This window comes from Polaribacter sp. BAL334 (assembly GCF_015767435.1).
Lineage (GTDB): Bacteria > Bacteroidota > Bacteroidia > Flavobacteriales > Flavobacteriaceae > Polaribacter.
Map to the genome: position 1 here is coordinate 1 of NZ_JADWOV010000245.1, position 57,671 is coordinate 57,671.

Here is a 57,671-nt window from a genome sequence, read left to right on the forward strand (position 1 = left end):
ACCCAACCTTCTTGAAGTTCTGTTAATTGAAATTCTGGACTTGCATACGACATGACTCCAGAAATAATTCCAGCATCAAAACCAAATAAAAATCCTCCTAAAGAGACTACAAATGCAATTAATGCTAGTTTTTTTGACATGAGTAAAAGTTAGTTGAGTACAATTGATTGGATTGAATGTGGCAATATTTGTAATTTTGTTGTTTTTAAATCAACAGTAATTGAATAATTTAAAGACTCGTTTGAGCTATTCATTGCTATAATTACAATACTCTTATTTTTGTTTTTAAAGGCTGTAGAAATAATTTTATTTGAACTAGTTACACTACTAATTCTTTTTGCTCCTGGTATTATAAATTTAGAAAAATGTCCTATGTAATAAAAAGAATTCGTAAACGTAAGTTCACCCGTTTGTGTATTACCATGCACTGGAGAAAAGCATAAATTTCCCACATGGTTTGGGCCACCAGTCTCATCCAAAAGAATATTCCAATCTGTCCAAGCAACAGTACCATTGTTAAAATCTTTTATCATCGATTTTCCGTAACGCTCTGCTAATTTTGGATCTTCATTTTCTATTCTAGAAATATCATACCCTTCATTACAGCCTTCCGTAAAGATTAGCTTTTTATCAGGATATGCCTCATTGACTCTTGCAACATTTTCATACATTGGATTGTCATCTTTCCAATCCTCATACCAATGAAAACCTGTTCCCCATACATATTTTGCTGCCTCAGGATCGTTTAAAATAGTACTTGCTCTTTGATATAATAAATCTCTATTATGATCCCAAACTATTATTTTTTTATCCCCTAAGCCTTCATTTTCGAGAGTAGGACCTAAATAATTTTTTAAAAAATCTCTTTCTTCTTCTGCTGTATAAATGCAGGATTCCCAGCGTTGAATTGCCATTGGTTCATTTTGAATAGATAATCCCCAAATAGGAATTCCCTCTTTTTCATATGCTTTGATGAATTTGGCATAATAATTAGCCCAAGGTTGATAAAATTCTTCTTTTAATTTACCTCCTTTTAACATATTGTTATTTGTTTTCATAAATGCAGGAGGACTCCAAGGACTTGCATACATAGTTAGTTTACCCCCAGCAGCTTCGATTGCTTTTTTTGTAAATGGAATTCTATATTTTTTATCATGCTTTATGGAAAAAGATTTTAAATCTTTATCTCCTTCTTCAACATACGTATAACTTGCACTTGAAAAATCGCAACTATGAATAATAGTTCTTGCTAACGAATACCCAATTCCTTTTTGTGTATCATAATAGGCTTGTAAAAATAACTCTTGATTTTCTTTTGATAATTTATAAAATGTTTCTGCAGATGCATCTGTTAAAGCAGCACCAATACCAATAAATTCTTGAAACTCATTTCTAGGATCAACCACAATATCAATCTCCGTTTCTAATGGTTGATTAAACTCTGAAAACGAAATAGTATCCGTTAATGTGAGTTTTAAATTTGAATTGTGAGCTGTCGTGTATACTTTTGCTTTTACACTGTTCGTATCAAAAGTAATTTGTTCCTCTTGATAACCGCTTTTACTATTATTTTTAAAATTTTTACATTGATAAAACCCAAAAGAAAGAAAAAGAATACAAAATGATACGGATTGTTTTTTTAAAAATTTTTTCATCTATTTGATTTTTATTGATACACTATTAGAATGACTTATTTATGGTTACTTTTTATCACTTTCTCTTTTTTATAATTTAGACCATACCCAAAATCAAATAGTGGTTTTTTTGATGTGTCCCAAAAATTCACTCCATATTTACCTTTAAAATCAGCTTCGGATGCTGGCCAAGAATGCGGTAATTTACCTTTAAAATCGTAATCGCCAAAAAGTACTTCTGCGATTCCATCTCCCTCTGAACCAGGTAACCAAGTTGCAACAAATGCATCAGAATCATTGATTTGGTTTGTAGTTACTAACGCTCTTCCAGAAATTAAAACAACCACTGTTTTAATACCTTTTTCTGAATACTTTTTTATATATTTTTGATGTGATTCACTTAAGGTTAATTTATTTTCTATATTTTCATCATTAATATCCCCAAACATTTCTGCATATGGTGTTTCTCCCACAACAATAATGGCTACGTCTGCATCAACATGATTTCCTGTAGCGTCCTTATCATAAACAATTTCTGCTTTTGAAATTTTTTTAATCCCATCTAAAATAGTTGTTGCTCCTTTATAATTTTCTCTTGTACCCTGCCATGCCATTGTCCAGCCACCAGACTGTAGTCCTGCATTATTAGCATGCTCACCTACTACTACTATTTTTTTAAAGTTTTTATTTAATGGTAAAATATGATTCTTATTTTTTAATAAAACTAACGATTCACGGACAGCTTGCCTCGCCTTATCTCGATGGTTTTGGTTTCCAATTTTTGATATAAATGATGCATTTGGAAATGGATTTTTAAATAATCCTAACCTGAATTTTTGTCTTAAAATTCTTTTAACAGCGTCATTAATTCTATGAATAGAAACCGAATCAGTAGCTATTGCATTTTTTAATCCATTTTGAAAAACATCTAAATCACCATCAACAGCCATTACCATATCTACCCCAGCATTAATTACTTCATTTTTACCAAACCTAGAATAGCCTTTCCAATCCGTAAGAACAATACCGTCAAAACCCATACTTTTTTTTAAAGTATCATTAATTAATTCTTTATGACTATGCATTGATATTCCTGATAATGAATTAAATGATACCATTATTGCCCCTACTTTAGCTTTCACAGCGGTTTTATAAGGTGGTAATAATTTTTCAGAAACTTCTTTCATGGTTAAGGAAGTGTTTCCTCCTTCTATTCCAAAATCTGTAGCACCATCACCAATAAAATGTTTCGCAGTTGCCATTACAGTATGGCCATCTTTTAAATTTCCTTGTAGGCCTTCTATTGAAGCTTTCGCCATTTTACTTGTTAATTCTGTATTTTCTGAAAAAGCTTCGTAGACTCTTCCCCATTTTTCATTATATGGAATTGCAACACAAGGAGAAAATGTCCAGTTAAAACCTGTAGCTTGTACTTCTAGGGCTGTAATTTGGGCAATTTCTTTTACTAAAGAGGTATTTTGTGTTGCTCCCAAACCAACGTTGTGAGGAAAAATAGTTGCCCCTTGAAAAGTATTTTGTCCATGAACCGCATCTACAGCAAATAATAAAGGAATTCCTAAACGTGTTGACAATGCTTTTTCTTGTAATGCTTTAAATCTATTTTGCCAGCCTAAAGCATTTTCTCCTGGATTTGGTCCTTGGGTATGAATTACGGATCCAATAAATTTTGTAGCAATTTCATTATCTGAACCTAAATCTGCAAAATGCCTAACTTGAGTCATTTGACCAATTTTTTCATCTAAAGTCATTAAAGCTAATAATGAATCAACTTTGCTTTCAATTATTTTATTTTCATCGGTATAAATATCTGTTTTATATGCATGTAAAAATAGCATCAAGACAAAAATTGATAACAAGTAAAATTTAGGGCTCCTACTTTTTGAAGTCATATAGTAAATACAGTTGATTTTTTTTAAAAGAAGTCACTACTAATCCGTTTAAAAGTATATTATTTTTTATATTCGTGTTTAACCCAGTCAACCTCCATAACCCACTCTGAACCTTTCATAGGAGAATCAGTAATTTTTGCGAAATTTAATATTGCAAACATGGGTTCAGGGTATTTATCTCCTTCACCTACATTTCTATAAATTTCCTTACCATCAACTCTATATACCAAATCACTATTTTGCCATTCAACAGAATATTCGTGATATTCATTTAACGTAACATCAAATCCTTTTCGTAAACTCCACCAATCTCCTTTATCACATTCGCCCAAACTTTTAATAGCACCTGCTGTAAAATGGTCTTTTTGATGATCACCATGATGTTCAAAAATATCGATTTCACCAGAACCTGTTAGTGGCCAACATATATTTTCATTTTCTTCTTGTACTGGTGATTCATTATTTTGCGCCCCCAAAATCCACCAAGCAGGAAACATGCTTGGTTCTCCATTACTACTTAGTTTTAATTTTGCAGTCCATTTACCTTTGATAAATTCTTTTCTGTTTTTTGAAGCAATACGTCCTGCTACATATTCAGTTTCAGGATGTTTTTTACCATGTTTATCTAGATTATCACAATCGTATTTTTTATCAATTTTAACTACTTTTAATTTTAAGGTACCATTACTTACCTCTCTTGTTCCAAATTCATTATCTGGAACGTAACAATGTGTTTCGTTATTTACCCAAATGCGTTGGTCTTGCCAATTGTCAGTATTAAAGGTGTCGAAATTGTCAAGAAAATCTATTTCCCATTCTATAATTTCTGGTGTTTTATCAGATTGTTTTTTATCTTTTGTTTTAAAAGCTATTAATAATAAAGCCGCTAATAAGGTTATTAAAACATATATTTTTTTCATTATTTTGGGTTTTTAAATTAGGTGATATTCTATTTATTCTGTTTCTGAAGTTTTAGAGGCCTCTATTTCTTTATATAATAGATGGTCGTCAATGAGTCTTAACAATAATATTTTATGTAATGAATCAATATTTGATAAATCATCATTTTGATCTTTTAATATTTTTAAATTATCATCAACTTCCTCATCACCATAATAAGGTCTTTGAGCTTCAAGATATTCACCAACTTGTTGTTTAAGTGTTTTCAAAATATAATAAACCAAAATTCGTTTTATAATTCTAACATTTCAAATAGATATAATGAATCATTAAACAGTTAAATTTTTATAATTTAGTTTTTAATCAACTTTTTTTGTGCGAATCCTTGATCTGTCTCAATTAATACTAAATATATCCCTGATTTTAAATTTGATAAATTATATACACTATTTGAGGTTATATTTGGTTGAATATTTTTAACCAAACGACCATTCAAATCCACAATTTTTAGGCTTTTAATTTTTTGTTGTGGTGATAATTTTATACTAAAGGTGTCAGAAAAAGGATTTGGGAATATTTTTACTTCATCATTTAAGTTATCTTCAACGCTTAAACTACTTGTAAATTTAAATTCAAACCAATTCATATTAAAGCCACTTTGTAAAACTTTCATTTTTAAGGTATAAATACCCGCTTTTAAAATTGCCTGAGTTGAAGAAGTTGTCCAAGTTTGCCATCCCCCAGTTATTGGTAAATTTAATGTAGCAATAGACTGAGTTTCTTGATTATTAATCAATTCAAATTCTATTTTACCTACGCTAGATTGAGAAGCTGTTCTTACATTTAAATTGTAATATCCATCATCTGAAATGTAGATTAAATATTCGGCATAATCTCCAGCATCTGTATAAGCTATATTCTTCCCAGCGCCTAAATCACTGGTATCTTCTAGTTGTAGTCCGAATTGATTACTATAATTTTCAGCTTGAATTTTTCCAGGAATTAATAGTCTAGTAATCAAATAATTATTTACCAATTTATTTTGAAAAGTTGGTAACTTAGCATTTAAAGAAGATGTAATTATATCTCCATTATAACTGACTTTTATTTCATCTTGATAAAATAAATATTTATCAAGTATAATATTGATTACTCTATTATTTGATGGATCTATTTTTACTGATGCAATACTTCTTAAAATATTATTTACTCTTACCTCAAACAAATTAGTACTAAGTTCTTGAACATTTATTGGTTGATTTACAACAATATTTATTGATTGTTCATCATCACTAGTACTAGCGCTTAAAACTTGAAACGCAGGGGTTGGATCTGTTGATTTTAAAAATTCAATACTACTCATATTAAATGAAGCATTGCCATCAATTAAAATTTTTAAAACATGCTTACCTTCCTCTAAATATTTATTTTTAACTGTTTGGAATACAAAATTATTCCAATTACCTGTGTTACCAAGTGTGACGTCGCCTGCAAAATCAATATCATCAATGAAAAATTTTGGTTTGCCTCCTGATTGTTCAGTAGCATATCTAAACTTGAAATCATAAAATGCTGTTTCTTCAACATTGATGGTATATTTTACCCATTCATTTTTTTCTGTATAACCTATGTGATAGCCATTACTATTAATTTGATCTTGATTGGTTTGAATATCTACTCCATCATTTCTATATTCCCAACCAGAGTTCCACGCGGTAAAGTTTCCTGTTGATAGGTTATAATCAGCTACTACAGTATCATAATATGCAAAATTATTTTTTCCTAAGTCATAATCCGAGAGGTAAATAATACCAGGAATTGGAGCAGGTTTACCATGATAAGGTAAGATTTCATCGGTTTGTACTTGTCGTATAATGGCGTCAGGAACATCTTTTCTATATTTACTGTTTTCAACTAATAGATTATCCGCCAATTGCATCATAGCATCAAAAGTTTCTTGTACTGTTGGTTTTGATCCTTCACCTTTCCAAAAATTAATTACTTTTTGATAACCCGGATTGATGTTCACAGCATAAGGACTATCTATATCACCTATTTTACGAATTGCCCACCAAGCCCAACCAATATTATTGTTTTCAAAAAGGGTAATGGCATCTGTAAACCAAGTATTTGAATTCTCTCCTGATTCTCCCATCCATAAGGGTACATTATACTGTTCTCTTAATGGCAGTATCCAATCTAAATCATTTGGGCTATTGTAAGTCCAATATTTATGAAAGCTATAAACTAAATTATTATCCCAAGGAGGCAAAAGACCTCTATGGTCGTTAGCATATGAGTTTCCTTCAATATAAAGAATGTGATTATCTCCAACACCTCTTATACCTGCAGTAATATCCTCATAAATTTCTCTCAGCAAAGTATTTTGATTTCCTAAGTCCCAATGTGTTTCATTAATGAGGTCATATCCTCCTATCCACTCATTATCTTTATATCTTTCCGCTATTCTAGTCCATAATGCCACAAGCTTATCTCTATTTGCTTGACTTTCCCATAATGAAGGTTTATCAGGATCATAATCATTAATTTCAGAACCTCTTCCTTGCCCACCTGGAGTTGCGTGCATATCAAGGATAATATACATATTGTGAGGTGCTGCCCATGAAAGCACATTATCAATTAATTCAAAACCTGTTTCTATCCATGTATTTTGACCAGCTATAGGCTCTTCTTCAATAGGAAGGGTGAATAAATTATAATGCATGGGTATTCGGATACTATTAAAGCCCCATGCTGCTAAAGAATCTACATCACGCTTTGTAAAATGATTTTCTCGCCATTTTTGAAAAAAGGTTTCTGTATTTGCTTCTCCCATTAAATCGAATAATTTTTCCTTAATTTCATGTTGAGATCCAGCAATTCCAGAAGTCTGCATCATATATCCTTCCATAATTTGCCAACCTCCGGGGCCATATCCTCTTAAAAAAACTTCTTCTCCTTTAGAATTGATAATTTTTTTCCCAGAAGCTTTCAATCCTTGAGCATTAAAGTTTATTGCACATATTAAAAATATGCACGTTAAAAAATTTTTCATATATATTATTGTTATATTTAAAGATTATCCAAACCGTATAAAGTAATTTCTGAACCTACTGTTATTGAGGTACTGCCGTAATTTGATGTAATAGAAAACTTTAAATATCTAAATTGATCGGAAGTGTTGGGTAAGCTAAACTCATGACCTTCGATAGCCTCTTGGAATGCTTTTGTAGGGATATTACCAGCAGCATCTCTTGGGTCTCCAATATCAAATTGCCCTAATAAATTCCAAGTTTGAGCATCATTACTTGCGTATAAGTTGAATGATTTTAAATTTTCTTCTTGATAATGATACGTTATTCCTCCACCATTATACCAGTAAGCTCTTTGCCAAACCTTGAATCTTTGGATTCTAACATTTTTATTTAAATCAATCACTATATCTAAAGGAAAGTTTAAACTACCCCCATTGTTATCTCTTGTTATTATAAAATAACTATTGTCTGCATCTGTTTCAACAGTATCTACAACATCATCCCAAAAATTAACAGTTCTACCTTCATAAGCATTTCCGTTCACTGATTGAGCTGAAACTAGAGTCCAAGTAGATTTATCAATTTTTTCCTCAAATAAGGGAATGTGTTTGCCTTTATCTTCGAGCTCTGTTATGTTCCCATCAAAATCTTCAACTTTTGTAGAAAAAGATAATTCTTTAGATGGTAAACCACGGATAAAAATACTTTCTTGTAAGTTGTTTGAAGAAAGTATTCTGATTGTTTCGTCAGTACCATCTATAATATGCACATACACAAAGACTGTTTTTGATGCAATATTTTCCCAAGTAATTTTAACCCCTCCTAAATCTGGAGAAATATTGATACTTTCCTGAACAAGAAATATAAATGATTTTAACGGAATAAAATCAATTTGAGAAGCTTGTGAAATGTTTTCACTTTCGTCAACAACATATAATTTTACATTTACAGGAGTTGATTGATTTAATCCATTTACTTCAATAGAAGTATTGTATTTACTGGATACTCTAAAAACTTCTTCACCTAAAGAGTTTGTATATACAGCTTTCACATACAAAATATCATCATCAGAGGGAAGTGTATAGTTTATAATACCTCCACCATTAGTGGGCGTGACAGTTATATTAGTAACTATTCCTGGAGCAGTTGAGTCAATATTTTCATTGTCAGAACAAGAAATAATTGTTGTAAAAACTAGAATTGAAATAAGAATTACTATTTTAATTTGTCTTTTCATAATATTGTATTTTACCAACCTGGGTTCTGGATTAAATTAGGATTTCTAGACAGCTCCGTAAAGCTTATTGGCTGAAAATAATCTCTTGGTGTACTAAAAGACCTTTGACCAACACTCATTATTCGATAATAATTTGCTTCAGAATCTTCATCTACAGACCAACCTTGAATTGGAGCAGTAAAGTATTTATCAGCAAGTTTCCATCTTCTTATATCGTAATAACGATGACCTTCAAAAGCTAATTCAATCATTCTTTCTTGTTGAATAATTTCCCTTAAGCCTTCTTTACTTGTGTGTTTGTTTGGTGTTGCCGCCAATGCTGCATTACTCCAAGCATCTTGTACTGTAGGGATTCCTGCTCTTTCTCTAATGACATTTAAGGCGTTATATACTTCTGTGGATGGACCACTAAGTTCATTTAAAGCCTCAGCATACATTAAATACAAATCACTTAATCGTATCATTGGCCAAGGATAAGTTACAGCTTTGTTGTATGCATCCCCTTCAGAATCTTGGTGAACCAATTTTTTAAGTGCATATCCTGTTACTAAATAATCACCTGTGTTTGCAATTCTACCATGGATTTCTGATTTTCTCATTTTCAAATTCCAAATGCTCCCCCAAGTTCTATTGATTCCTCTGTCAAAACCTATTGAAGCATAAAAACGAGCCTCTCTATTAAGATTTAATTTTGCAGTTCTGTTACCGAATTGAGCATAAAAACGCTGATTAAAAGCAATGTTAGTAACCCCATATCTATCAGAATAATCAAAAGATAAATCTTGATCAATAGGTAGTCCATTTTTAGTATAGTAGGTTTCTGCAATTCTTAATGTTGGCGCTAACCATTGCCAAGAAGCCTCAACAGATGAAGACGTTGGATTTTTCATCATTGCGGGAGATTGAATTTGCCAAAATTGCCCATTCGTTACCGGATTTGAATTTCCCCAAATAAGCTCAGAATTCCAAGGGTCTGTAATTGAAAAACGATGATTATATTGATCTCTAACCAATTTAAATTGGAAGTTATTAGTATCAAAAAGTGGCGCAGCACCTGTATAATAATAAATTGATGATCCTTGAGCTAAAGCAGCATCTAAAGCTTCTTTTGCTGCTTTAGCTGCTAAATCCCACTTAGACTCATCATAGGTCTGATTAAAAAAGTGTTCTCCATTACTATTGACAAAATTTGAATAAAATTCTGAGTTTCCATTAAATAGAGGGCTTGCACTAAATAATAAAACTTTTGCTTTAATAGCTTTTGCAATTACCTGATCTATCCTTCCAACATCGTTATTACCAATTATTTTTACGGGTAAATCATTAATTGCTGCATCAATATTTTTAACGATATAAGTAAAACAATCATCAACAGTTTCTCGTTTCACTCTTACTTCCTCATCAGGGGCTGAAATTGGTAAGTTTACATCAATAATTGGAATCGGACCGTAGTTACTCAATAATAAAAAATGATAGTAGGCTTTTAAAAATTTCGCTTCTGCCTTCCATTGATTTTTTTCACTTTGATTCATATCCACTACTAAATCAATATTCTCAATCAAAATATTACAACTACGAATTCCTTCCCATAAGGAGCCTTGCCCTCTGCCAATTGCACCATATCCATTCCAATAGCCCATTAATGGAGAAGAGACGGTTTGTTGTCCTTTCATCAATCTAATTGCATCAGGTTCTTTAGGAACAGGTACTGCTAATTCATCGCTCATTAATACATAACTTGCATATGTTCCGTCATTCTGTGGCAAATAACTATACGAATTTGCCAAGGCATTGTATGCTGTTTCTTTTCTGTTGAAAAGTAATCTAAGTTCTTGTGTACCATCTGGAACAATGTCTAAATAGTCCTCACAGCTTGTTAGTATTGAAATACTACAAATAATTAATGTTATAAATTTTTTATTAAAATTCATTTTTTTCTTTTTAAAAATTTATTTGAATACCAAGGTTTACAACTCTTTGAGGAGGATAACCGAGTCCATTTCCTGCCATCTCAGGATCCCATAAATCGAATTTTGAGAAATGAAGTAAGTTTAATCCTGTAAAATACAATCTAGTTTTTGCCATAGAGAATAGTTTACCCGCTTTTTCAGGAATTGTATATCCTAATTCAACACTTTTTAATCTCAAAAAATCACCATCTCTTAACCACCAAGTAGATGGTTTTTCATTGTTTTCTATTTGATAAGTCGACAATCTTGGCCAAAATGCATTTGGATTTGGATTATTTTCAGACCAATGATTGTCGGCTATAATACTTAATGCATTTCTTTCGTTAACAAATGGTGATATTTCACCGGGATTGATGAAAAATGATGATCTTGCAACTCCTTGCATAAATACAGAAAAATCAAAATTTTTGTACACTGCCGAAAATCCAAAACCATAAACAATTTCGGGTACATTTGGCTTCCCAATTGGTGTCTGATCTAATTCATTTATAACCCCGTCATTATTTACATCTCTATATTTTATATCCCCAGGCAAGTATGAGTTTGATGTTGAAAAACCATTAAATTGTTCAGGTGAGTTATTGATATCCTCTTGATCAACAAAAAGTCTCTCTGCAATATAGCCCCATTGTTGATTTACAGGATATCCTATTCTACTTAAATTTTTATTTTGAAATTCTGGTTCTCCATTTACTAGTATTTTATTTGTTGAATACGTAAAATTACCTCTTGCTGTAATGTAAAAATCACCGTTAAATGCATGGTTGTAATCTAATGAAAGATCAATCCCATTAGTTTTAACCTCTCCAATATTACTACTAATGACTGTGGTTAAACCAGATGTTTCAGGAATGAATTCACGCTCCATATAAATGTTTCTACGGCGCTCTGTAAAAAAATCGGCTATAAGATTAATCTTTTTAAACAGACCTAATTCTAAACCTATATTAGATTTTGTAGCGACTTCCCAGGTAATATTTTCGTTTGCATACCTATTGATAATAAATCCGTTATAATAATTATTATAATCGGTTCCAAAAGTATACCCTGTACCGCCATTATTTAAATTTACATCTGATAAATAAAAGAATCTATCACTAGGACTAGAAATTCCATCATTACCCACTAATCCATAAGTATACCTTAATTTTAACATATTAACAGATGGAATATTTTTTTGAAAATACGGTTCATTAGAAATAATCCAACCAATCCCAATAGAAGGGAAAAAACCAAACCTGTTTTTTTCAGCAAATTTTTCTGAACCATTGTAGCCAAAATTGAATTCTCCAAAATATCTACTGTCGTAACTATAAGATGCTCTACCTGATATCCCCATATTTCTTGAAGGCAAAGTAGAAAATGCGGTATTACCACCTATTGTGTTTAAAGCTTCTTGAAAATAAGTAACTAATAAACCTCCAACTTCGTGTTTTTCATTAAAGTTTCTATTATACTCTAAGACACCCTCATAGTAAAAATTACTATTGCCATAATTATTAACAGTTGGATTGTTTAAAAACTCTGTCCCTTCTTGAATTTGATACAAGGTGTTTACAATACCTGTTGGCGTTTCAATTTCAGATAATCCATAGAAAAAAGGAGTAAAACTTCTTTCGTTTTGATTTTCTGTATATGTTCTAACAGATGCCATTGCTCTCATTTTTAAGCCTTCTGTGATAAAACTTAAATCTTGATTTACCTGAAATTGTGCTAAAGTAGTATTTGCAAAACGATCTCTAAATCCTTTTACACTTTCAGCATAGGGGTTTGGGAAACCACCATTTCCTTTATTCCCAAAAAGTGTATGATTAAAAAATTGCGTTATTTCATCCGTTTCAAAAACTTTTGGGAAGTTTGCAGGATTTGCCTGAGCTACTTGTCTAAAAATATCTGAAGCGCTTACTATGGGGCCATTATATCTCTCGAATAAAGAGTAAAACTTCGCAGAAACTTTAGTTGTTTTTGTTAAATTGATATTGATATTTGCCCTTAAATTAGATCTATTAATATCAATATTATTATTAAAATTATTTAAAGGATCTACTTTTAATAATCCTTTTTCATTGGCACTTGTAACAGACAAATAATATTGTGCAACTTCCCCACCTCCATTTATATTTGCATTAAATCTTCTATTAATAGCAAAATCATTAAAAAGTTCCTTATGCCAATTAATGTCTGGATAAAGATTTGGATCTAATCCATTTCTTGTCCCTTCAATTTTTTGTTTAGAGTATAATAAGTTAGCAGACTGGTCTCTTGATCTTTCTGCTCTGTTATACAATTCCATATAATCAACTGCACCTAGAAAACTGTTTACTTTTGATGGACTAGAAATAGAGTTTTCATAACGAACAGAAACTCTTGCTTTTCCTTTTTTTCCTTCTTTTGTAGTGACTAAAACTACCCCATTCGCACCTCTAGCACCATATAAAGAAGTAGCTGTTGCATCTTTCATAATAGAAAAAGAAGCAATATTATCTGGTTCTAATCGCGCTAAGTCGTCAGAAGTAATTTGTAATCCATCTAAAAGAATTAAGGGACTATTATTAAACCCAAATGTAGTTACACCTCTAATAAAAAAGGCTGCATTATCTTGGCCTGGTTCACCAGATCTTTGATAAGAAATTAGACCTGAAATTTGACCAGCCAAAGAGTTTGTTAAATTTGCTGTGGGTTGTTTTAAATCAGTTACTTTTACTGTAGTTATAGAGCCAATTACGCTGTTCTTTTTTTGCTTAGAAAAGGCTACTATTTGAATTTCTTCTAACTGATCTAAGCCCTCTTTTAAGATGACATTAATCTTTTTTTGGTCTGAAACTTTTATTTTTTGAGTTTCAAAACCTAGATAAGAAAAAACTAATATTGCATTGGGGGTTTTTATATTTATTGCATATTTACCATCAAAATCAGTTGTTGTTCCATTAGTTGTTCCTTCTACTAGAATAGAAACACCAGGTAGTAAATTTCCTAAACTATCTGTTACTTCCCCAGAAACTATTACCGTTTGTGATAGAGAAGAAATTGTGAAAGAAATTATAAATACTTGTAATAATTTCAAAAAAATGGATCTAGAGTTTTCCATAAGTATTTTTTAGAGATAATAGAACAGAAGCTTTTTACTTCTGTTCTATTAATAAGAAGTTTACTTTAGTTTTTAATTAATTTCTTGAACTTACCATTGATATTAATAAAATAAAGACCTGGCTTTAATTTTTCAATTGATAATTCATTACCCTGAATTTTTTCTTTTAATACTAATTTTGAATTAATGTCAAAAACTCTGATTACTTTTTCTCCTTCTAAGTTTTTAATTTGAATTATATCTTTTGCAGGATTTGGGAAAAACTGAAAAGTTGTTGCATCATAATCATCTATAGATGCAGTGCCTTGTAATTGTGGCCCCATCAAATCATCTATATAAAAATCTCCGGTAACACCCCCATTTCCTGGACCTATAAAAATAAAAACATGATCAAAAGTTACACCATCAGCTAACTCTGAGGCATCAATATAAATTGTTTGCCATTGATTAGCAACTAAAATATCTCCCCATTTTTCTAGATTTGCATTTTGATCACCATCCTCTTTTGCATCTGATAATTTAAACATAAAGTTGGTAGTAATAGGAGAATATACTCTGAATGAAAAGATATCGTCTTTTGTTGCATCAAAAGGAGCATTTAATTGAAAATGGATTCTTTCCCATCCACCCCAAGTATTTCCTTTTGTCCACTTGGCAACCATATTTGTACCACCTTCAGGATCTGAAACAGTTTCAAAAACACCAGGTGTTTCTCCCATAGATTCCGACACTGATACTAGTGATGTTCCGTCAAAATCATTGTATGTAACCATATTTATATCAGAGGTAGTAGTTGTAAATGTTGCTGAAACCCCTGAAATAGCAGTATCATTTTCTTTATATTCAATCGTATTGTCTATAATACCGAACCAATAGGTTGTATTTGGTTTTAATAATTGTGATGGACGAATAGTAATTGTAGATTTATTTGAAGACAAAATTGCATTCGAAGAAACTAAAGTACCTGATGCATTATTTTCTCTTAATTCTACAAAGCTAGAAATATCTGTAATAGTTGAATTGTCTAAATTTCTAAATTGAAAATTTGATGTTATTGTAGGGTTTGCAAGTAATGAAACTCCTGTTTCTGATTCAGCAGGGCTTAATGATGTGCTTACTGCTGGTGGAACATTACTTTTTAAATAATCATCAAAATAGTATTTATCTCCTGCTACTGAACCTCCAGATCTATCTCTGTCAAAATAAATTTGGACTCTATCCAAGTTAGTTGCTGTAACAGCACCAAAATTGTAAATTAATTCTACCCATTTATCTGTTTCGGTAACATTTATAATTTGTTCTGATCCATTCCCGTAATCTGGATAGTTTTGAACTCTTACTGTTACTGCTACAGGTTTGCTAACCCACACTTTTACTTTTATGAAAGGTGTTTCTGCAAAATCTAAAGGAGTTAATGGTGTTGCATTGGATACTAAACCGTTTTCTAAACCAGAATCATTACCAGCATGTGTATATTCTCCTACATTATCAGAAAGATTAATTCCACTTTTATCTGGATTTGCAATTTTAGCAAAACCTGTTCCTGCCCAAGAAACAAAACCAACTTCTTGGTTTGTTGTATCAAAATCAAATAACATTTCATTGATATCTCCTGTCACTGCTGCTTTAGTTGTAAAACTTGCAGAAACACCTGTTACAGACTCATCTGTAGAAAATTCAATTGCACTATCAATCACCCCATACCAATAAGTAGTAGCATTACTTAAATCGTTGGTTGGGTCAATTGTAATTTTATTTTTATCTCCATTAATTGTTGCTGAAAATGGAACATCTGCACCATTTACATCACCTATTCTTAAAGCTACTTTATTAGTTACATCTGTAAGTTCAGCGTCATCTATATTTCTAAATTTACCATTGGTTCCTATTACTAAATTGGTATTAATTGCAATATCAATTGCCCCATTTGCAGGACTGTATTCTACTGCTGGAGAAGTGTATAAAGCTGGACCTTTTATATCATCAAAAAAATAAATATCACCTTGAGTAGTATTTGCACCACCTATTTTAATGACAATATTATTCATATATATATTAGAGTGACTACTAAAATCAAAAGTTAGTTCAACCCACTCATTTACATTTGCAGCAGTCACAGATGAAGTTACTTCTATATTATTGCCCCAGTCTGGAGAATTCTCTAAATGAAAAGTAACATCTATTTCTTCTGTTGAAAATACTTTCATTTTAAAGATTGGATTTGATGCTAAATTAAAAGGCAATGGAAATACGGAAGTTGGATCAATAACTCCGATTCCAATTCCATTGTCACTTCCTGCAGTAAATTGACCAACAAAACTCGATGAATTTGTTGCATCTGATACAGGATTTGCCACCTTTGCAAAAGTTGAAGATGTGTTCCAACTGTTAAAAACAATGTTAGGATTGTTTGTGTCAAAATCTATGTGTGTAACTTCTTGTGCTTTTGCTAAGCTGAAAGTTAAAAATAGACCTAAAAGTAATCTTAGTTTCATAATTAAGTAGTAATAAAGTTAAAATAACATACATTTCAGATAAAAACTATGTTGTTTACAACATTGATATATATGTATTTTTGTAATTTAATATATATTGTAATCAACCTAGAAATTAAACTAGGTCACAAATTTGAGTTAAAACTTGTTACTTAACAATTTATTAACCTCTACAAAAATTAATATTGGATTAATTCTTCCTCTACAAAACCTTTGTTAAAAAACGCAACTAATTGATTATCATGGGTTATGGAATTTAAAATTTATAAATGCAATGTAAAAGGTTTTCTTATTTATTTAAGTTAAATTTTTTAAGTATTTCATACCTACTTTATTCATACTGGTTACAACTACATTCATCAAAGAAGCAATCTCTTTTGAGGATTGATTTAGTTTTAATTATGCTAATACCTTAATTTGATTCAGGGACAAATTTAGAATTACGTTGCTTTAATTTTGAAAGAATTGAGAATGATAAACACTTATTTATTAAATCTTTTCTAATATTTTTAATTGCAAAAATATTTTAATTTAAAATCATCCTCATTGTTTAAAACTTTAGAATTATTTAGATACAGTTAATCGATGTAAGTATAAATTATTTATTTCAATTTTTCGATGAAATAAAATTTTTTATCTCCTTTTAATTAATTTTTTATCTCTTGCCATAAAAAATAGTGTCTAGATTTAGAAGATTATATGCTAAAGAAAACTTTATTTTTTACAAAATCGATTTAATATTAATTTTTAAATGTCAAAATAAAAGACCTTTTTTTTTAGTGAAATCATATGAAATGTTTTAATAAAAAATGGATTATCTAAGTTAGATAATCCATTTTTTGTAAGCTTAATGCAAATTAAAGCATTATTATTTTTGTTTAAAATCCTGTTCCGGGAGCTTCAGGTGAAGCAGCTTGCGCTTTTTTAGGATTTAAAATCATATAGGTTCCTAAGGCTGTTAATGCTGCATATTTACCGTAGTTTCCAATTTTTTTGATCGCTTCTTTACGTGTGATTTCTGGTGTGTTATTATCTTGATTTTTCATGAGATATAGTTTTTTAAGTTATTTTTATTATTCTAAAACGATTTTTTTGTTCAATTTACCAGTTGCAGTTTCTAATTGAATGATGTACATTCCTGTTGCTAATTTTGGCAATGAAATTTCTTTCACTCCTGTTGAACTAAAAGAAGTTTGCATCACTTGTTTTCCTAGAATGTTGTACATTTTTACAGTCGCTTTTCCTTGTGTCAATCCAACCACTCTTAAGGTAGATTTGTTGGTTGCATAGATGCTGATGTTTTGTAAAACAACATCTTCAGTGCTCAATACACCAGATGCTTTTGTGTGTAAATAAAAACGTCCTGTACCGTTTAAGGCATCGTTTAAAGTTACTTTATAAGAAGCGTTTGCTTCGTCTAATCGAGTAATGGTATTTGTTTCTCTATCTTCTAAGAAAACTTTTGTGTCTCCTGGTAAATTCATGGCTTCAGCAGTAAAGGTAATTTCTTTTCCTGCAGCAGCTTTTACGCCTACAGGAACAATCATGGTTTCCATTTCAGCAATTGGTAATGATTGTATTTGGAATTTTTTACCCTCATTATTTTCTACTAAGTTTGTAAATACATCTACTGAGTTTTCAATTCCGGCAAACGTTTCACCATCATAGCCGTTGTCAAAACCTTTGGTTGCGTTGTCTAAGTAATACATTTTTACAAATCTATTATTTGAACCATCGTTCATCATCAATTTTACTTCGGTCTTTGATGATTTTTGAAAAGTTCCACTTGTTGAAGCTTGATAAGATTCAGCAATGTTGATGTTTGTTCCGTTTGATGATCTTACAAAAAATCCTTGAGCTGGAGCTAAAACAAAAGAATCTCCAGTTACATAAGTATCATAACTGCTAGTTGCTTGATTCCAAACCCAAAGTGTTTCAGAAACTAAATTGGCACTATTATCTGTTAAAAAAGTAGCACTATTAACATGAGAAGTAAATGGGTTTCCTATTAAATTGAATCCATTACTAGCATTTGAAACAGCCACAGAAACATCTGCTGTATTGATGGTTCCTGTGAAAGAAATATCTCCAGTTGAACTTCTTTTTACTGAATAACCTAGACCATTGTTAAATATTCCTGTACCTGCTGATTGCAAATATGACCAAGTATTGTCAGCTGTTGTGTAAGAAGCAATTCCTCTGTTAGCACCTGTTCCTGAAGCAATACCGTTTGCAGTTACATATGTATCATTATAGGCTTGTCCTGAAACTGGTGAAGAAACCAAATACCAATTGGTGGTTGGTAAGTTTCTATTGTAGGTAACATTTCCTGATGAAGTACCATTTACGATTAAGGTACCTCCTGAAGCTATTAATAAACCATCTGCCTCAGTAATAGTTAGATCGTTTACAAGTGCATTTGTTGAATTACCAATAATTGGAGCATTTGTCACCTCAGGAATAATAGCATTATTTGAGCCTGTTGGCACACCATTACTCCAGTTACCTGCAGTATTCCAATCATTGTCTACTGCACCTGTCCAAGTGGAAGAAGATAGGACAGCAAATTCTCCAAAAACATAATCATCTATTTGAAAAATATTTTGAGCAGGATCAACTCCAGCATCAAAATTGGTTTGTATATCAAAAAATAAAGCTATTTTTCGATTATTGGTAGAGTTAAAACTTGAAAAATCAAACGTTAGGGTTTGCCATACATTTGGTGTAGTATAGTTTGCAGTTACAGCATGCTCCGATCCTCCGTCCTCAACTTTTAAGGTTAGGATTGATGTTCTTGGTCCTTTTACTTTTATTGAGAATCCTCTATCACCAGAAGATAAGTCTATTCCTGAGTTATTTATATAATTTATTTGAGACCACCAATCGTCATTAACACCTGAAGCTGTAGCAACGCCACCAGCTTCGACATAATCAAGAAGCCTCTCATTTCTGAGTGGAGTTGGTAAACTAAAATCAAAACTGAAATCCGTTATTGGCGTATTGACTGCACCGACAAAAATTTCTTTTGTAAATGTATTAGAACCTTCAGTACTTGTGGCTGTTAAAGAAACTAGATATTGTCCCTTATAAGCATAGGTATGGGCAGCAGGATTTGCATCGGAAGAAGTTGAACCATCACCAAAATCCCAAGAATAGCTTGTTGCATCTGTAGACGTGTTCGTAAAAGTAGCTGTAAGATTTGATGTAGAAGTTACTTCTGAAAAATTTGCAACTGGTTGCGGATTATCAGCAACTAGCGACCAATTATCTAAAGTTATACCAGAGGCTCCAAATGTTCCACCTCCAGTTCTAAATAATATGTAATAAGTCCCGGTAGAGGTAATTTGAAATTTTCCTGGACTGGAAGTATCACATCCAGCAGCAACAGCTGATCCAGAATAAGTTTTGATACTACCACAATCCCAAGCGTTGTAGGCTTTAATAACCTGTTGGTCACCGCCATACTCAGTATTTTCAACTGGTTGCACAGATCCAATATATACTTCGCCCCATATAGTATCAATGCCGTCATAAGTCATATCCATATCAAATTGGTACCAACCAGCATCAAGGTTTACACTAGTGTAAAGCCCCATGTGAATCCAACCTCCATCCGCAGGATTAATTTTTCCAATATTCACCACCCCTCCAGTAATAGTTACTGAGCCATTTGTACTATCGGGTCCATACTGGTTTACAACCGTCCAACCAGTGGCATCATCAAAGGTTCCATTGGTGATAAGGTTTTGAGCATTGACAATACTACTTGCCAATAAAATAAACGTGAAAATAATTTTTTTCATAATAAAATAGATTAATTAAAATAGTTTAGATTTTAGAAAATAATGGGATTATTTATCTATTAGGAATTGATTTCAAGTAATGAAATATGACTTCTAGGTAAACAATAAATATTTTCTTATGCCAAATAGATATAATAAACTGATAATTAACAATTTATTAACCTCTACAAAAATTAATATTGGATTGATTCTTCCTCTACAAAAACTTTGTTAAAAATATAACTATTTGATTATCAGTTATCAAGGAATTTAAAATTTCTGAATGTAATGTAAAAGGTTTTCTTCTTTATCTAAGTTAAATTTTTTGCGTAGTCTATACCTACTTTGTTCAATACTGGTAATAGCTACATTCATTAAAGAAGCAATCTCTTTTGAGGATAGATTTAATTTTAAATATGCACACAATTTAATCTCATTTGGAGACAAATCAGGGTGTTTTTCATTTATATTTTGAAAGAATTGGGAATGAGAATTACTAAAATGCAATTGAAAAGTCAACCAATCCTCTTTATCAACTAAATGACTATTGATTTTTTTAATTACTTTTTTTATTGGGTAATGCAATGAACTATTTAACAATTCACTATCAATACTTTTAATATCATTTATTAAATCCATTAATAATTCGTTCTTCTTGATATTGTTTAATGTAGATGATGCTAAAGCAGCATTTTTCTTTTTAATCTCCAAGTTCAAATTTTCTTCTTTCAGCAATAATAATTTTTTGTCTGCTTCTAATTTTTCTAAATCAAACTTTTCTTTTTGGCGTTCTCTTTTTTGGGTTTCTATCTCAATAAGTTGGTTTACCTTTTTTATGTTTTTCATGTTTAAATATGCCCTATAAACTATAAAAACAACAATGAAAGTTAAAACATAAAAAGCTATAGCCCAATTATTCAAATACCATGGATACTGAATATAAAATGGAATATTAATAATTTCAGAAGTAATCCCATCTTCAGTTTTGGACTTCATTTCTAATATGTAATCACCAGATGACAATCCAGGAAAATTAATTTCAAGTTTGTTGATCCAATTTGACCAATTATTATTTAGTCCTTTTAATCTGTATTGTATTAATTTAGAATTTCCTAAAGGCGCTTTAGGGATAGCAATTTTTATTTTGATGAAATTATTAGAATACGGAATTTTAATTTCTTCTTTTCCATCAATTGGAGCTCTAATAGTATCTTTAGAACTTATCAATTCAATTGATTTTACGATTGGTGTTGTATTAATTTCAGAAGTTATTAATCTATCTGCATTATAAAAAACAATTCCATTTTCTATCCCAATTCCAAAAATATTTTTGTCAATTTTTTTAAACTTATTAAAATCATTCAAATGTTTGTCCCAGATATTATAAAAAACAGTTTCATTAACCTTAAAATGATTTTGATCCCTTAAAACATACCCTAGCGTATTGGGAGTTGAATACCAAAATACATTTTCGTTCTGTGAAATATGATTGATGTTATGCAGTCCTTTAAAAATTTCTGAAGGATACTTTGCTTTTGTAAATACATTATCTATGGCATCATAAAAAAAGAACCCTTTTGGATTGAAAAAAACTAAATTGCCATCAATCTTTGTAAAATAAGCGTAGGGTTCTATAGTTTGATTGTCAACACCATAAAATTCAAATTCTTTAAGTTCAAGGCCATCAGGAGACAATAATAGTCTGTAATATCCTTTTTGAGGATGTGCAATCCAAATTTGACCATATTGATCAAACTCTAAAAAACGAGAGGACTCTCCAAAGTTTTCGAATTTTTTTATAAATGTCCATTCATTATTTATTTTCTTAAAAACAGCTAATCCTGAGTAAAAACCAACATATAAAATGTCTTTAAATTTAGGATGCTTTTTAAAAATCCAACCACCACCTTCTAAATGAATTGTTTTTAAAAAATTATTTTTAATTGCAAACAACCCCCTATGACTTCCTACTAAAACTTCATTATCAATCTCTTCAATTTCCCAAATATTATCATTTCTTTCATCAATTAATCTTGGTTCTGCTAACGGATAATTTATATTTTTCATAAATAATCCTTGATTAGTACCTAAATAAAGTATTGAATCCTTTAAATAGCTGGAGTATACAGTGCCAGAGCTACTATTGTTATCTAGTAAATATTTTGAATTACTATTTATTTCAACATAACTAATCCCAGATTCAGTACTTACCCATATATTATTATTTATGTCATTAAATACTTTTAGAGTAGAATTGTTTCTTATACCTCTTTTTTTATTAATGTGATTTCCAATCTCACCATCATTAGAAATGATATAAAATCCATTTCTAAGTGTTCCGACTACATATTGATTATCAGAATATTTCTCTATGTCAGTTATTATAAATTTTTCAAATCTCGTATTTACTGTCCAATCCTTTTTAATTAAAACATTATTTTTAAGACACCAAAAGCCATTATTTTTAGTTGCAATTAGTAATGAATTATCTTTTTCAACAAACACACCAACGATATCCATAGAAATTTTTTCTGTCCCCTTAATTATTTTTTTTTCTGAATTAATAATTTCGAATAATCCAACAGAGACATCTTGAAAAAATCCCCTTTTTTTAGTGGAAAAAAGGTTACTAAATCCTTTGTCCGCATGAATTGTGTTCAGCTGATTCGTCAATGGATCAAAAACATAAATTAATTGAAATGATTGAAAATATATTTTACCTTGAACTTCTATGATATTTGAAAAAACAGGCAATAAAGGAGCCTCTTTAATTGGCTTTTTAAAAAATAAACTTTTGTATTTTAATTTTCCATTTGTAGTTTTATACCAATACCCAAAACCACCATGCCCTCCTGTATAAATATGTTTATCGTCTTTATACAAAACAGCTCTTAGATCTGATTGAACTCCTTCAGTATATCTTGTCCATCTAAAGCCATCATATTCAATTAATGACCCAGGTTGAGCAAAATAAAGCAAGCCATCTGCACCTTGAGAAATATCAAAAATTTTTAATCCTACTTTAACCTCCTCTTTTGAAAAATTTTTTGTGTAAGGTAGCCCTGGAAGATTTGAAATTTGTGAGAACGTTATAGTAATTGAAAAACTTATAATAAAAAGAAAAAAATGTCTTATTAAAATTCTCATTAAAAACTTTATGAATCTATTTATAATAATAATGTTCAAATGTAATAAAATCTGATTTTGAATTTTGGGAAAATGTTTATTAAACTATAGATTTCTTATTTTATAAAATTAATTTATGTTTGTTTAAAGTATCAATAATTATCTTTCTGTAATTATTTTGAATACCTTCCGTAACTTTTGATTTGTCTTGATGAAAACCAGCTTCGGATATCGAAAACATTTCAGAGTTTTGAGCCCTTAAGTTTTTATCACTCCACAAAATGATTTCTGTAATGACAGGAGCTAACTCTATTCCTTTTTCTGTTAGTAGATAAATATTTTCCTTTTGATTATCAGGCAATTTTTGTTTGGTTATCAAATCATTTTCTTCCAACCACTTTAATCTTGAGGATAATATACCTGGTGCAATCTTTTCGGAAGAGTTAGAAAACTCTTTGAACGTTTTTTTGCGTTGAACAAGCATATCTCTCACAATTAATAAAGACCATTTGTCCCCTACTATATCTAAAGTACAGGCAATGGGACAGTTTGACCGAAAATTATTTTTCATTTTTTACTATTAATTTAGTAGTAATAAAAAACTTTTACTACTTTTGCTACTGTTTAAATAGCAAAAATAATAAAAACAATGGAAACAAAATCATTTTTAGGAATTAAAAGCCAATCAAAAAATATACGAGTTGGTATTTGGTCAAGTGTAATATCGGCAATTATGCTTATTGGTATCGGAATCTTTTGGCTAGCTCATCCAAGTGCTACAGAAGGTTCTTTTTCAATAGTACCAGACTCGCCAGCAGCCGTTTCTTTAGCAAAAATAGTAGCTATATTCAAAGCCATTGGAGATTTCTTACCACCTATATTTGTTCTTCTAGCCATCTATTTTAAACAATATAAATTGGCTGGTTACTTTCATATAGTAACACTCATCTTAGTAATTGTTGTTGATATGTTAGTATGGGGTTCTTTTGTGCCAAATGCAGGCGCTAAAGATATTTTGCAACATATACCCTTTGCAATTCCGATTTTGATTGCTGCCTACTCTTTTCTTAAACCAAACTCAAAAACTAATTAATTATGCTTTTATTTATTCGCATTTTCCTCATTCTTTATGGGCTTATTGCTGCTGCAACAGGTTTTATGGGGACAACAGCTAAATTCAATGCTGCTGTAACAGATGCAATGACCGACAATAATCATCGCTATGTTGCTGCCATTTGGATGGCTACATCTTTGGCCTTTTTTTATGTAGCTTGGAATCCATCAGAAACAGCCTTATTTCGTTTTTTGATGGTAGCTGTTTTTATTGGGGGTATTGTCAGAGCTGCAGCTTTGCTAAATTATCCTGCAACCCCATTTCTTATTTTCCTTATTGCAATAGAATTGATTCCAACGGCATTAATGTTATGGTTTCACACCAAACTATCAAATGCAGGTTCACTATAAAATAAACTCAAATGAAACAATCAAATCAAACAGTATTGATAACTGGCGGTGGTTCAGGCATTGGACTTGCCATAGCTCAAAAATTCTTAGCAAATGACAATACCGTAATCATAACAGGTAGAAATCTTGCTAAACTCGAAAAAGTAAAACAAGAAAATCCCAAAATACATTTCTATCAAAGTGATGTAACGGATGATGCCGAAGTAAGGATGCTCGCAGACGATATCCAAGAAAAATTTGACGGCTTAGATGTTCTTATCAACAACGCAGGAATAATGAATCTAGTAGATGCAGGAAACGAAAGCAACGACTTGCATAAACAGATGCAGGAAATTGAAATCAATTACAATTCTCCCATTAGACTATTGCACTACTTTTTACCACAACTTAAAAATAGTGAGAACGCAGTTCTTGTCAATGTTTCTTCGGGTTTGGCGTATGTTCCATTTGCACAAGCACCTGTGTATTCAGGAACAAAATCAGCATTACATTTTTGGACACAAGCCATTCGACCGCAACTACAACCGCATAATATTAAAGTGGTTGAACTCTTGCCACCTGTTGTCGATACACCATTGGCACACGGAGCAGATATTGCCGAAGACGACAACTTAAAACCAATGCCACCCGAAAAATTAGCAGATATTTTTTGGAAAGATTTTATAAATGGAAAAGAAGAGATTACACCAGGAATTTCCAAACAATTGAAATTGATGAGTAGGCTTGCACCCAAATTCATCTTTAAGCAACTCAATAAACAAGCAATACCAAATAAATAACATATGTTAGCAGGTCATTATTCTACAGCTCTTTTGGCTTACCAAAAATTCCCAAAAGGCACTTTAATATTCTTCTTAATAGCTTCACAATTTCAGGATTTAGTTTGGCTTACATTACATTATTTAGGTATTGAACCAACAGAACCAAATAGTGTCGAAGAGGTAACTTTACAAGGCATTGATGTAAATATGCTTTTTAGTCACGACTTGTTGCCACAACTATTTTGGGTTTTGGCAATCTTCCTTATAGGTCGCTTAATCTTTAAGAGTACTAAAATTGGAATAGCAGGCGGTCTTCTAGTTCTAGGTCATTTTATTTTGGATTTCATATCGGGTTACCCACACCATATTTTTGGCGAAGAAACTCATACTATTGGGCTTGGTTTATACCATTCCAACGTTTATCTCGCCATAGCAATAGAAGGTTTAGTTTCTACCTTGGCATTGTTCTATTTTTTCAAAAAAGAAAAAGAAAAAGGCATTGAACGAACTACAAAAAACAAGTTTTATATAATAGGCTTATTTGTTTTTGGAGTTGTTTTCTTACTTTTAATAGCAACGACTTCATTTAAAGATTGGTTTGGACTTCCCGACTTGAATGTAATGTTTAATACCACAATACCTACCCTTATTTTAACCTATATAGGTATGATTTTCTACTTGAACTATTTTGTGCTAAAAAAAATAAAAAATTAAAGTAATAAAAAATGGACAATTTTACAATTATCAACTTACAAGCCTTGACAGGCACAATCGCAATCATTTTAGGTTTCAAGTATTGGATTCAGCCTCGAATTTCAAAACTATCCTTACACGATGCACTTTTGCCTTTTGTTTTCTTAAACACCTTTAGGTATTTGGGCTTGACGTTTATGGCTAAAGAGCAGTTTTTTGACGGCTTTCCTTCGGACTTTTTAACAACAGTTGGTCTGCTTGACTTTACTACAGCAATTTTAGCCATCATTGCTGCCATTGCATTAAAAAACAAATGGAGTTTTGCCATTCCGTTAGTATGGATATTCAATATTGTTGGGTTTGGAGATTTAATTACTGCTTTTCCTCAATTTTTTAGCTTAGAACTCTATAATCATAACCTCGGCATTATTTGGTTGACATTTGTAACCTATGGTTTAGGTGCATTCTTAAGTCATATCTACATTTTTATCAGACTATTCAAAAATTTAAAAAAGAAATAATATGAGCACAAATAATAAAATACTTCTATTCCTTGCACTGAGTTTTTTTGCTTTTCAAAATATAAAAGCACAAAGTGTTTATGAAGGAAAGAAAACAAAAGTAGAAAAAGATATTTCAGCAGATTTTCCTTTCGAGTCTAAATTCATAGATCTAGGAACGGATACCGTACACTATGTTGAATCAGGTGAAGGTGACCCAATAATATTACTGCACGGTTTACCTGCAAATGCTTATCTATGGCGAAACATTATTCCAAACATTGACGATAATAAAAAGGTAATAGCCTTGGACTTTTTAGGTTTTGGAAAATCAAGTTTTCCAAAAGACAGAAACGTTTCAGTAGAAGTACAGTACAAAATGCTGACTGATTTTATAGAAGCTAAGCAACTTAAAAATGTCACACTTTTTATTCAAGATATTGGCTCAATTGTAGGGATGCTCTATGCGATTAGAGAACCTCAGAACGTAAAGGGGATGGCTCTCTTTGAAGCTCCTTTTATGCCAGCTGATGTAATGTACGACCAATTACCGTTTAGTTTCAAAGCGTTTATGAAACTCACTAGAACCAAAAAAGGGAATGAAAAATGGATGGTTAAAAAGAATTTTGCTGGCAAAAAATTGGCGGTTAATTTCTTTACAGGTAGAAAATTACCAAAAGAAGCGTATCCGCATTATACGCAACCTTGGGATGAGAAAGAAAGACGCTATGCCATAACCAATGGTCCAGACCCTGCCGTTTTATCCTACACCAAAGGAAAGGGAGAAAGTGACTTTGCTACTCTATTGGACACTATATCAAATGGAATGAAAGAAACACGAATCCCAATCTTATATTTCTATGCCAAAAAAGGATTAGTAAATAGAAAAAAAGCAGTTGAATACGCCAAAGAAAACTTCAACAATGCAACCTTTGTTTATCTTGGAAAAGGGAAACACTTTTTGACAGAAAGCCACCCAAAACAAATAAGCCAGAAGTTTAATTTTTGGTTTGAAACGTTGAAGTAGAATAAAAAAAAACTATAGCAAAAAAAAAAAAAAATGCAATAGCGGTTTAGTTGTAAACTTGAACCGTTTTTTTGTAATTATTAAGTATCTTCTCCATTCAATAACTTAACGCAACAAATCTAAATTAATAGATTTGTATTAATAAACACAATAAAAATGAAAAACAATCTACTCTTAGTATTAATACTAATTCCAGTATTTTCTATTTGTCAAAATCTTACAAACTCAAGTACTATAACTATTACTAAAACATGGAGTCAGCAACCAAATGGATATACTTACCCAATGGACATTTTAGTTCCAAGTGGCAACCCTCCCATAAATGGATTTCCAATTTGTATTTTATTACATGGTAATGGACAAACAGGCTCATCCATTTTAACCCAATATCAAAGTATACTAAACGGCCATGCATTGATAGCACCAACAGGATATATGAATAGCTGGGATATTTGTTCCGAAAATAGTGAAGCTCCTGATATGGAAATGATTTTAGATTTGATAGGTTCGATACAAAATTATTCAAATATTAACATAAATAAAATTAGAATATTAGGTTTTTCGAACGGTGCGGGTTTAGCAAATAGAATTTTTATTGAAAATAATGACCCGAGAATTGATATTGTTTGTGCGGTTGTTTCACAGTTAAATGAACCACAATATCATTTAGGAGATTATTATCAACCTAATGGTTCTTCAGATCCTTCAAGTTCTTATTGTGGCTACGATAATATTATTGTTCCTATAAGTGGAAGAAAATATCTAAGCATATGTAATGACAATGATCCTATAATTCCATATTTAGGAGGAACATCGATTGTTGGCGTTGACTTTTTAAATGCTCAAGATGCAACATTTATTGTTGCTCAAAGCCAAGGATATTCAGGTACTCAAATTAGTGGACCTGGAAACCCAATTGGAAGCCCACTAATATTTGAATATTCATATCTTTCGGGAGATGTGGTTCACCTTAGAGGAAATGCAGGCCACTCGACTAATTCATCACAACAAGACTACATCAATGACTTCTTTTCAGATTGTGAAGTTTCGCTTGGAGTAAATGAAATTACCATTGACGGAACTGAAGTTTATCCAAACCCCGTTAGTTCGTTTATTAATATAAAAAGGACTTCTGATAATCCTAGTTTCCTACAAATTTTCAATACAATAGGAGAGCTTGTTTTAAAGAAAGAGGTAAATGGTAAAAAAATATATCTTGATTTAACGTACTTGTCTAATGGAATTTATGTGTTAAGGTTAGATAATCAAGCAATTAAACTTATTAAAGAAAAGTAAAAGTGCCTAACAATTGTATAGTTCATTTACACCCTTCGGGATCCAAAAGCACCATACAAGGAACGTTGTAGCCAATTTGACCAAAAAAAAATCACAAGAGCAGAAACCCTTGCGATTTTATAAAATAGAGAAAAACTTGAATGGTTATACCGAAACACCACCAAGTATATTCTCCAACTGCATTTCTTTAAGAACTCTATCTTGAATAGGTTGCGTTAATTCGTTAATTTCATCAACACCCCAAGTAATACCAACGACAGTTCGAGTTGGACGACTACCAAAAGGCGTTTCGGCTAATTTCAAATATGCATCTACTACCCATTGTGGGTCGGGAGCATCTTCGCTCTGTAACATTTGAGCAAAATTTTCACCCATTGCTGATGGAACACCTGCCAATTCGCCATAAGTTGCTAAAACTTCACTATGTGCAGGAGCTTGTCCTGATGCCAATAAACCTGTACCAAAAGGACCAGGTTCTACCAAGACTATATCAACACCAAAAGGTGAAACTTCGTAACGCAATGCTTGTGAATATCCTTCCAAAGCGTGTTTAGTTGCAGTGTAAGTACCAAAAAATGGTGGTGACATACGACCAACCAACGAAGAAGTATTAATAACTAAACCAGAGCCAGATTTACGCATAGAAGGCAAAACAGCTTGAATTACTCTAATAGCACCAAAATAATTGGTTTCCATTTGAAATTTTGCTTGCTCAACGCTGAATGCTTCGGTAATGCCCAAATACATTATTCCTGCATTGTTGATAAGAATATCAATGTTTCCTGCTTCTACAAGAATATTTGACATTGCTTTTTTTACGGATTCATCATTGGTTACGTCCATATCCACAACTTTTATAAGTGTAGAATGGTTTTCTAACTCTGCTTTTGCATCTGAATTTTTTCCATAAGGATTTCGCATTGTAGCAAAAACTTGATAGCCTTTGTCGGCAAAATCTTTGGCAGCTTTCAGACCAAATCCGTTGCTGCTTCCTGTGATGATTATATTTTTCATTTTAGAAATATTTGAATTTTGAAATTAAATTGAGGCATACGAAAACGCCAAGTAATTAAGGATAGTCACAACCAACCAAAAGGGAGTGAACACGATACCTACATTTCTACCGTGAGTAGAAACTTTTGGATGCTTACCGAAGAATGGCAGAAAACCCGCTTGATTGGCATTAACCAACATCATCAATACTGCAACTACACCAAAAACTAAATGCAATGGTTGACGAGCAGCAAGTTCAACTCCCATTCCATAGATAGCACCAACAGCAACGGCTGTAAACCCGATAGCTCCTTGACGTTGTTCAAAAAGCAAAAGGAAAAGATAATCTTTTGCATTCGTCAACTTTTCCTTTGGCGATGCATCCAAAGCTGCATCAAGCATTGTTAGTTGTTCGTCTTGTGTCAAAGCCGTTTTACTGCTCGGAGCTTTAAGTCCAAAAAAGGGCAATACCCAATTGACAATCCAGCGAGCTTGCATAGGAAACAGCATTTCAATTCCGTGAAGTGTTACAGGAATAATGGACAATACCATTGCTAAGGTTGAAATTTGTATTTCGCTCATCGTAATAAGTTTTAAGAGTAATTAAAATCCAAACATCCCGTTATTGTGCGCCAAACCTTCGGTAGGAATTTCTTGAATCACATCCCAATGCTCTACGATTTTACCGTCTTTCATTCTGAACAAGTCGTAAAACACGTGTTTCTTGCCCCCATTCCATTCACCTTCGCTTACCGTTAGGACGAAATTACCTTCGCCCAACACTTTATGGATTTTGGTGTATTTAAACATATTGTTTTGAGAAGTGAGATACTGCACTGCTTCAACTATGCCAGTCAATCCGTCTTTAATTTGTGGGTTGTGCTGATGATATTCTTCAGAACTGATGTAGTCGCCAATCTTACTTGGATTTTTACCCATTAAAACGTCTTCAATAAGAGAAACTGCTAAAGCTTTGTTTGCCTCAGTTTTATCTAAATCTTCAACGGTTGTTGGTCCATCGGTTTGCGTTCTTCCGCTGGCAGTTTCTTTGGCTAAAACTGTCATTGCGTCCCAATGTTCGGCTACTTTTCCGTTTTTATCAACACGAATAATATCAAATGCCACCATTTCATCCGCCCCAAAAGGTTTGGCGTTTTTCCAGATATTGTGCATAAACACAAAATCGCCATCTTGAAACATTCTCACGTTTTCGGCATACGTTCCGTGTTCTTTTAATACTGGTAATAAACCAATAAAAGGTTCTAAACCAGTTGGCACAAATGGATTGTGTTGAATGTAATCAGCATTTGCAAATTTGCGCATAGTTGCAGTGTCTTGCTTCATTACAGCACCTAAGAAAGTGCCTACGATTTCTTTGTTTGTCATCTTTGTTGTTTTTGATTGATTAACCTCGCTAGTGTTCTGTTTTACTGAAGTGTTGCAAGAAACAAGAATACCTGCAAACATTAGTACTAAAATTGATTTGCTCATTGATTTTTTTTAAAGTTTATTTTTTACTTGTGTTTCGCAAGCAAAATTACATATTTACTTTTAATATGCAAGTAAAAATTAAAATAAATTTCATTTTGCAAGCAAAAATACTTTTCAGTACCTTTGTGAAATAATTAGAATGTCAAGGAATGAATGTGAAATTTAAATGTAACTGTCCTTTTACTTCGGCTTTGGATATAGTGGGCGAAAAGTGGTTGTTAGTTATCGTAAAGCAAATGCTCATAGAAGGAAAAGAAACTTTCAAAGAATTTACCGAAGCTGATGAAGCAATTGCTACCAATATTTTGACGGCCAAACTTAAATTTTTAGAAGAAACTGGTATAATTTTCAAAACACAACGACCAGATAATAAAAAAACAAACCTTTATCTTTTAACTGAGAAAGGCTTGGCTTTAACACCTGTTTTAGTAGAACTAGCTTTTTGGGGCGATAAAAATCTTAGAGACATCCATCCTATCATTGTGAACGGAGAAGCAATGGAATTCCTAAGGAATGATAAAATGGCTTTTGCGAATGAAATAGAAAAAAAATACAAAGAAAAACTAACTACAATAAATTACTTACATTAAATAAGATTTTTATCGTATGCAAATTTAACCTTTAATATCCGCATTTTAACCTTTATAAAACATCACCCCTTAAACTTCAAGACTTCACTCCTCCCTTTTTTAAAAATTTTGTTGCTGGCGTGTTTTCCTTTGCGGAGTTCTTTGAGAATTATGTGCCATTTTTTGCTTTTTAGTGAAGAATCATTACGATTTGTAAACAATTTGAAAATTATTTTTAAAAAAGGGTGTTTTTCCTTGTGTGAATCGTTTTTTTTTTTTTTTATGTTTGTATTATTGTTATGAAAAGTTGCAAACTTCCTAACAATATTTTACGTAAAATCCTCCTAAAAAGATTCTTATATAAAAATTACGCAGCTTCTTTTTAGTTTATTGACGGTGAACAAATTAAACTCTTTGTAGGAAATAATAACAATTTGATTTAGTATTGAATAATAAACTATAATTAAGAAATTTAAAATCATGAAAAAATTAATTTTACTTTTATTTGTAATATTTGTGGGTAATATAGGTTTTGCAAATCAAAATAAAGAAAACAAATACTCTAAAGAGAAAATAAATTTTGAACTTAATTTAATTTGCAACAATAATTTTTTAGAGCAATTTAACTTTTCACAAGTCAAAAAATACGAAACCTATCTATTAAGTTTTGATTCTTTTTGTTCGGTGAGTATCTCATCAAGCTATAAAGGATTTACAATTTTTAGAAATAGAGTTCCATGCAGTGGTATTCGTCAGGCCGTAGATGAAATGCATGCAATCTTGAGAAAATTAGCTGGTGATGAATAATTGCTAATTACTATACATTCTTTTTAGCAATTAATACTAAACAATAGATTTTTAATTATTTATTGTTTTTAAAATAAAAAATGAAAAAATGAAAATTAAATTAATAATACTCATAATAATTTTTTTAGAATTATCCGTTCATTCCCAAGAGAATTTTTATCAAGCGAAATATACTATGACCGGAAAATATCTTAATAATGAATTATATAACGCTACTTTAATATTCAATTCAACTAAATCGTTATATACTTATAGAGTATTAAGCAATAAAGACAAAGAAAATGTTAATGATGACAAAATATCTTTAACTTATAGTGATAAGAACACTTATTATTTGTACTCAGACAAAATTAAAGATAGTATTTTTGATTTAACAAATAGAAATAAAAAATATTTTTATGTAACTGAGGCTATACCTAAACTCAAATGGAGACTTTTAAAAGATGAAAAAATAATTAATAAAATTAAATGTTTGAAAGCAACAACTCATTTCAGAGGAAAAAATTATATTGCTTGGTATACACCATCAATAGTAACACCTTTTGGTCCATGGAAATTGCATGGGCTTCCAGGTTTAATAATGAAAGCATATGATGAAAGTGAAATAATAAACTTTGAAATTATCGATTTAAAAACCTCATCAGCAAATTTTAAATTAGATTTAGATGACAAATTAGAAAAAATCAATTTAATTAGTTTTGTAAAGGAAGAGAAACAAAGAATAGAAAAATTAATTAAAGTGTTTAAGTCTAGAACAGAAGGTCATGCCTCAAGCGTTATATCTCGACGTGATATGGAAGATAATTATTATGATTTGGAAAAAGGGTTAAAATTTTAGTAATAATACATAACTCAATGGGTGTAATTAAGACAAAAATAAATTTGAAAAATCATATCATTATAAAACCACATAGAAAAATAGAAAAAAGGGGTTCATAGCCCAATTTTTGGGATTCACATAGCTATGATTTTCTGAAATTGAGTGAAACGTCTTTAAAAAAACAGTAAAAGGATGTGCCTATGTGGTTTTACTTTTAAAAATTGAATTACACTCAACAAGTTAATAATATATATATAAAGATATTAACTAGTTTGGAAGTATTTTACATCTTAAATACCATAAAATTGTTAAAATAATAGGTATGAAAAATTTACCTATATTTATTTTATTATTGCTTACGGGCATCATAAAATCACAAGATAAAAAAGTGTATGTGGAATATGAAATCACAAATTTATCTACTGGTAATCCTATTTATGTGAATGCAAAATTATTTGTAGATAAAACTAAATCTGTTTACACTATCAATCCAAAAGATACAAAATACAACAAAGAAGAAAAAGCGACTTACAATGAAAATGATAATAGTGTGACTAAAATTATATACAAATCAAGTAATACTGCTTTTTTTTTAATTACAGATAAATTAAAAGACTCACTTGAATTCAATTCAACTTCTAGAGAAACCAAATTGATAGTACAAGAAAAAATACATCCATTTAAATGGACTATACATAAAGACACAAAAAAAATTGGAGATTTCAATTGCATAAAAGCTACAACTTATTTTAGAGGACGAAATTATATTGCTTGGTATAGTCCTGAAATACCTTTAAATAGTGGTCCTTGGAAATTTTCGGGTTTGCCTGGGCTGATTATTGAAGTACAAGATTTAGAAAATTTATTTTCGTGGAAAACACAAACTATACGCTATCCATTCAAAGAAAATTCTCCAAAAGAAATTCCAAATAAAGAGACCTATACTAAAATACATTTAAAAGAATATGTGGGTGTTCAAGGAAAAAATTCTACAAATTTTGCGAGCCTTATTCAAACAAAAATGCCAAAAGGATCTGAATTTAAAGACATGAAAATTAAAAGAAATGGAATAGAACTTATTTATGAATGGGAAGAAGATAAATAAATTTGAATATTTTGAATTAAAATCTTTAAAATCTACCATATTTAACAATGAACCTAAAAAAAATCAAAATTATTTTTAAAAAAGGGTGTTTTTCCTTGTGTGAATCGTTTTTTTTTTTTTTTATGTTTGCTTTGTTGTTATGAAACCTTGCTAATTTCATTGCGGCATTTTTTCGCGAAAATCCCTCTAAAAAGATTCTTATATAAAAATTGCGCAGCTTCTTTTTAGTTTATTGACGGTGAACAAGGTGAACTCCTTGTTGGTATTTGTGAACGTAATTGTTGCGTTCTGTAAACTAATTTTAATAATTTTAAAAAAATAATAAACATGAAAAAAATAGTATTAACATTAACTTTTTGTTTGAGCTTTTTGTTTTCCTTTGGGAAAAATGACAACAATCAGTCTTTAAATATTGATGTGTTTAATTGTTGGGTTCAGGTTAGGCATGTGGTTACAGACCCAACTACTTTTGAATCTTTCTCCTATACCTTCACTCATTGGGTTGGTTATGCAGGGTCACAAGAAAGTTGTGATGCTCAAGCTAGAAATTATTTAACAACAATGGGGTATATCTCTTATTAAAAAAGTTGGGATATTTTAATAAAAAAATATCCCAACTTATAAACCTTATTTTATGAAAAAAAGTTTTACATCTATACTAATTTTTTTTATTTTAGCAATTACAGCTCAAAATAAAAAAATAGTAGCAACCTATGAAGTAGTGGCTAACTTATCTAATCAACCAATATACATAAAAGCTGAACTATTTATTGAAAATAATCTATCTCTATATATTGTAAATCCAAAAAACGTAAAATATGAAAAAGATAATACTATAGTGTATTCTGAAAAAGAAGATACTTACATAAAATATTCTTATTCAGAAAGTGATAATATTTTTTATTTATTTAAAGATGGTAATCAAAATCTAATAAAACATACTTCTGGTAACAATACTAAATTTTTAATTGAAGAAAAAGTATATTCTTTTAATTGGAAAATAAAAGAAGAAACAAAAAAAATTGGTGCGTTTTTGTGTACAAAAGCAACAACGTATTTTAGAGGTAGAAATTATATTGCTTGGTATACTAATGAAGTACCTGTAAATAAAGGCCCTTGGAAATTCTCTGGACTTCCTGGTTTGATTTTAGAAATTTATGACGAAGATAAAATCTTTTCTTGGCAACTAAAAAATATTATATATCCTTTTAAAGAAAATTTCGAATTAATAATACCAAACGAAAAATCTTATCAGAAAATTAAATTAAAAGAATATGTTGCAATTAAAGAACAGAATTCTTTGGATTATTCAAAACGTATAACCACTAAATTGCCACAAGGTAGTATAATTAAAGACATGAAAATTAAAAGAAATGGAATTGAACTTATCTATGAATGGGAAGAAGAAAAATAAATACGATTTCACTTTTTGTAACAATACTACTATTACATTTCAATAGTATTTTTAGTCAAAATTCCTCAAAAAAAATATTTGTGGAATATGATGTAAAAAAAATCAAATATTTACCACAGAGCATTTAGTCGCGAATTCTAATAACTCTTTGTATTCAACAAATTTTATTGATTTTGAAAATCAAAATGAAAATATTGAAAAAGATGAATATGGAAATTATATAGTTCGAGAAAAAAGAATTAAGGCAAATAGCATGAAATATTATATGACTTTAAAAGACAACAATTTATATTTTGTAAGCACTCCACCAAAAAACAAAAAAGAAATTGTTGCTATTGATAGTGTTCCAAAAATAAATTGGAATATTTCTGAAACTGAAAGTAAAAAGATAAATAATTTTACATGTTACAAGGCAACTACAGTATTTAGAGGTTCTGAAATAGTGGTATATTACACACCTGAAATCCCTATTGGTTTTGGGCCATTTAAATTTAAAGGCTTGCCTGGTTTGATTCTTGAAGTTTATAATGTAGATACAAAAGGACAAAAATATCACTGGAAAGCCAAGAAAATTGTCTATCCTTATCAAACTAATATTGATTTATTATTCAATCCAAAAAATCATATTGTTCCAATTGTTTCAAATAGAAGTATCGTTGAAAACTTTGAAAAAAAAATGACGTTAGTTTCACAAAAAGTGATAACGAGTTCACCTAGAGGCGATGTTACAAGACTTGGTAAAATTGAAAGAACAAGTATTGAAAAAAAATATGAATGGGAAGAAGAATAACTACAACTTCACTTTTTTTTACAATGGTTTTATTTCATATCCATTGTTTTTCCCAAATAAAAATTGCTGGAACAATCTCAAATACGACAGAAAAACTAAGCTCGGTTAGTATTGTTTTAAAAGACAGCATTTCTGAAGCTATTATAGATTACACTTTTTCTGACGATAAAGGAACATACACCCTAACAACTTCCAAAAAGGGAAAATTTTCCATTAGCTTTTCATCATTAGGGTATAAAACCAAAACGATTTCTTTTGAAATTGACAATCAAAAAGAGCTAAAAATAGATGCTATTTTAGAAGAACAACCTTTTGAAATCAATGAAATCATCATAGAATCTGAAAAAGCCATCAAATTAAAAAAAGATACCATCACTTTTAAAACTAAATTTTTTGTCAATGGTACTGAGCAAACTGTAGAAGATTTATTGAAAAAAATCCCAGGTTTAAATATCGATTCTAATGGCACCATCAAAGTAGGCAATCAAGAAATAGAAAAATTGATGGTTGATGGTGATGACTTGTTTGAAAGAGGCTATAAAATTCTTTCTAAAAACATGCCTGCTTATCCCATTGAAGAAGTAGAAGTGCTAAAAAGATATTCTAACAACCGATTGTTAAAAGGTATTGAAGAAAGTGATAAAGTAGCTTTGAACCTAAAATTAAATGAAAATGCAAAACGTATCTGGTTTGGCAACACCACAATTGGCAAAGGAAATGACTCCTTTTATGAACTCAAGGCAAATCTCATGAACTTTGGCAAGAAAAATAAATACTATTTTTTGACCAATGTAAACAGCATTGGCTATGATGCCACTGGCGATATTCAGAATTTGATTTCTCCTTTTAGAGTCAATGAACCTGGTAATATTGGCGATGATCAACAAGTGGCAAGTTTGTTGAGTCTTTCCAATACAAGTGGTCTAAATTTTAAAAGAAGTAGAACCAATTTTAACAATGCTGAGTTATTGTCCTTAAATGCTATTTTTAATCCAACAGAAAAACTCAAAATAAAAACATTGGGATTTTTTAATTGGGATGAAACTGATTTTTTCAGAAACAGCAGTGAGGTTTTTAATGTTGGAAACACCAACTTTACCAATACCGAAAATTTTGAACTCAGAAATACACAAAAAATAGGGTTTGGAAAACTAGATATTAATTACACTATTTCAAAAACAGCAACCTTTGAAACGGTTACTAAATACAATGATGGTAACTATTTTGCCAACTCAAACTTACTTTTTAACGGCAATTCAACCCTCGAAAATTTGAATAGTAGCAACTTTCTTTTTGATCAAAAAATAAATTATACTAATAAGTTCAAGGATTCAAAAGTGTTTTTGCTTACAGGACGTTTTATCAATGAAGAAACGCCTCAAAACTATACCATCAATCAATTTTTTTATGGGGATTTATTTCCTGATGTTACTAACGCAAATAATGTAAGTCAACAAAACAACAACAACATGATTTTTGCGGGCGTAAACGCCCATTTATTAGACAGAAAAGAAAATGGAAATTTGCTAGAAATTCAGTTTGGAAATGAATTTCGCAAAGACAGATTGACATCTCTTTTTTCTATTTTGGAGGATGAAACTGTCTTAGAAAATCCTTTAGCATATCAAAATAACACTTCTTATTTTGTGAATAATAGTTTTTTGAAAACAAAATATCTATATAAAATCAATGATATTGCACTGAGTGGAACGCTCAATTTTCATCAATTGTACAATCGTTTAGAAACGGAAAACAGTACAAAAGATGCCTCTCCCTTTTTCATCAATCCAAGTGTTGGCTTAGATTGGAAATTGAATGATAAAAATAAAATCATGTCTTCTTTTGGATATAACATTAAAAATGCTGGAATTTTAGATGTGTATGAAAATTTTGTATTGACTGGTTTTCGATCGTTTTCAAAAGGAACAGGAAATTTTAATCAACTGAATGCTTCCAATTTTTTAGTGAACTATCAGTTGGGCAATTGGAGTGATCGCTTTTTTGCGAATACATTTTTTATATTCAATAAAAATCATGATTTCTTTTCCACAAATTCCATCATCACTCAAAACTACTCACAATCAGAAAAAATTCTTATTCAAGACAGTGAGTTTTTAAGTGTTCAGAGTAATTTTGATTATTATTTTAATGCGATTTCTTCCAACTTAAAAATTGATGTAGGTTACAGCAAAAACAATTTTAAAAATAGCATCAACAATGCTGATTTAAGAGAAATCACTTCCAATTCCATGCAATATGGTTTTGAATTGCGTTCTGGTTTTCAGGGAATTTTCAATTATCATATAGGTACAAAATGGCACACAAACACCATTAAAACTACTATTGAAAATTCATTTACAGACAATACTTCTTTTTTGGATATGTCTTTTGTTTTTAAAGAATCCTTTGATCTCCAACTCCAATCAGAACGTTATTATTTTGGGAATTTTGCCAACAACAACACCTATTATTTTTTAGATTTAGATGCACGTTATCAATTAAAAAAAGACAAAATAACGCTTCATCTTTCTGGAAAAAATTTGTTCAACACTCAATCATTTCGAAACTTTTCCATCAGTGATTTTGGTTCTTCCACCACAGAATATCGATTATTACCAAGAATGATTTTATTAAAAATGGAGATTCGTTTTTAACCCTTAAACTTCAACACCTCACTCCTCCCTTTTTTAAAAATTTTGTTGCTTGCGTGTTTTCCTTTGCGGAGTTCTTTTTGGGTTTCGTATGGCAAATGAATGATTTCTTGACAGGCTGTTGAGCAGCAATTTTCCATTTTCTCAGCACATTCATCACATTGAATAAACAACAAATGACAGCCTTCGTTCGCACAATTGGTATGTGTATCTGCAGTTTTTCCACATTGATGGCAATGTGCTATCACATCCTCTGAAATTTTTTCTGCACGTCTGTCATCAAATACAAAGTTTTTTCCTAAAAACTTGTTTTCAATTCCCAAAGTATTTACTTGGCGTGTATATTCAATAATACCCCCTTCTAATTGAAACACATTTTTGAATCCTTTGTGTTTGTAATAGGCAGATGCTTTTTCGCAACGAATGCCCCCTGTGCAATACATCAATAATTTTTTGTCTTCTTTGTGGTCTTTTAATTCGGCTTCTATCAAATCCAACGAATCACGAAAAGTATCCACATCTGGCGTAATGGCGCCTTCAAAATGTCCAATTTCACTTTCATAATGATTGCGCATGTCCACGCAAATGGTGTTTGGATCCGTCAATAAAGCATTGAATTCAGCCGCGTTTACATGAATTCCTTTGTTCGTTACATCAAAAGTTGCATCATTCAAACCGTCAGCCACAATTTTGTTTCTGACTTTTACTTTGAGTTTTAAAAAGGATTTATTGTCTTGCTCAATGGCAACATTCAGGCGGATGTCTTTCAAAAAAGAAATGCTATCCAATTGCTTTTTCAACGCGTGCATATTCTCTGAAGGAACAGATAATTGCGCATTGATGCCTTCGTAAGAAACATAAATACGTCCTAAAACATCCAATGCATTCCACTCTAAAAACAATTTATCTCTTAAAATCTGTGGGTTTTTTATCTGATGGTATTGATAAAAAGAAATGGTAATTCGGTCTTTGCCAGCGGCATCAATTAAGGCAGCACGTTCTTGTGCGCTTAACTTGTTGTACAGTTGCATGCTATACTTTTTTTAAGTTATACGTTATTAGCTGAACATTTTTCAGCTCTTTTGATTATGTACTGCAAATGTAAACAAATATTTGAACATGTTAATGTGTTGTTTTATAGCTATTTACAACTACATCGTTTTCTTAAATAAATCCTCAAAACCTAACATTTATCATGTTTTTAGAACTATTGTGGGTTTAATTTTGTGGCTCATAAGCAAGTAATACAGCAACATAAATATACATATTATGATTTTAGAAGAAATGGTATCCGTAGCAACCAACAACAACGATTTTAAAAAAGGCGTTTGGAATACGAGCATTAACGTGCGTGATTTTATCCTTCAAAACATCCTTCCTTATCACGGAAATGACCATTTTTTAGTAGGACCAAGTCCGAAAACAGTGGCTCTTTGGAATGTTTGTAAAAAATTTACCCAAGAAGAAAGAGAAAGAAATGGAGTACATTCAGTGGATACTGAAACCATTTCAGGAATTGCCAATTTTAAAGCAGGCTACATTGACAGAGAAAATGAAGTGATTGTAGGATTGCAAACAGATGCCCTTTTGAAACGCGCAATGAAACCTTTTGGAGGCTATAAAGTGGTTCAAAAAGCATTGGAGGAACACGGATTTCAACCTAGTGATGAAATCAATACCTTGTTTAGTAAATATGTAAAAACCCACAATGATGGTGTTTTTGATGTGTATAATTCCGAAATCAAAAAACTAAGAAACTTAGGATTTTTAACAGGTTTGCCAGATAATTATGCACGAGGTAGAATTATTGGTGATTATAGAAGAGTCGCTTTGTATGGAATTGATCGTTTGATTGAAGCTAAAAAACAAGATTTAGCATCCATCAAAGGCCCTATGACAGATGCTGTAATTCGTTTGCGTGAAGAAGTTGCCGAACAAATCAAAGCCTTGAAAGACATGATTGTGATGGGAAATCATTACAATTTGGAACTCAATCGTCCTGCAGAAAATGCTCAAGAAGCCGTGCAATGGACATATATGGCGTATTTGGCAGCTGTAAAAGAACAAGATGGAGCTGCTATGTCTTTAGGAAATGTAGCTTCGTTCTTGGATATTTATATTGAAAGAGATTTGCAAAACGGATTCATTTCCGAAGAAGAAGCGCAAGAATTTATTGACCAATTTGTGATGAAATTGAGAATGGTGCGTCACTTGAGAATGGCAGCCTATGACGAAATTTTCGCTGGCGACCCTACTTGGGTTACTGAAGCCATTGGTGGTATGTTGCATGATGGAAGAACAAAAGTAACCAAAACAGCGTTCCGATTTTTACATACTTTATACAATTTAGGTCCATCACCAGAACCAAATATTACGGTTTTATGGTCTCCTTATTTGCCTACGAATTTCAAAAAATACTGTTCAAAAGTAGCGATTGAAACCTCCTCTATCCAATTTGAAAATGATGCTTTGATGAGAACCACAAGAGGTTCTGATGATTACGGAATTGCCTGCTGTGTGTCTTACCAAGAACTAGGAAAACAAATTCAGTTTTTTGGTGCAAGAACCAACTTGGCAAAAACACTTTTATTGGCCATCAATGGTGGTCGATGTGAAATCACAGGAACTAAAATTGTAGATGGCATTGAACCCATTCAAGGAGTGTTGGATTATGAAAAAGTCATGGCAAACTTTGCAATCGCTATGAAAAAAGTAGCGCAAGTGTACAATGATGCCATGAACATCATACATTATATGCATGATAAATATTATTATGAAAAAGCCCAAATGGCATTGATTGATACCAATCCTGATATTAATATTGCTTACGGAATTGCAGGTTTATCTATTGTTGCAGATTCTTTGTCTGCTATCAAATATGCGAAAGTAACTCCTATTTTTAATGAAGAGGGATTGACGGTTGATTTCAAAATTGAAGGCAACTTTCCAACCTATGGGAATGATGATGATCGTGTAGATTTGATTGCAAAAGATGCTGTAAAAGCGTTTAATGACGAACTCAAAAAACTCGCCGTTTATAAAAATGCCACTCCTACCATGTCTGTGTTGACCATTACATCCAATGTAGTGTATGGTAAAAAAACAGGTGCCACTCCTGATGGAAGAGCTTATGGAGTGCCTTTTGCCCCAGGCGCAAATCCAATGCATGGAAGAGATACCAATGGTGCTATTGCTTCTTTAAATTCTGTATCGAAAATAGATTACAGAGATTCTCTTGACGGAATTTCAAATACCTTTTCGATTGTTCCAAAATCATTGGGAGCTACTAAAGAAGAGCAAATTGACAATTTGGTAGGCACACTTACAGGCTATTTTGATCACGGAGCACAACATTTAAACGTGAATGTGTTTGACAAAGAAACCCTATTAGATGCTATGGAACATCCTGAAAATCATCCTCAATTGACAATTAGAGTTTCTGGATATGCCGTTAATTTTATTCGATTGACCAAAGAACAACAAATGGAAGTGATTTCGCGATCTTTCCACGAGTCTTTATAATAATTTGTATATTAGTTGAATTAGGATTCAAAAAATAGGATTTTCGCCTTCAAAAGCGCTGTATCGTCTTCATTAAAATAACCCTATTTTTTGAATCCTTTTTATCATCAGAAAAACTACTTCTTATCAAAACATCTGAAAACATATTACGCGTTCATTCCATTGAATCTTTTGGCACTCATGATGGGCCAGGCATACGAATGGTCGTTTTTTTGCAGGGATGCAAATTGAAATGTGTGTATTGCCACAACCCAGATACGATTGATACGCATGGTGGTGAGGATATGGACATTGAAACGTTGGTACAAAAAGCCATCCGTATGAAATCCTATTTTGGTGAAACTGGTGGAGTGACCGTTTCAGGTGGAGAACCTTTGTTGCAAGCCACCAATTTGATTGCCTTTTTCAAGCGTTTGAAAGAAGAAAACATTCATACTACTATTGATACCAATGGGCGAATTTTAAACCATCCTGTTACAGAATTGTTGGATGACTATACCGATTTAATTATGCTTGACATCAAACACATGACCGAAGAAGGGTTTAAAAAAATTACAGGACAAAAGAACAAAGAAACGGCTTTTTTAATGGCGAAACATCGAGAAGCAACTGGCAAAAAAATGTGGTTGCGCTATGTGTTGATTCCCGAAATCACGAGTCATCCTGAATTGTTGCATCAACTAGGTGCTTATTTCAAAGATTTTACCACCATTGAACAACTAGAAATTCAACCTTATCACAAATTAGGCGTCCACAAATGGGAGGCTTTGGGATGGGAATATCCGTTAAAAAACGCTAGAGAAAATACCGAAGCTGAATTGCAATCTGCAAAAGCTATTTTAAGTAACTACTTTCAAAAAGTAAAAATCAACTAACTTATGAATGCACAAAAACTAAAAAACCGTTGGCTAATTGCTGCTTCTGCAGTGGGAATTCACATTTCAATTGGCTCCGTCTATGCCTATTCTGTCATGACAAATCCTGTAAAAGATATTTTTGAAGTGGAAGGAAGCACCGTAAAATGGGCGTTTAAAATTGCTATTTTATTGTTAGGTTTATCCGCAGCATTTTTAGGAAAATGGGTAGAAAAAGTAGGTCCTAGAAAAAGTGGGATTACAGCTGGTATTTTATATGGTGTGGGCATTTTAGGTTCGGGATTGGCTGTTCAATTGGATTCTTTGTGGTTGTTTTATCTTTGCTATGGGGTTATTGGTGGAATTGGATTGGGAGTAGGTTATATTACTCCAGTAAGTACTTTGGTAAAATGGTTTCCAGACAGAAGAGGATTGGCTACAGGAATGGCAATTATGGGTTTTGGATTTGCTGCGTTGATATTTGGTCCCATCATGGCAAAATTATTTGAAACAGTAGGCGTTGCAAACACCTTTTATATTTTAGGTACGCTTTATACCATCATTATTTTATCCTCAGCCAATTATATTGAAAGACCTCCTGTTGGTTATTTTCCTGAAGGATTTGATGACGCTGCAAAAAACGCTATCAAACAAGATATTTCGAATGTTACCGCAAACGAAGCACTCAAATCGGAACGATTTTACTATATCTGGATCATGATGTTTATCAATATTTCCTGTGGGATTGCCATCATTTCTGCTGCCAGTCCTATGATGCAGGAAAAACTAAATTACACGTCCATGCAAGCAGCAACTATTGTAGGTTTTATTGGGGTTTTTAATGGATTAGGAAGACTTTTATGGTCTACGATTTCTGATTATTTAGGCAGAGCAAATACCTATATTTTGTTCTTTGCTTTCCAAGTTTTAGCGTTTTATTTCCTTCCAAAAATTGGTGTAGAAAGTATCTTTTTATTGGTTTTATTCACAGTCATCACCATGTATGGAGGAGGTTTTGCCACATTACCTGCTTTTTTGGGCGATTTATTTGGCACCAAACAATTGGGTGCAATTCACGGATATGTTTTGGCTGCATGGGCTTTGGCTGGCGTGGTAGGCCCTACTATTTATGATATGGTGAAAGAAAAAACAGGTTCTTTAGACACTACCTTGCTCATTTTTGCAGGTTTGTTTGTCATCGCGCTTGTCATCTCTATTTTGATGAAAGTATCCATTCTAAAATCAGAAAAATTGGCAAAAAAGACGCTAAGTTTCGGGTAAAATGTATCTTTTTGATGTTAATTCAAAAAATGAGGTTGTAAATAATAGTGTAAATAGCTTGTTGAGTGTAATTATTTTATTGGATAAAAAAATAGTTTTTTTTGCCACGGATTCACAAATTTCAAGGATTTCATCACCATAATTGTTTTCATCTTTGATGAAAATTCAAATTTATTGGATTCATAGTGATCAAAAATCCGTAAATCAGTGGCAAAAAAGGCACTAAGTTTTGGGTAAAGTTCATTTTGAACAACCGTAAAAGTTAAATTTTAAACACCAGAAATGTTGTTGCTTCAATTTTAAACTTTTCTTGATTTAACGGTTTTTGAGGCAATAGAATCCTACATTTTTTAAGATATTTGCAGCCTAATTACAAAAAACAAATTTCAAATGAAAATAGCAGTTGTGGGTGCTACAGGAATGGTCGGCACAGTCATGTTACGAGTTTTAGAAGAACGCAATCTTCCCATCACAGAATTGATTCCGGTTGCATCCGAAAAATCTGCAGGAAAAACCTTGACTTTCAAAGGAAAGGAATATACGATTGTGACGCTTGAACAAGCTGTTGCTCTAAAGCCTGAAATCGCATTGTTTTCTGCTGGTGGTGAAACCTCGTTGTTATGGGCTCCAAAATTTGCTGCTGTAGGCACCAAAGTAATTGACAATTCTTCAGCTTGGCGAATGGATGTTGATAAAAAATTGGTCGTGCCAGAAATCAATGGGGATGTGTTGACCAAAGACGATTATATCATTGCGAATCCTAATTGCTCTACCATTCAATTGGTGATGGTCTTAGCACCTTTGCATTTAAAATACACTATGAAACGTGTGGTAATTTCTACCTATCAATCTGTTTCTGGGACAGGTGTAAAAGCCGTGCAACAATTGGCAAATGAAGAAGCAGGAATTGAAGGCGAAATGGCTTATCATTATAAAATTGGTAGAAATGCCATTCCTCAATGCGATGTATTTTTAGAAAATGGCTACACTAAAGAAGAAATGAAATTGGTGAAAGAACCTAAAAAGATTTTACGCGATGATTCGTTTTCAGTAACTGCTACTGCTGTCAGAATCCCTACTGCAGGAGGACATTCAGAGGCTGTAAATGTGGAATTTGAACATGATTTTGATGTGGCTGAAGTTCGTCGAATTTTAAGTGAAACTCCAGGTGTGATTGTGCAAGATGATTTGGCAAACCATATCTATCCAATGCCTATCACTGCCAATGACAAAGATGACGTTTTTGTTGGGCGTATCCGAAGAGATGAATCTCAAAAAAATACCTTAAATTTGTGGATTGTTGCAGATAACTTGCGTAAAGGAGCAGCAACCAACACGATTCAGATTGCTGAATATTTAATCGCTCACAACTTGGTATAATTTTATTTTTCATAATGTCAACATTTTATAAAACTAGCATTCAAGAGATTACACACGAAACCGCAACTGCGGTTTCTGTGTTATTTCACATTCCTGAAAACCTTCAAAAAGAATTTCAATTCACAGCAGGACAGTACATTACATTGCAAAAAGAGATTCATGGAGAAACCGTACGACGTGCCTATTCAATTTGCTCTACACCACAAAGTGGCGAAATACGAGTAGCCATCAAAGCTGTGGAAAAAGGCGTGTTTTCTAGTTATGCAACCTCCGAATTGAAAGTGGGGGATGCTATTGAAATTTCTGCCCCAGAAGGCCGCTTTCAATTGCAACCTCAACCCAACAAAAACTATATTGGGTTTGCTGCAGGAAGTGGAATTACGCCGATTTTATCGATGTTGAAAACGGTTTTAGAATCCGAACCAAGTGCCACTTTTACGCTTGTTTATGGAAATAGAACTGTTTCCGAAACGATGTTTTACACTGAATTATTGGCATTGAAACAGCAATATCCCAATTTTCAGTTGGAATTTATTTGCAGTAGAGAGCGTCAAGAAAATGCATTGTTTGGCAGAATAGACAAAGCTTTCACCAATTTTTTTATCAAAAACAAATACAAGGACACCTCTTTTGATGCAGCTTTTTTATGCGGTCCTAAAGACATGATTGACACGGTTTCCAACACCTTGAAAGAGGGAGGATTGTCATCAGAAAACATTCATTTTGAGTTGTTTACAACTGCAGTTGATGCGGAAGCTAGCTCGCAAATTAAAGACGGTACTACTTCCATCACCATCCTTTTGGACGATGAAGAAACCACGTTTACGATGACCCAAACAGACACCATTTTGGCAGCTGCTTTGCGAAATCATATTGATGCCCCTTATTCGTGTCAAGGAGGGGTTTGTAGTTCGTGTTTGGGGAAAGTGACCGAAGGAAAAGCCGTGATGACGAAAAATTCTATTTTGACAGATGGCGAAGTGGCAGATGGATTTATTTTAACCTGTCAGGCACATCCTGTAACTCCAAAAATCACGATTGATTTTGATGATGTATAAAACATCCGTATTTTTGTAAAGTATGGATATTTACAATATAAAAAACGCCCTACTTATTGGATTTTTCATGGCTTTCATGATAGGGCCTGTTTTTTTTATGTTGATACAAACCAGTATCTTAAAAGGAGCAAGAGCCGCCATCATTTTTGATTTGGGGGTGATTTTGGGCGATATTTCCTTTATTCTTATTGCGTATTATGGCAGTAGGTCGTTGTTAGAAAAAATAAAAGACGACCCTCGATTGTTTTTTATTGGTGGCATGGTATTGATTATTTATGGATTGATTACCTATTTTGACAAGGAAAATAAAAAAGAAGCGCTAGAAAGTAGTGAAATTTTAGAAATTCCTATCAAGAACAACTATTTAAAACTTTTTATCAAAGGCTACTTCTTAAACTTTATCAATATTGGTGTTTTAACCTTTTGGTTGGGTGCCGTTTTGGTTATTGGGCCCTCTTTGGACATGAGTCGAACAGCCATATTTTCCTACTTTGGGTTTATCATTTTGGGCTATTTCCTTACGGATTTGGTAAAAATCTTTTTAGCCAAAAAACTAAAAGATAAAATGACGCCTGCTTTGGTGTATCGCATCAAAAGAATTATGGGGATTATTCTGATTGTTTGTGGTGTTTTCTTGATGCTGAAAGGGTTTATACCGAATGATAAGATCAATTCGATGATGAAAATTTCGGCAGTTATTGCTTCATAAAGCAGTTGTTTTTATACTAATTGAAAACATTGAAAGGAATCAAAGACCATACAAAGCTTTATGAACTCTTAGATATTTGATTAAAAAATAGTGTAAAAACAACGTGCCACTATCAAATAAAGTGGCACATTGTGGTACTTTATTTTAAAGCTTTGCCCCAACTGAAACAAAAAAGGTTCTGCCTTCTCCCGGTAATATTCCCGGACCTGGATACCCTCCAGCTCTTCTTGTTGCGTACATTTGGTTGGTTAGGTTGTTGATGCCAGCTTTGATATTATAGTTCTTCAGCCATTTGTATTCTGCAGAAAAATCCATTACTTCATAACCATCTAACCAGCCGGTTACTCCATTAGCCGAAGGGTTTTGAGTGTTGTTGGCATCCGTAAAAATACCCCCTGAAGTGCGGTATTGTAGAGTAGAAGAAAAATTATTTTTGCTATACACTAAGCCAAAATTATGCACATATCTTGGGGAATTTTCTACGCGATTGCCGTTTAAATTGCTTTCTGTAATTACCACATTGGGTGCTGAACCACTTGTGGTAAACACACTAAAATCAGTATAGCGAGCATCAATAAAACTCATCGTAGCAAATAGCTCTAGATTTCCGAAAGTGTTGTGGATGTTAAAAAATCGAGCAACATTAAAATTCACAAAACTTTCTATTCCTTGGTTTACGGTTTCGCCTAAATTGGTTCGATATAAAAATGTTCCTTGAGTTGGGTCGTTATTCACAAACTGACGAATTCCCCCAATACGGTTGTTGTAACGTAAGTAAAACAAACTTACATCAAAATTGATATAATTATTAATGGTTCCACGATAGCCCAAATCGGCATTATACCCAGAAGCATCGCTTAAGTTTGGATCGATAACGTCGGTAACTGCTGGTGGGGTAAAGTCAGAAAATAACACTGGACGAAATGCCTGTGTGATGTTCGCATACAAATTGGTGGTACCAAACACATACTCCAACCCAAAACCAAATAAAGCTCTGCTACGAGAAATGTTTTTATTTTCGAACGGCACTTCATTGCCAGATTGTAATCCAAATCTACCCCTTCCGATGTTTTCGATGTATTCGTATCGAACTCCGGGAGTGATGCTGAATTTTTCGGTTACTTTAAATTGATTTTCTGCAAAGACAGCTACATTGTTGGTTAAAAAATCTAATGCTCTTGGATAGATTCCTTCTACGCTCAAATCATAATCTGCTGCGGCAGTGCCACGACCTTCTTGATTTCGGATGGTATTTGCACGATATAATCGAACTCCAAATGCCAAATTATTTTCCATTTTCCCTAAATTATAGTGCCATAAATTTCTGTTTTCTAAGCCAAAATTTTCATAGAAATCTCTATCCACTCTTCGGTTGGCATATTGGTCGGTTGCCGGATTGATAGCATCTGGAATATTTGGAGTAGCCGTAAAACCCACGCTGTTTCTTTCTCCCACCAAGCCGAAAAACTTGGTATTAGAGGTTAATCGTTCTGAAATTTTGGTGTCAAAGTTCACCGAAAACACATTCCAAGGCACGCCAAACCAATTTCGTTCTCTTACGGATTGACGAGGATTTTCATCAAATTGAGCATCGGTTAAACCACCTCCTTGCTGCAATTCATAGTTCATGTTCGTATATTCCGCCGAAAGTTTGGTATTTTCTGTAAAAGCATATTCCAAAAACAAATGCGAGTTTCGTACTTTGTATTGGCTGTTTTCTCTCCAGCCATCTGCACTTCGGGAATGATTGTAGGCATAATAAGAAAACTTGCCTAATTTTCCACCAATGGCATTGTAGCTGCTCATTAAATTATAACTACCTACAGTATTTTGGGTTTCGAAAGAGAATTTTTTGGTGTTTTCGCGTTTCAATACATAGTTTAGCATCCCACCAAATTGTGGCCCATATTGCAAGGCAGCACCACCTCTGATTAATTCAATGTTTTCCACCGCTTCCAAAGGAGGGTTATAATACGCTTCAGGATAGCCAAACACATCTGCAGAGACATCGAAGCCGTTTTGTCTAACATTCAATTCCCAACTTCTATTGGGGCTTAACCCTCTGACTCCCACATTTATTTGTACACCAGAGCCATCATTTTCCCAGATATTTACTCCTGGTATTCTCGAAAAAACTTCACGAGCATTATTGGTGGTTAGGTTCGCATTGAAAGAAGAAAGTTTTAACACTTCATTTTTTTTTCCAGAAAAAATGGCATTTTTTTGGGTTTCGGGCAAGCGATCTGGACTCACTCTTACAGATGACACTACCACTGTGTCTAATCTTACAATCGTATCGTTTAAAATAACATTCTGATTTTGTGCATGCATGTACAAACTGCATCCAAAAGCGAAAAGAGCATACAATTTTCTCATTTAAAATTTATTTAGATTAATTCTTGATTGCAAAAGTAAAAGCAGATTTCTAATTATGCAAAACTTATTTAGATTAATTTTAAATTAATTTTGGTTTTTAACAATTCTGGGGGAATTGTTCAATTCTTGTTTTGATGGAATTTGTTGTTTATGAAGGTATTTGGAAGTATGCACCATTTTTGTTTTTTTTGATGCTATAAAGAAATGCGCTTATTATTGTTTACTCAAAACAAATACAAATTCTTAATGTATTCCAGTATATTGCCTTTTTATATTGATGCAAACTTCTGTTCAAAACCCAACTTTCAAATTAGGATTCCTGGTTTTTAACGAATAAACTCTCGTGAATAACTTTATTGTTTGATCGAAAACTCATACAAATTACGCCCTTTAAAGCCTGTTTTTTCGTCAGTAATATAAAGGGTATTGTTGTTTTTAAAACAAACACCTTCTTTTTGGGAAATATGTTTGAACAACTTGGTAATGACTGTTCCTGTTAAAAAAGCATCGCCTTCAAAATCAGTAAAAATCATGACATTTTTCTCTGAAAGTAATACCACTTTTGTCCCATCATCGGAAATCGCTGCCCCAGTAATCCAAGAATGGCTGCTATTTCCGTTGTAATATTTGCCCACCAATTGTGCTGTGTGTTTCCCTGGTGTTGCAGGGATTTTATACATATAGGTTTGACCATACCGATTTTTTACCCTGCTTTTGGTGAAAATGTAAAAATGGTTTTTAAAATAAAAAAAGGCTTCTGCATCAAAACAAAGTGCTGTCTTTTGGGGTGGAAATGCTTGCTGGTTTTCGTATTCAAAAGCAATGGTTTCTACAACAACCTCAGCAGTAGTCATAAAAGTATGAGGAATTTTTAGGATGCGTAAATTTTGACGGTTGTTGCGATTGTTGCCAAAATCACCTATGTATAGATTGCCTTTTTCATCCCTAGTGATGTCTTCCCAATCGTGATTTTCAGCATCAATTGTCAGTTCTTTGACAATCGTTCCTTTTCTGGAAACCCCATAAATTTTCGAAGCATTTCCCCCATCATTGTGCATCCAAATCAGCTTACTGTGAGGAAGGGTTTGATTGCCAGAAACTTCGTTTAAGTCTCTTGGTAAATCAGCCAAAAAAGTAAGTTTGCCAAAATTTTCATTGATTTGACAGCCTACACATCCTAAAAAAAGAATAGAAATAGCTAGTTTCTTCATGTGATTACCAACCTCCAGAGGCTCCTCCTCCACCAAAAGAACCACCACCAAATCCGCCCCCAAAGCCTCCAAATCCACCCCCACCTGAAGAACCGCCTCCGAAGCCACCTCCAAAACCACCACTTCTTCTGCCTGCATTGGTCAAAATAATGGTGTCTAAAATAGTTTCGAGCGGAGATTGATTTCTGTAGTTTTTGCCCCCATTATTATTTCCTTTGGAAGCCATAATGATGACGATAATGACAATAACGATAAAGATAACAACACCGATGGGAAATTTTTCCTCTTCTTTTTTTCGAGTGCCTTTGAATTCACCTTGCAGTGTTCTGAAAATATAGTCAGCGCCTGCATCTAAACCACTATAAAAATCGCCTTTTTTAAACTCGGGAATGATGACCCTATCAATGATGCGTTTGGATTCAAAATCGGTTAAAAACTCTTCCACACCTTTGCCCGATTGAATGGTGATTTTCCGATCGTCTTTGGCCAATAAAATGAGAATTCCATTGTCTTTGACGGCATCTCCAATTCCCCATTTTTCTCCCCAATTGGCAGCTAAATAGGCTATATTTTCACCTTCTGTTGAAGCAATAATAGCCACAACAATTTGTGTTGAAGTGGTATCTGAATACCTTACCAACTTGCTTTCTAAATTGGCTTTTTGTTCTTTGGTGAGTAAATTTACATAGTCGTAAACACTGGTTTGAAAAGTGGGTTTTTCGGGAATGGTATATCCTTGAGAAAAAAGTGTTTGGAAACAAAGAATGAATCCTAAAAACAACACCTTTTTACTAAAAACTAAAAACTGAAAACTAAAAACTGGCTCCCTCATCCTTTAGAAATTTGATTGGAAAGTTCGTTTTCATCATCCACTTGCCAAGGAAAATGAGCTTTCAGTTCTTCACCTGCTTTTAGAATTCCATCAATCAAGCCTTGTTTGAAATTGCCTTTTTTAAAATGGGCTTGCATAATTTCCTTGGTGCTTTCCCAAAAATCATTGGGAACTACATAATTGATGCCCTTATCACCACAAATTACAAATTTATGATCGTGAACAGCCACATAAATCAAGACGCCATTTTGGTCTTTTGTGCTGTTCATTTCCAACAAATAAAACACCTCTAAGGCGCGTTCATAAGGATCTTTTTCCGTGGAATGTTCGATATGAACGCGTATTTCTCCAGAGGTATTTTTTTCAGCAACTTTGATCGCTGCTACAATTTCTTGCTCATCATTGGGTGATAAAAAAGCTTCAATTTCGCTCATTTATTCTTTTTTCTTATTGAAATCGAAGTTTACATTAGGCGCTTTTTCTGAACCTGGGTCTGATTTGTAACGACTCATTTCATCAAAATTGAATACCCCTGCTAAAAACGAATTTGGGAATATTTTGATGTGTTTGTTGTAATTGTTTACCCCTTCATTAAAACGATCTCTTGCTACATTGATACGGTTTTCTGTACCTTCTAATTGACTTTGCAATTCTAAAAAATTCGCATTTGCTTTTAAGTCAGGATAGCGTTCTACCACCAATAATAATTTTGATAATGCACCACTCAAACCTGTTTGTGCTTGCTGGAATTGCGCCATGTTTTCAGGTGTCAAATTGTTGGCATCTATGGTTGTTGATGTTGCTTTTGAACGCGCTTCAATCACTTGTGTTAGGGTTTCTTTTTCAAAATCCGCTGCACCTTGTACCGTTTTTACCAAATTGCCAATCAAATCATTTCTTCGTTGATACGCACTTTCTACATTAGACCAAGTGGTCTTTGAGTCTTCTTGCAACACTACTGCTGTGTTGTTAAAATTTTTTGCCCAGCTGTAAAATCCGAAGATGATTACTACTATAATAATTACTGGAATAAGCCATTTTCTCATATTTTTTTGTTTTTTAGTGGTTTGTTAATGGGTTTTGGTGGATGGTTGTTGGGTTTAACTCTATACTCTTTTCTCTTTATTCTCTATTCTTCACTCTGTCTCTACAACTGATTTTTAATTTTGACAAGTTCCGCTTTTACGGCTTCTAGCCTATTGATAATTTCGTGATTGTTAAAAATAGCTGTTGGGTTTTTCTTCAGTTTTTGTTTTGCTCCTTCGAGTGTGAAACCGTTTTCTTTGACTAAATTATAGATTAGTTTGATGTTTTTTAAATCTTCTTGCGTAAAAAGTCGATTTCCTTTGGCGTTTTTTTTGGGTTTTAACACGTCAAATTCTTTCTCCCAAAAACGGATTAACGAAGTGTTTACTTGAAACGCTTGTGCCACTTCACCAATTTTATAGTATCGTTTTTCGGGTAACTCTATATACATATCATTTAATCTAAAGATTGACTTTCTTCTGATGCTTTTTGCAATGCTGCAAATTCTTCTAATGTTAAATCAGCATAATAAAAATTAATAGGATTCAACGAAACTCCATTTTTCAACACTTCATAATGCAAATGAGGAGAAACTGACAATCCTGTATTGCCAACATATCCAATCAAATCGCCTCTTTTTACATATCTTCCATTTGCAGTGGCAATTTTGCTCATGTGCGCATAAATTGTTTGATAGCCATAACCGTGACTAATATACACAACATTTCCGTAAGTACTGCTTCTTTCGGCTAAAATAACTCTGCCATTTCCTGAAGCGTAAATGGGTGTTCCTTTTGCCGCAGAAAAATCCATCCCTTTGTGAAATTTATTGATTTTTAAAATGGGATGCATTCGCATTTGAAATCCTGATGCCACATAAAAATCTTCTTTTTTTACGGGTAAAATGGCAGGAATGGATGCCAACATATTCTCTTTGTCTTTTGCCAAATTGACAATCTCGTCCAAAGATTTTGATTGAACCACCAACTGTTTTGACAAAATATCAACCTCTTTTGTAAGATTGATGATCAACTTAGAATTGTCATATCCTTCCAAATCTTTGTAACGATTTACCCCTCCAAAACCTGCTTTTCGCTGTTCTTCGGTAATTGGATTTGCTTCAAAATAACTTCGATAAATATTGTTATCTCGTTGTTGAATTTCATCTAAAATGGTGGCGGTTTCCTCTAATCTTTTGGTCAATAACTCGTAATGAAGTTTCAAATTTTCCAACTCCCGTTTTTGAGCACGCTGTTTTGGCGACATGATAAACTGACTAAACGTAAAAAAACCAATAAATGCAATCAACAAGACAGCAATGGTGCTAAAAATAATTCTACGTGAATAAAACCCCTTTTTTACCTTTATTCTTCGGTAGGTAAGAGTTGCTTCATCATAATAATATTTTACTTTCGCCATAATGCTAAATATACTATTTTTGCGGTAATAAATCGTTTTTTAACGCAAAACCTATGTTTTATAACTTACAAATCTAAAAAATATTTTATTAGTGCTTTTTATTACATGGTTTTTTTAAAATTAATTAACACAATCCAACTTCCATTAGAAACATTTTCTCTATGAAATCTCAAGATATTCGTGCTACATTTTTACGCTTTTTTGAAGAAAAATCGCATTTAATTGTTCCATCTGCGCCTTTAGTCCCTAAAGACGACCCAACATTGATGTTTGTCAACTCGGGTATGGCGCCATTTAAAGAATACTTTTTAGGAAATGGCATCCCAAAAAACGCACGAATTGCTGACACTCAAAAATGTTTGCGAGTTTCTGGCAAGCACAATGATTTGGAGGAAGTGGGTTATGATACCTATCATCACACCTTGTTTGAAATGTTAGGGAATTGGTCTTTTGGTGACTACTTTAAAAAAGAAGCCATTGCTTGGGCTTGGGAATTGTTGACCGAAGTTTTTAAAATCGATAAAGAGATTTTATACGTAACCGTTTTTGAAGGCAGTAAAGAAGACAACCTTGAAATGGACACAGAGGCATACGAATTGTGGAAACAATTTATTCCTGAAGACCGCATTTTAAAAGGCAATAAAAAAGACAATTTTTGGGAAATGGGCGATCAAGGACCTTGTGGGCCTTGTTCGGAAATTCATGTGGACATTCGTTCCAAAGAAGAAAAAGCAAAAATTGATGGTAAAGATTTGGTAAACAACGACCATCCACAAGTAGTGGAAATCTGGAATTTGGTGTTTATGCAATTCAACCGAAAAGCAGATGGGTCTTTGGAAAATTTGCCTAACAAACACATTGATACAGGAATGGGTTTTGAGCGTTTATGCATGGTGTTGCAAGGGGTTCAATCCAATTATGATACGGATGTTTTTACACCCATTATCAGAGAAATTGAGACGATAACCAATACCAAATATGGCGCAAACCCAAAGCAAGATATTGCCATTCGTGTGCTTTGTGATCATATCAGAACAGTGGCTTTTTCCATTGCAGATGGACAGTTGCCAAGCAATACAGGAGCAGGCTATGTCATTCGTCGAATTTTAAGACGTGCAGTGCGTTATGGCTTTACGTTTCTCGATAAAAAAGAACCTTTTATGTATCGATTAACAACAGTGTTGAGTGAGAAAATGGGGGTTGCTTTTCCGGAATTGAAAGAACAAAAAAAGTTGATTGAAAATGTAATCAAAGAAGAAGAAGCTTCTTTTTTAAGAACATTAGAGCAAGGATTGTTGTTATTGGATGGCATTATTTCAACTTCAAAAACCACTCAGATTTCTGGAGAAAAAGCCTTTGAATTGTATGATACCTTTGGATTTCCCATCGATTTGACATCCTTAATTTTATCAGAAAAAGGATTTACCTTAGATGAAAAAGGATTTCAAGAAGCATTGCAAAAACAAAAAAATCGTTCTAGAGCTGCTAGTGAATCTAGCACAGAAGATTGGTCAGTGATTAGAGAAGATGCTTTTGAAGAATTTGTTGGATATGACTACACTGAAGCGGATGTAAAAATCACCAAATACCGAAAAGTAACTTCTAAAAAAGACGGAGAATTGTTTCAATTGGTGTTCAATTTAACACCATTTTATCCTGAAGGAGGAGGTCAAGTGGGTGATCAAGGATTTTTAAAAGATCGTCAAGGAGACGTGGTGTATGTGATTGATACAAAGAAAGAAAACAACTTAATTATCCATTATACCAAGAATTTACCCACCAATATCAACGATGTTTTTCAAGCTGTAGTGAGCAGTGAACATCGAAAATTATCGGCAAGCAATCATACAGCTACGCATTTATTACACCAAGCATTGCGCACTATTTTAGGAACGCATGTGGAGCAAAAAGGCTCTTTAGTGAAACCACAATCATTGCGTTTTGACTTTTCGCATTTTGCCAAATTGACTGCTGATGAACTGCGTGATATTGAATATTTTGTGAATGCACGAATTGATGGCAAATTGCCTTTAGAAGAAAAAAGAAATATTCCTTTACAGCAAGCACTTGATGAAGGAGCTATGGCACTTTTTGGAGAAAAATATGGAGATACTGTAAGAAGCATTAAATTCGGGAAATCTGTAGAGCTTTGTGGTGGAATTCATGTGAAAAACACAAGTGAACTTTGGCATTTCAAAATCGTTTCTGAAGGCGCAGTTGCAGCAGGAATTAGACGTATTGAAGCGATTACCAATGAAGCTGTAAAAAACTTTTATTTTGATACGCACAGTACTCTTTCTGAAATCAAACAAGTATTAAACAACGCCAAAGAACCTGCAAAAGCAGTACAAAGTTTGCAAGAAGAAAATGCTGATTTGAAAAAACAAATTGAGCAATTATTAAAAGAAAAAGCTGCAAACGTTTCTGAAGTTATTCAAAATCAGT

The 57,671-nt window shown here is 32.5% G+C and carries 46 protein-coding genes and 1 pseudogene (1 of these 47 running past the window's edge); 22 read left to right on the plus strand and 25 right to left on the minus strand.

Going from position 1 to position 57,671, the window contains the following annotated elements; genetic code table 11:
- From IU405_RS03425 to IU405_RS03490, 14 genes and pseudogenes are all read right to left on the minus strand, one after another.
- A pseudogene (locus tag IU405_RS03425) lies at nt 1-140 on the minus strand (D-xylose transporter XylE); the annotation flags it as partial.
- Nucleotides 141-149: 9 nt separating this feature from the next.
- A complete protein-coding gene (locus IU405_RS03430; protein ID WP_197437213.1) occupies nt 150-1,655 on the minus strand; it encodes a glycoside hydrolase family 30 protein in 1,506 nt (501 codons plus the stop codon).
- 35 nt (nt 1,656-1,690) lie between these two features.
- Complete coding sequence (locus IU405_RS03435; protein ID WP_231749506.1) at nt 1,691-3,544, minus strand: glycoside hydrolase family 3 protein; 1,854 nt, start codon at nt 3,542-3,544, stop codon at nt 1,691-1,693.
- Nucleotides 3,545-3,603: 59 nt separating this feature from the next.
- Nucleotides 3,604-4,464, minus strand: coding sequence for a family 16 glycosylhydrolase (locus tag IU405_RS03440; protein WP_231749508.1), 861 nt, complete (start codon nt 4,462-4,464; stop codon nt 3,604-3,606).
- Nucleotides 4,465-4,497: 33 nt separating this feature from the next.
- Nucleotides 4,498-4,713 (minus strand): hypothetical protein, encoded by a 216-nt coding sequence (locus IU405_RS03445; RefSeq protein ID WP_197437214.1) that lies wholly within the window; start codon nt 4,711-4,713, stop codon nt 4,498-4,500.
- 83 nt (nt 4,714-4,796) lie between these two features.
- Complete coding sequence (locus IU405_RS03450; RefSeq protein WP_197437215.1) at nt 4,797-7,499, minus strand: carbohydrate-binding protein; 2,703 nt, start codon at nt 7,497-7,499, stop codon at nt 4,797-4,799.
- A gap of 17 nt (nt 7,500-7,516) precedes the next feature.
- On the minus strand, nt 7,517-8,716 hold the full coding sequence (locus IU405_RS03455; protein ID WP_197437216.1) for a DUF4959 domain-containing protein: 1,200 nt from the start codon (nt 8,714-8,716) through the stop codon (nt 7,517-7,519).
- Between the two features lie 11 nt (nt 8,717-8,727).
- Nucleotides 8,728-10,647, minus strand: coding sequence for a RagB/SusD family nutrient uptake outer membrane protein (locus IU405_RS03460; protein WP_197437217.1), 1,920 nt, complete (start codon nt 10,645-10,647; stop codon nt 8,728-8,730).
- Between the two features lie 10 nt (nt 10,648-10,657).
- Nucleotides 10,658-13,774: a SusC/RagA family TonB-linked outer membrane protein gene (locus IU405_RS03465; protein ID WP_197437218.1), complete on the minus strand. Its 3,117-nt coding sequence runs from the start codon at nt 13,772-13,774 to the stop codon at nt 10,658-10,660.
- 65 nt (nt 13,775-13,839) lie between these two features.
- Nucleotides 13,840-16,269, minus strand: a complete 2,430-nt coding sequence (locus IU405_RS03470; protein WP_197437219.1) for an Ig-like domain-containing protein — start codon at nt 16,267-16,269, stop codon at nt 13,840-13,842.
- An 878-nt stretch (nt 16,270-17,147) separates the two neighbouring features.
- Nucleotides 17,148-17,315 (minus strand): hypothetical protein, encoded by a 168-nt coding sequence (locus IU405_RS03475; RefSeq protein ID WP_197437220.1) that lies wholly within the window; start codon nt 17,313-17,315, stop codon nt 17,148-17,150.
- 27 nt (nt 17,316-17,342) lie between these two features.
- Nucleotides 17,343-20,072: a PKD domain-containing protein gene (locus tag IU405_RS15795; protein ID WP_197437221.1), complete on the minus strand. Its 2,730-nt coding sequence runs from the start codon at nt 20,070-20,072 to the stop codon at nt 17,343-17,345.
- A gap of 249 nt (nt 20,073-20,321) precedes the next feature.
- Nucleotides 20,322-23,198 carry a triple tyrosine motif-containing protein gene (locus tag IU405_RS03485; RefSeq protein WP_197437222.1) on the minus strand — a complete coding sequence of 959 codons (2,877 nt, stop codon included), beginning with the start codon at nt 23,196-23,198 and terminating at the stop codon, nt 20,322-20,324.
- Between the two features lie 100 nt (nt 23,199-23,298).
- Entirely contained in the window at nt 23,299-23,748 is a 450-nt protein-coding gene (locus IU405_RS03490; RefSeq protein WP_197437223.1) for a winged helix-turn-helix transcriptional regulator, read from the minus strand.
- Nucleotides 23,749-23,826: 78 nt separating this feature from the next.
- On the opposite strand from IU405_RS03490, the gene IU405_RS03495 reads away from it, so the two are divergent.
- The 7 genes from IU405_RS03495 to IU405_RS03525 all read left to right on the plus strand — a co-directional run bounded on the left by IU405_RS03495 (nt 23,827) and on the right by IU405_RS03525 (nt 28,918).
- A complete protein-coding gene (locus tag IU405_RS03495; protein ID WP_197437224.1) occupies nt 23,827-24,270 on the plus strand; it encodes a DUF4267 domain-containing protein in 444 nt (147 codons plus the stop codon).
- Between the two features lie 2 nt (nt 24,271-24,272).
- Nucleotides 24,273-24,641, plus strand: a complete 369-nt coding sequence (locus IU405_RS03500; protein ID WP_197437225.1) for a DUF4345 family protein — start codon at nt 24,273-24,275, stop codon at nt 24,639-24,641.
- An 11-nt stretch (nt 24,642-24,652) separates the two neighbouring features.
- Nucleotides 24,653-25,420, plus strand: a complete 768-nt coding sequence (locus IU405_RS03505; protein WP_197437226.1) for an SDR family oxidoreductase — start codon at nt 24,653-24,655, stop codon at nt 25,418-25,420.
- Between the two features lie 3 nt (nt 25,421-25,423).
- Nucleotides 25,424-26,116, plus strand: coding sequence for a hypothetical protein (locus IU405_RS03510; RefSeq protein WP_197437227.1), 693 nt, complete (start codon nt 25,424-25,426; stop codon nt 26,114-26,116).
- A gap of 11 nt (nt 26,117-26,127) precedes the next feature.
- Nucleotides 26,128-26,616 (plus strand): hypothetical protein, encoded by a 489-nt coding sequence (locus tag IU405_RS03515; RefSeq protein ID WP_197437228.1) that lies wholly within the window; start codon nt 26,128-26,130, stop codon nt 26,614-26,616.
- A gap of 1 nt (nt 26,617) precedes the next feature.
- Nucleotides 26,618-27,622: an alpha/beta fold hydrolase gene (locus IU405_RS03520; RefSeq protein WP_197437229.1), complete on the plus strand. Its 1,005-nt coding sequence runs from the start codon at nt 26,618-26,620 to the stop codon at nt 27,620-27,622.
- Between the two features lie 156 nt (nt 27,623-27,778).
- Nucleotides 27,779-28,918, plus strand: coding sequence for a T9SS type A sorting domain-containing protein (locus IU405_RS03525; RefSeq protein WP_197437230.1), 1,140 nt, complete (start codon nt 27,779-27,781; stop codon nt 28,916-28,918).
- 144 nt (nt 28,919-29,062) lie between these two features.
- Here the strand turns inward: IU405_RS03525 and IU405_RS03530 are convergent, their stop codons facing one another.
- The 3 genes from IU405_RS03530 to IU405_RS03540 are packed head-to-tail and all read right to left on the minus strand — an operon-like array spanning nt 29,063 to nt 31,297.
- Nucleotides 29,063-29,932 carry an SDR family oxidoreductase gene (locus tag IU405_RS03530; protein WP_197437231.1) on the minus strand — a complete coding sequence of 290 codons (870 nt, stop codon included), beginning with the start codon at nt 29,930-29,932 and terminating at the stop codon, nt 29,063-29,065.
- 24 nt (nt 29,933-29,956) lie between these two features.
- The gene (locus IU405_RS03535; RefSeq protein ID WP_197437232.1) at nt 29,957-30,493 is read right to left on the minus strand and encodes a hypothetical protein; all 537 of its coding nucleotides are present in this window, start codon (nt 30,491-30,493) and stop codon (nt 29,957-29,959) included.
- Between the two features lie 21 nt (nt 30,494-30,514).
- The gene (locus tag IU405_RS03540; RefSeq protein ID WP_197437233.1) at nt 30,515-31,297 is read right to left on the minus strand and encodes a nuclear transport factor 2 family protein; all 783 of its coding nucleotides are present in this window, start codon (nt 31,295-31,297) and stop codon (nt 30,515-30,517) included.
- A gap of 254 nt (nt 31,298-31,551) precedes the next feature.
- Between IU405_RS03540 and IU405_RS03545 the strand changes: the two genes are divergently transcribed.
- From IU405_RS03545 to IU405_RS03580, 8 genes are all read left to right on the plus strand, one after another.
- Nucleotides 31,552-31,992, plus strand: coding sequence for a winged helix-turn-helix transcriptional regulator (locus IU405_RS03545; RefSeq protein ID WP_231749510.1), 441 nt, complete (start codon nt 31,552-31,554; stop codon nt 31,990-31,992).
- A 459-nt stretch (nt 31,993-32,451) separates the two neighbouring features.
- Nucleotides 32,452-32,778, plus strand: coding sequence for a hypothetical protein (locus tag IU405_RS03550; RefSeq protein ID WP_197437234.1), 327 nt, complete (start codon nt 32,452-32,454; stop codon nt 32,776-32,778).
- An 88-nt stretch (nt 32,779-32,866) separates the two neighbouring features.
- The gene (locus IU405_RS03555; RefSeq protein ID WP_197437235.1) at nt 32,867-33,616 is read left to right on the plus strand and encodes a GLPGLI family protein; all 750 of its coding nucleotides are present in this window, start codon (nt 32,867-32,869) and stop codon (nt 33,614-33,616) included.
- A 304-nt stretch (nt 33,617-33,920) separates the two neighbouring features.
- Nucleotides 33,921-34,703 (plus strand): GLPGLI family protein, encoded by a 783-nt coding sequence (locus IU405_RS03560; RefSeq protein ID WP_197437236.1) that lies wholly within the window; start codon nt 33,921-33,923, stop codon nt 34,701-34,703.
- Nucleotides 34,704-35,030: 327 nt separating this feature from the next.
- On the plus strand, nt 35,031-35,285 hold the full coding sequence (locus IU405_RS03565; protein ID WP_197437237.1) for a hypothetical protein: 255 nt from the start codon (nt 35,031-35,033) through the stop codon (nt 35,283-35,285).
- A 52-nt stretch (nt 35,286-35,337) separates the two neighbouring features.
- A complete protein-coding gene (locus IU405_RS03570; protein WP_197437238.1) occupies nt 35,338-36,117 on the plus strand; it encodes a GLPGLI family protein in 780 nt (259 codons plus the stop codon).
- A 106-nt stretch (nt 36,118-36,223) separates the two neighbouring features.
- A complete protein-coding gene (locus IU405_RS03575) occupies nt 36,224-36,907 on the plus strand; it encodes a GLPGLI family protein (RefSeq protein ID WP_317193345.1) in 684 nt (227 codons plus the stop codon).
- On the plus strand, nt 36,892-39,561 hold the full coding sequence (locus IU405_RS03580; RefSeq protein WP_231749512.1) for a carboxypeptidase-like regulatory domain-containing protein: 2,670 nt from the start codon (nt 36,892-36,894) through the stop codon (nt 39,559-39,561). Before IU405_RS03575 ends, IU405_RS03580 begins: the two co-directional genes overlap by 16 nt.
- Here the strand turns inward: IU405_RS03580 and IU405_RS03585 are convergent.
- The gene (locus tag IU405_RS03585; protein WP_197437240.1) at nt 39,558-40,589 is read right to left on the minus strand and encodes a rhodanese-related sulfurtransferase; all 1,032 of its coding nucleotides are present in this window, start codon (nt 40,587-40,589) and stop codon (nt 39,558-39,560) included. The two genes, IU405_RS03580 and IU405_RS03585, sit on opposite strands and share 4 nt — an antisense overlap.
- A 238-nt stretch (nt 40,590-40,827) precedes the next feature.
- Here IU405_RS03585 and pflB point away from each other — a divergent pair, with 238 nt between their 5' ends.
- The 6 genes from pflB to IU405_RS03615 all read left to right on the plus strand — a co-directional run bounded on the left by pflB (nt 40,828) and on the right by IU405_RS03615 (nt 48,362).
- The gene (pflB, locus tag IU405_RS03590; protein WP_410896740.1) at nt 40,828-43,080 is read left to right on the plus strand and encodes a formate C-acetyltransferase; all 2,253 of its coding nucleotides are present in this window, start codon (nt 40,828-40,830) and stop codon (nt 43,078-43,080) included.
- A 161-nt stretch (nt 43,081-43,241) separates the two neighbouring features.
- Complete coding sequence (gene pflA / locus IU405_RS03595) at nt 43,242-43,955, plus strand: pyruvate formate-lyase-activating protein (RefSeq protein WP_317193346.1); 714 nt, start codon at nt 43,242-43,244, stop codon at nt 43,953-43,955.
- 3 nt (nt 43,956-43,958) lie between these two features.
- Complete coding sequence (locus IU405_RS03600) at nt 43,959-45,215, plus strand: OFA family MFS transporter (protein WP_197437241.1); 1,257 nt, start codon at nt 43,959-43,961, stop codon at nt 45,213-45,215.
- Nucleotides 45,216-45,605: 390 nt separating this feature from the next.
- Complete coding sequence (locus IU405_RS03605) at nt 45,606-46,595, plus strand: aspartate-semialdehyde dehydrogenase (RefSeq protein WP_197437242.1); 990 nt, start codon at nt 45,606-45,608, stop codon at nt 46,593-46,595.
- Nucleotides 46,596-46,609: 14 nt separating this feature from the next.
- Nucleotides 46,610-47,653: a 2Fe-2S iron-sulfur cluster-binding protein gene (locus IU405_RS03610; RefSeq protein WP_197437243.1), complete on the plus strand. Its 1,044-nt coding sequence runs from the start codon at nt 46,610-46,612 to the stop codon at nt 47,651-47,653.
- 22 nt (nt 47,654-47,675) lie between these two features.
- Nucleotides 47,676-48,362, plus strand: coding sequence for a LysE family translocator (locus IU405_RS03615; RefSeq protein WP_197437244.1), 687 nt, complete (start codon nt 47,676-47,678; stop codon nt 48,360-48,362).
- Nucleotides 48,363-48,506: 144 nt separating this feature from the next.
- On the opposite strand, the gene IU405_RS03620 is transcribed toward IU405_RS03615, so the two are convergent.
- The 7 genes from IU405_RS03620 to IU405_RS03650 all read right to left on the minus strand — a co-directional run bounded on the left by IU405_RS03620 (nt 48,507) and on the right by IU405_RS03650 (nt 55,226).
- On the minus strand, nt 48,507-50,738 hold the full coding sequence (locus IU405_RS03620; protein ID WP_197437245.1) for a TonB-dependent receptor family protein: 2,232 nt from the start codon (nt 50,736-50,738) through the stop codon (nt 48,507-48,509).
- Nucleotides 50,739-51,091: 353 nt separating this feature from the next.
- Nucleotides 51,092-51,949, minus strand: coding sequence for a hypothetical protein (locus IU405_RS03625; RefSeq protein WP_231749525.1), 858 nt, complete (start codon nt 51,947-51,949; stop codon nt 51,092-51,094).
- 4 nt (nt 51,950-51,953) lie between these two features.
- Nucleotides 51,954-52,781, minus strand: coding sequence for a TPM domain-containing protein (locus tag IU405_RS03630; RefSeq protein WP_197437246.1), 828 nt, complete (start codon nt 52,779-52,781; stop codon nt 51,954-51,956).
- Nucleotides 52,778-53,215, minus strand: a complete 438-nt coding sequence (locus IU405_RS03635; protein WP_197437247.1) for a TPM domain-containing protein — start codon at nt 53,213-53,215, stop codon at nt 52,778-52,780. The genes IU405_RS03630 and IU405_RS03635 overlap by 4 nt, the downstream gene beginning before the upstream one ends.
- Nucleotides 53,216-53,827 carry a LemA family protein gene (locus IU405_RS03640; protein ID WP_197437248.1) on the minus strand — a complete coding sequence of 204 codons (612 nt, stop codon included), beginning with the start codon at nt 53,825-53,827 and terminating at the stop codon, nt 53,216-53,218.
- A 101-nt stretch (nt 53,828-53,928) separates the two neighbouring features.
- Nucleotides 53,929-54,258, minus strand: coding sequence for a MerR family transcriptional regulator (locus IU405_RS03645; protein WP_197437249.1), 330 nt, complete (start codon nt 54,256-54,258; stop codon nt 53,929-53,931).
- A 5-nt stretch (nt 54,259-54,263) separates the two neighbouring features.
- Complete coding sequence (locus IU405_RS03650; protein ID WP_197437250.1) at nt 54,264-55,226, minus strand: M23 family metallopeptidase; 963 nt, start codon at nt 55,224-55,226, stop codon at nt 54,264-54,266.
- A 161-nt stretch (nt 55,227-55,387) separates the two neighbouring features.
- Here IU405_RS03650 and alaS point away from each other — a divergent pair, with 161 nt between their 5' ends.
- Nucleotides 55,388-57,671, plus strand: partial view of an alanine--tRNA ligase gene (alaS, locus tag IU405_RS03655; protein ID WP_197437251.1) — the 5' portion only. 332 nt of this gene lie beyond the right edge of the window; 2,284 of the gene's 2,616 nt are visible here — the first part of the coding sequence; it begins with the start codon at nt 55,388-55,390; its stop codon lies off the right edge, out of view.

Excerpts from the sequence above, each read along its gene's own strand:
- IU405_RS03525 (WP_197437230.1), top strand. The coding sequence starts at position 27,779 with ATGAAAAACAATCTACTCTTAGTATTAATACTAATTCCAGTATTTTCT.
- IU405_RS03610 (WP_197437243.1), top strand. The coding sequence starts at position 46,610 with ATGTCAACATTTTATAAAACTAGCATTCAAGAGATTACACACGAAACC.
- IU405_RS03635 (WP_197437247.1), bottom strand. The coding sequence starts at position 53,215 with ATGAGCGAAATTGAAGCTTTTTTATCACCCAATGATGAGCAAGAAATT.
- IU405_RS03435 (WP_231749506.1), bottom strand. The coding sequence starts at position 3,544 with ATGACTTCAAAAAGTAGGAGCCCTAAATTTTACTTGTTATCAATTTTT.
- IU405_RS03560 (WP_197437236.1), top strand. The coding sequence starts at position 33,921 with ATGAAAAATTTACCTATATTTATTTTATTATTGCTTACGGGCATCATA.
- IU405_RS03540 (WP_197437233.1), bottom strand. The coding sequence starts at position 31,297 with ATGACAAACAAAGAAATCGTAGGCACTTTCTTAGGTGCTGTAATGAAG.
- IU405_RS03605 (WP_197437242.1), top strand. The coding sequence starts at position 45,606 with ATGAAAATAGCAGTTGTGGGTGCTACAGGAATGGTCGGCACAGTCATG.
- IU405_RS03485 (WP_197437222.1), bottom strand. The coding sequence starts at position 23,198 with ATGAGAATTTTAATAAGACATTTTTTTCTTTTTATTATAAGTTTTTCA.
- IU405_RS03460 (WP_197437217.1), bottom strand. The coding sequence starts at position 10,647 with ATGAATTTTAATAAAAAATTTATAACATTAATTATTTGTAGTATTTCA.
- IU405_RS03455 (WP_197437216.1), bottom strand. The coding sequence starts at position 8,716 with ATGAAAAGACAAATTAAAATAGTAATTCTTATTTCAATTCTAGTTTTT.
- IU405_RS03585 (WP_197437240.1), bottom strand. The coding sequence starts at position 40,589 with ATGCAACTGTACAACAAGTTAAGCGCACAAGAACGTGCTGCCTTAATT.
- IU405_RS03545 (WP_231749510.1), top strand. The coding sequence starts at position 31,552 with ATGAATGTGAAATTTAAATGTAACTGTCCTTTTACTTCGGCTTTGGAT.
- IU405_RS03450 (WP_197437215.1), bottom strand. The coding sequence starts at position 7,499 with ATGAAAAATTTTTTAACGTGCATATTTTTAATATGTGCAATAAACTTT.
- IU405_RS03650 (WP_197437250.1), bottom strand. The coding sequence starts at position 55,226 with ATGGCGAAAGTAAAATATTATTATGATGAAGCAACTCTTACCTACCGA.
- IU405_RS03630 (WP_197437246.1), bottom strand. The coding sequence starts at position 52,781 with ATGAGGGAGCCAGTTTTTAGTTTTCAGTTTTTAGTTTTTAGTAAAAAG.
- IU405_RS03565 (WP_197437237.1), top strand. The coding sequence starts at position 35,031 with ATGAAAAAAATAGTATTAACATTAACTTTTTGTTTGAGCTTTTTGTTT.
- IU405_RS03495 (WP_197437224.1), top strand. The coding sequence starts at position 23,827 with ATGGAAACAAAATCATTTTTAGGAATTAAAAGCCAATCAAAAAATATA.
- IU405_RS03580 (WP_231749512.1), top strand. The coding sequence starts at position 36,892 with ATGGGAAGAAGAATAACTACAACTTCACTTTTTTTTACAATGGTTTTA.
- IU405_RS03550 (WP_197437234.1), top strand. The coding sequence starts at position 32,452 with ATGAAAAAATTAATTTTACTTTTATTTGTAATATTTGTGGGTAATATA.
- IU405_RS03640 (WP_197437248.1), bottom strand. The coding sequence starts at position 53,827 with ATGAGAAAATGGCTTATTCCAGTAATTATTATAGTAGTAATCATCTTC.
- IU405_RS03620 (WP_197437245.1), bottom strand. The coding sequence starts at position 50,738 with ATGAGAAAATTGTATGCTCTTTTCGCTTTTGGATGCAGTTTGTACATG.
- IU405_RS03600 (WP_197437241.1), top strand. The coding sequence starts at position 43,959 with ATGAATGCACAAAAACTAAAAAACCGTTGGCTAATTGCTGCTTCTGCA.
- IU405_RS03625 (WP_231749525.1), bottom strand. The coding sequence starts at position 51,949 with ATGAAGAAACTAGCTATTTCTATTCTTTTTTTAGGATGTGTAGGCTGT.
- IU405_RS03615 (WP_197437244.1), top strand. The coding sequence starts at position 47,676 with ATGGATATTTACAATATAAAAAACGCCCTACTTATTGGATTTTTCATG.
- IU405_RS03510 (WP_197437227.1), top strand. The coding sequence starts at position 25,424 with ATGTTAGCAGGTCATTATTCTACAGCTCTTTTGGCTTACCAAAAATTC.
- IU405_RS03465 (WP_197437218.1), bottom strand. The coding sequence starts at position 13,774 with ATGGAAAACTCTAGATCCATTTTTTTGAAATTATTACAAGTATTTATA.
- IU405_RS03470 (WP_197437219.1), bottom strand. The coding sequence starts at position 16,269 with ATGAAACTAAGATTACTTTTAGGTCTATTTTTAACTTTCAGCTTAGCA.
- IU405_RS03515 (WP_197437228.1), top strand. The coding sequence starts at position 26,128 with ATGGACAATTTTACAATTATCAACTTACAAGCCTTGACAGGCACAATC.
- IU405_RS03475 (WP_197437220.1), bottom strand. The coding sequence starts at position 17,315 with ATGAAAAATCAAGATAATAACACACCAGAAATCACACGTAAAGAAGCG.
- IU405_RS03505 (WP_197437226.1), top strand. The coding sequence starts at position 24,653 with ATGAAACAATCAAATCAAACAGTATTGATAACTGGCGGTGGTTCAGGC.
- IU405_RS03520 (WP_197437229.1), top strand. The coding sequence starts at position 26,618 with ATGAGCACAAATAATAAAATACTTCTATTCCTTGCACTGAGTTTTTTT.
- IU405_RS03555 (WP_197437235.1), top strand. The coding sequence starts at position 32,867 with ATGAAAATTAAATTAATAATACTCATAATAATTTTTTTAGAATTATCC.
- IU405_RS03530 (WP_197437231.1), bottom strand. The coding sequence starts at position 29,932 with ATGAAAAATATAATCATCACAGGAAGCAGCAACGGATTTGGTCTGAAA.
- IU405_RS03500 (WP_197437225.1), top strand. The coding sequence starts at position 24,273 with ATGCTTTTATTTATTCGCATTTTCCTCATTCTTTATGGGCTTATTGCT.
- pflB (WP_410896740.1), top strand. The coding sequence starts at position 40,828 with ATGATTTTAGAAGAAATGGTATCCGTAGCAACCAACAACAACGATTTT.
- IU405_RS03490 (WP_197437223.1), bottom strand. The coding sequence starts at position 23,748 with ATGAAAAATAATTTTCGGTCAAACTGTCCCATTGCCTGTACTTTAGAT.
- IU405_RS03535 (WP_197437232.1), bottom strand. The coding sequence starts at position 30,493 with ATGAGCGAAATACAAATTTCAACCTTAGCAATGGTATTGTCCATTATT.
- IU405_RS03645 (WP_197437249.1), bottom strand. The coding sequence starts at position 54,258 with ATGTATATAGAGTTACCCGAAAAACGATACTATAAAATTGGTGAAGTG.
- IU405_RS03440 (WP_231749508.1), bottom strand. The coding sequence starts at position 4,464 with ATGAAAAAAATATATGTTTTAATAACCTTATTAGCGGCTTTATTATTA.
- IU405_RS15795 (WP_197437221.1), bottom strand. The coding sequence starts at position 20,072 with ATGAAAAAAATTATTTTCACGTTTATTTTATTGGCAAGTAGTATTGTC.
- IU405_RS03430 (WP_197437213.1), bottom strand. The coding sequence starts at position 1,655 with ATGAAAAAATTTTTAAAAAAACAATCCGTATCATTTTGTATTCTTTTT.
- IU405_RS03570 (WP_197437238.1), top strand. The coding sequence starts at position 35,338 with ATGAAAAAAAGTTTTACATCTATACTAATTTTTTTTATTTTAGCAATT.